Origin of the sequence: Pseudomonas sp. NBRC 100443, assembly GCF_030268185.1 — a bacterium.
GTDB classification, from domain to species: Bacteria; Pseudomonadota; Gammaproteobacteria; order Pseudomonadales; family Pseudomonadaceae; genus Pseudomonas; species Pseudomonas citronellolis.
Map to the genome: position 1 here is coordinate 56,181 of NZ_BSQE01000025.1, position 55,613 is coordinate 111,793.

General features: G+C 65.2%; 54 protein-coding genes, 1 tRNA gene and 1 pseudogene (1 of these 56 only partly in view). 20 read left to right on the plus strand and 36 right to left on the minus strand.

What is annotated here, in order from left to right; all coding sequences use genetic code 11:
• From nuoH to QSJ95_RS26650, 17 genes are all read right to left on the minus strand, one after another.
• A protein-coding gene (gene nuoH / locus QSJ95_RS26570) for an NADH-quinone oxidoreductase subunit NuoH (protein WP_285646588.1) crosses the window boundary here: on the minus strand, positions 1–309 show its 5' portion. The gene continues 684 nt to the left of window position 1, outside the view; only the first 309 of its 993 coding nucleotides appear in the window; its start codon is at positions 307–309; its stop codon lies beyond the left edge, outside the window.
• Positions 310–320: 11 nt separating this feature from the next.
• Positions 321–3,035 carry an NADH-quinone oxidoreductase subunit NuoG gene (gene nuoG / locus QSJ95_RS26575; RefSeq protein WP_285646520.1) on the minus strand — a complete coding sequence of 905 codons (2,715 nt, stop codon included), beginning with the start codon at positions 3,033–3,035 and terminating at the stop codon, positions 321–323.
• 129 nt (positions 3,036–3,164) lie between these two features.
• A complete protein-coding gene (gene nuoF / locus QSJ95_RS26580) occupies positions 3,165–4,514 on the minus strand; it encodes an NADH-quinone oxidoreductase subunit NuoF (protein WP_043318276.1) in 1,350 nt (449 codons plus the stop codon).
• Complete coding sequence (gene nuoE, locus QSJ95_RS26585; RefSeq protein WP_009623260.1) at positions 4,511–5,005, minus strand: NADH-quinone oxidoreductase subunit NuoE; 495 nt, start codon at positions 5,003–5,005, stop codon at positions 4,511–4,513. The genes nuoF and nuoE overlap by 4 nt, the downstream gene beginning before the upstream one ends.
• A 2-nt stretch (positions 5,006–5,007) precedes the next feature.
• Positions 5,008–6,789 (minus strand): NADH-quinone oxidoreductase subunit C/D, encoded by a 1,782-nt coding sequence (nuoC, locus tag QSJ95_RS26590; RefSeq protein WP_009623258.1) that lies wholly within the window; start codon positions 6,787–6,789, stop codon positions 5,008–5,010.
• Positions 6,790–6,849: 60 nt separating this feature from the next.
• On the minus strand, positions 6,850–7,527 hold the full coding sequence (locus QSJ95_RS26595) for a NuoB/complex I 20 kDa subunit family protein (RefSeq protein WP_009623256.1): 678 nt from the start codon (positions 7,525–7,527) through the stop codon (positions 6,850–6,852).
• 10 nt (positions 7,528–7,537) lie between these two features.
• Positions 7,538–7,951, minus strand: coding sequence for an NADH-quinone oxidoreductase subunit A (locus QSJ95_RS26600; RefSeq protein ID WP_009623254.1), 414 nt, complete (start codon positions 7,949–7,951; stop codon positions 7,538–7,540).
• A gap of 1,061 nt (positions 7,952–9,012) precedes the next feature.
• Complete coding sequence (locus QSJ95_RS26605; protein ID WP_009623252.1) at positions 9,013–10,608, minus strand: isocitrate lyase; 1,596 nt, start codon at positions 10,606–10,608, stop codon at positions 9,013–9,015.
• 489 nt (positions 10,609–11,097) lie between these two features.
• The gene (locus QSJ95_RS26610; RefSeq protein WP_285646526.1) at positions 11,098–11,913 is read right to left on the minus strand and encodes a secretin N-terminal domain-containing protein; all 816 of its coding nucleotides are present in this window, start codon (positions 11,911–11,913) and stop codon (positions 11,098–11,100) included.
• On the minus strand, positions 11,910–12,527 hold the full coding sequence (locus QSJ95_RS26615) for a DUF7931 domain-containing protein (RefSeq protein WP_285646528.1): 618 nt from the start codon (positions 12,525–12,527) through the stop codon (positions 11,910–11,912). The genes QSJ95_RS26610 and QSJ95_RS26615 overlap by 4 nt, the downstream gene beginning before the upstream one ends.
• Before the next feature lie 10 nt (positions 12,528–12,537).
• A complete protein-coding gene (locus tag QSJ95_RS26620) occupies positions 12,538–12,966 on the minus strand; it encodes a GNAT family N-acetyltransferase (RefSeq protein WP_009623246.1) in 429 nt (142 codons plus the stop codon).
• Complete coding sequence (locus tag QSJ95_RS26625) at positions 12,959–14,134, minus strand: ribosomal protein uL16 3-hydroxylase (RefSeq protein WP_043272074.1); 1,176 nt, start codon at positions 14,132–14,134, stop codon at positions 12,959–12,961. The genes QSJ95_RS26620 and QSJ95_RS26625 overlap by 8 nt, the downstream gene beginning before the upstream one ends.
• Before the next feature lie 60 nt (positions 14,135–14,194).
• Complete coding sequence (purB, locus tag QSJ95_RS26630; RefSeq protein ID WP_009623243.1) at positions 14,195–15,565, minus strand: adenylosuccinate lyase; 1,371 nt, start codon at positions 15,563–15,565, stop codon at positions 14,195–14,197.
• A 114-nt stretch (positions 15,566–15,679) separates the two neighbouring features.
• The gene (hflD, locus tag QSJ95_RS26635) at positions 15,680–16,306 is read right to left on the minus strand and encodes a high frequency lysogenization protein HflD (protein ID WP_043272073.1); all 627 of its coding nucleotides are present in this window, start codon (positions 16,304–16,306) and stop codon (positions 15,680–15,682) included.
• Positions 16,303–17,442 (minus strand): tRNA 2-thiouridine(34) synthase MnmA, encoded by a 1,140-nt coding sequence (gene mnmA, locus QSJ95_RS26640; protein WP_285646534.1) that lies wholly within the window; start codon positions 17,440–17,442, stop codon positions 16,303–16,305. Before mnmA ends, hflD begins: the two co-directional genes overlap by 4 nt.
• A 40-nt stretch (positions 17,443–17,482) precedes the next feature.
• Positions 17,483–17,950: an NUDIX hydrolase gene (locus tag QSJ95_RS26645; protein ID WP_064582734.1), complete on the minus strand. Its 468-nt coding sequence runs from the start codon at positions 17,948–17,950 to the stop codon at positions 17,483–17,485.
• Between the two features lie 432 nt (positions 17,951–18,382).
• A complete protein-coding gene (locus tag QSJ95_RS26650; RefSeq protein ID WP_285646535.1) occupies positions 18,383–20,605 on the minus strand; it encodes an NADP-dependent isocitrate dehydrogenase in 2,223 nt (740 codons plus the stop codon).
• 397 nt (positions 20,606–21,002) lie between these two features.
• Between QSJ95_RS26650 and icd the strand changes: the two genes are divergently transcribed.
• The gene (icd, locus tag QSJ95_RS26655) at positions 21,003–22,259 is read left to right on the plus strand and encodes an NADP-dependent isocitrate dehydrogenase (RefSeq protein WP_009623236.1); all 1,257 of its coding nucleotides are present in this window, start codon (positions 21,003–21,005) and stop codon (positions 22,257–22,259) included.
• Positions 22,260–22,339: 80 nt separating this feature from the next.
• On the opposite strand, the gene cspD is transcribed toward icd, so the two are convergent.
• On the minus strand, positions 22,340–22,615 hold the full coding sequence (gene cspD, locus QSJ95_RS26660; RefSeq protein ID WP_043318293.1) for a cold shock domain-containing protein CspD: 276 nt from the start codon (positions 22,613–22,615) through the stop codon (positions 22,340–22,342).
• A gap of 227 nt (positions 22,616–22,842) precedes the next feature.
• Here cspD and clpS point away from each other — a divergent pair, with 227 nt between their 5' ends.
• The gene (gene clpS, locus QSJ95_RS26665; RefSeq protein ID WP_024128657.1) at positions 22,843–23,205 is read left to right on the plus strand and encodes an ATP-dependent Clp protease adapter ClpS; all 363 of its coding nucleotides are present in this window, start codon (positions 22,843–22,845) and stop codon (positions 23,203–23,205) included.
• Positions 23,206–23,232: 27 nt separating this feature from the next.
• A complete protein-coding gene (gene clpA / locus QSJ95_RS26670) occupies positions 23,233–25,506 on the plus strand; it encodes an ATP-dependent Clp protease ATP-binding subunit ClpA (protein ID WP_043272069.1) in 2,274 nt (757 codons plus the stop codon).
• An 88-nt stretch (positions 25,507–25,594) separates the two neighbouring features.
• On the opposite strand, the gene infA is transcribed toward clpA, so the two are convergent.
• The 4 genes from infA to trxB all read right to left on the minus strand — a co-directional run bounded on the left by infA (position 25,595) and on the right by trxB (position 28,349).
• On the minus strand, positions 25,595–25,813 hold the full coding sequence (infA, locus tag QSJ95_RS26675; protein WP_002553999.1) for a translation initiation factor IF-1: 219 nt from the start codon (positions 25,811–25,813) through the stop codon (positions 25,595–25,597).
• A gap of 101 nt (positions 25,814–25,914) precedes the next feature.
• Positions 25,915–26,622 (minus strand): arginyltransferase, encoded by a 708-nt coding sequence (locus tag QSJ95_RS26680; RefSeq protein WP_285646540.1) that lies wholly within the window; start codon positions 26,620–26,622, stop codon positions 25,915–25,917.
• A 31-nt stretch (positions 26,623–26,653) separates the two neighbouring features.
• Positions 26,654–27,358, minus strand: coding sequence for a leucyl/phenylalanyl-tRNA--protein transferase (aat, locus tag QSJ95_RS26685; RefSeq protein WP_285646542.1), 705 nt, complete (start codon positions 27,356–27,358; stop codon positions 26,654–26,656).
• A 37-nt stretch (positions 27,359–27,395) separates the two neighbouring features.
• Positions 27,396–28,349 (minus strand): thioredoxin-disulfide reductase, encoded by a 954-nt coding sequence (gene trxB, locus QSJ95_RS26690; RefSeq protein ID WP_043318297.1) that lies wholly within the window; start codon positions 28,347–28,349, stop codon positions 27,396–27,398.
• A gap of 193 nt (positions 28,350–28,542) precedes the next feature.
• On the opposite strand from trxB, the gene ftsK reads away from it, so the two are divergent.
• From ftsK to QSJ95_RS26720, 6 genes are read left to right on the plus strand one after another with little or no spacing between them, the layout of a single operon-like run.
• Complete coding sequence (gene ftsK, locus QSJ95_RS26695) at positions 28,543–30,981, plus strand: DNA translocase FtsK (protein WP_009623226.1); 2,439 nt, start codon at positions 28,543–28,545, stop codon at positions 30,979–30,981.
• Between the two features lie 12 nt (positions 30,982–30,993).
• A complete protein-coding gene (gene lolA, locus QSJ95_RS26700) occupies positions 30,994–31,617 on the plus strand; it encodes an outer membrane lipoprotein periplasmic chaperone LolA (RefSeq protein WP_058071886.1) in 624 nt (207 codons plus the stop codon).
• Between the two features lie 38 nt (positions 31,618–31,655).
• Positions 31,656–32,981, plus strand: a complete 1,326-nt coding sequence (locus QSJ95_RS26705) for a replication-associated recombination protein A (RefSeq protein WP_009623214.1) — start codon at positions 31,656–31,658, stop codon at positions 32,979–32,981.
• A gap of 42 nt (positions 32,982–33,023) precedes the next feature.
• A complete protein-coding gene (gene serS / locus QSJ95_RS26710) occupies positions 33,024–34,304 on the plus strand; it encodes a serine--tRNA ligase (RefSeq protein WP_009623213.1) in 1,281 nt (426 codons plus the stop codon).
• Position 34,305: 1 nt separating this feature from the next.
• On the plus strand, positions 34,306–35,691 hold the full coding sequence (gene cysG, locus QSJ95_RS26715) for a siroheme synthase CysG (protein WP_285646548.1): 1,386 nt from the start codon (positions 34,306–34,308) through the stop codon (positions 35,689–35,691).
• A complete protein-coding gene (locus tag QSJ95_RS26720; protein WP_285646550.1) occupies positions 35,688–36,026 on the plus strand; it encodes a lysozyme inhibitor LprI family protein in 339 nt (112 codons plus the stop codon). Before cysG ends, QSJ95_RS26720 begins: the two co-directional genes overlap by 4 nt.
• A 321-nt stretch (positions 36,027–36,347) precedes the next feature.
• On the opposite strand, the gene QSJ95_RS26725 is transcribed toward QSJ95_RS26720, so the two are convergent.
• From QSJ95_RS26725 to QSJ95_RS26755, 7 genes are all read right to left on the minus strand, one after another.
• On the minus strand, positions 36,348–37,349 hold the full coding sequence (locus tag QSJ95_RS26725; RefSeq protein WP_043318306.1) for a glutathione S-transferase family protein: 1,002 nt from the start codon (positions 37,347–37,349) through the stop codon (positions 36,348–36,350).
• A gap of 83 nt (positions 37,350–37,432) precedes the next feature.
• Positions 37,433–38,434: a glycosyl transferase family protein gene (locus QSJ95_RS26730; protein WP_285646552.1), complete on the minus strand. Its 1,002-nt coding sequence runs from the start codon at positions 38,432–38,434 to the stop codon at positions 37,433–37,435.
• On the minus strand, positions 38,431–38,766 hold the full coding sequence (locus QSJ95_RS26735) for a TusE/DsrC/DsvC family sulfur relay protein (RefSeq protein ID WP_285646553.1): 336 nt from the start codon (positions 38,764–38,766) through the stop codon (positions 38,431–38,433). The genes QSJ95_RS26730 and QSJ95_RS26735 overlap by 4 nt, the downstream gene beginning before the upstream one ends.
• Entirely contained in the window at positions 38,763–39,062 is a 300-nt protein-coding gene (gene tusB / locus QSJ95_RS26740) for a sulfurtransferase complex subunit TusB (protein ID WP_285646555.1), read from the minus strand. Before tusB ends, QSJ95_RS26735 begins: the two co-directional genes overlap by 4 nt.
• The gene (tusC, locus tag QSJ95_RS26745; RefSeq protein WP_285646556.1) at positions 39,062–39,421 is read right to left on the minus strand and encodes a sulfurtransferase complex subunit TusC; all 360 of its coding nucleotides are present in this window, start codon (positions 39,419–39,421) and stop codon (positions 39,062–39,064) included. Before tusC ends, tusB begins: the two co-directional genes overlap by 1 nt.
• A complete protein-coding gene (gene tusD, locus QSJ95_RS26750; RefSeq protein ID WP_061562079.1) occupies positions 39,421–39,813 on the minus strand; it encodes a sulfurtransferase complex subunit TusD in 393 nt (130 codons plus the stop codon). The genes tusC and tusD overlap by 1 nt, the downstream gene beginning before the upstream one ends.
• Positions 39,814–39,928: 115 nt before the next feature.
• Positions 39,929–40,594 carry a Bax inhibitor-1/YccA family protein gene (locus tag QSJ95_RS26755; protein WP_009623200.1) on the minus strand — a complete coding sequence of 222 codons (666 nt, stop codon included), beginning with the start codon at positions 40,592–40,594 and terminating at the stop codon, positions 39,929–39,931.
• Positions 40,595–40,723: 129 nt separating this feature from the next.
• On the opposite strand from QSJ95_RS26755, the gene QSJ95_RS26760 reads away from it, so the two are divergent.
• A tRNA-Ser gene (locus tag QSJ95_RS26760) sits at positions 40,724–40,811 on the plus strand.
• A gap of 120 nt (positions 40,812–40,931) precedes the next feature.
• On the opposite strand, the gene QSJ95_RS26765 is transcribed toward QSJ95_RS26760, so the two are convergent.
• Positions 40,932–41,630, minus strand: a complete 699-nt coding sequence (locus QSJ95_RS26765) for a site-specific integrase (RefSeq protein WP_285646559.1) — start codon at positions 41,628–41,630, stop codon at positions 40,932–40,934.
• A 176-nt stretch (positions 41,631–41,806) separates the two neighbouring features.
• Here QSJ95_RS26765 and QSJ95_RS26770 point away from each other — a divergent pair, with 176 nt between their 5' ends.
• Positions 41,807–42,427: a hypothetical protein gene (locus tag QSJ95_RS26770; protein ID WP_285646561.1), complete on the plus strand. Its 621-nt coding sequence runs from the start codon at positions 41,807–41,809 to the stop codon at positions 42,425–42,427.
• A gap of 105 nt (positions 42,428–42,532) precedes the next feature.
• Here QSJ95_RS26770 and QSJ95_RS26775 read toward each other — a convergent pair whose 3' ends face one another.
• Entirely contained in the window at positions 42,533–43,000 is a 468-nt protein-coding gene (locus QSJ95_RS26775; protein ID WP_285646563.1) for a hypothetical protein, read from the minus strand.
• 91 nt (positions 43,001–43,091) lie between these two features.
• Entirely contained in the window at positions 43,092–44,072 is a 981-nt protein-coding gene (locus QSJ95_RS26780) for an IS5 family transposase (RefSeq protein ID WP_285646566.1), read from the minus strand.
• A 113-nt stretch (positions 44,073–44,185) separates the two neighbouring features.
• Between QSJ95_RS26780 and QSJ95_RS26785 the strand changes: the two genes are divergently transcribed.
• The 4 genes from QSJ95_RS26785 (at position 44,186) to QSJ95_RS26800 (ending at position 46,091) form a co-directional block, all read left to right on the plus strand.
• The gene (locus QSJ95_RS26785) at positions 44,186–44,560 is read left to right on the plus strand and encodes a tail fiber domain-containing protein (RefSeq protein ID WP_285646568.1); all 375 of its coding nucleotides are present in this window, start codon (positions 44,186–44,188) and stop codon (positions 44,558–44,560) included.
• Positions 44,553–44,864 carry a hypothetical protein gene (locus QSJ95_RS26790; RefSeq protein ID WP_285646570.1) on the plus strand — a complete coding sequence of 104 codons (312 nt, stop codon included), beginning with the start codon at positions 44,553–44,555 and terminating at the stop codon, positions 44,862–44,864. Before QSJ95_RS26785 ends, QSJ95_RS26790 begins: the two co-directional genes overlap by 8 nt.
• A gap of 74 nt (positions 44,865–44,938) precedes the next feature.
• Complete coding sequence (locus QSJ95_RS26795; protein WP_285646571.1) at positions 44,939–45,370, plus strand: hypothetical protein; 432 nt, start codon at positions 44,939–44,941, stop codon at positions 45,368–45,370.
• A 124-nt stretch (positions 45,371–45,494) separates the two neighbouring features.
• Positions 45,495–46,091, plus strand: a complete 597-nt coding sequence (locus QSJ95_RS26800) for a hypothetical protein (RefSeq protein ID WP_285646573.1) — start codon at positions 45,495–45,497, stop codon at positions 46,089–46,091.
• Here the strand turns inward: QSJ95_RS26800 and QSJ95_RS26805 are convergent.
• Positions 46,083–46,403 (minus strand): hypothetical protein, encoded by a 321-nt coding sequence (locus QSJ95_RS26805; RefSeq protein ID WP_285646575.1) that lies wholly within the window; start codon positions 46,401–46,403, stop codon positions 46,083–46,085. The genes QSJ95_RS26800 and QSJ95_RS26805 overlap by 9 nt on opposite strands.
• Before the next feature lie 145 nt (positions 46,404–46,548).
• On the opposite strand from QSJ95_RS26805, the pseudogene QSJ95_RS26810 reads away from it, so the two are divergent.
• Positions 46,549–47,031: pseudogene (locus tag QSJ95_RS26810) on the plus strand (glycoside hydrolase family 19 protein); the annotation flags it as partial.
• A 60-nt stretch (positions 47,032–47,091) separates the two neighbouring features.
• Here QSJ95_RS26810 and QSJ95_RS26815 read toward each other — a convergent pair.
• From QSJ95_RS26815 to QSJ95_RS26825, 3 genes are all read right to left on the minus strand, one after another.
• Positions 47,092–48,363 (minus strand): MFS transporter, encoded by a 1,272-nt coding sequence (locus tag QSJ95_RS26815; RefSeq protein WP_009623190.1) that lies wholly within the window; start codon positions 48,361–48,363, stop codon positions 47,092–47,094.
• A gap of 98 nt (positions 48,364–48,461) precedes the next feature.
• Positions 48,462–49,616, minus strand: a complete 1,155-nt coding sequence (locus QSJ95_RS26820; RefSeq protein WP_285646577.1) for an acyl-CoA dehydrogenase family protein — start codon at positions 49,614–49,616, stop codon at positions 48,462–48,464.
• 59 nt (positions 49,617–49,675) lie between these two features.
• Entirely contained in the window at positions 49,676–50,542 is an 867-nt protein-coding gene (locus tag QSJ95_RS26825; RefSeq protein ID WP_009623185.1) for an IclR family transcriptional regulator, read from the minus strand.
• Between the two features lie 243 nt (positions 50,543–50,785).
• On the opposite strand from QSJ95_RS26825, the gene QSJ95_RS26830 reads away from it, so the two are divergent.
• The 4 genes from QSJ95_RS26830 to QSJ95_RS26845 are packed head-to-tail and all read left to right on the plus strand — an operon-like array spanning position 50,786 to position 55,598.
• A complete protein-coding gene (locus QSJ95_RS26830; RefSeq protein WP_009623183.1) occupies positions 50,786–51,571 on the plus strand; it encodes an enoyl-CoA hydratase in 786 nt (261 codons plus the stop codon).
• Between the two features lie 3 nt (positions 51,572–51,574).
• Positions 51,575–53,104: a 3-hydroxyacyl-CoA dehydrogenase gene (locus QSJ95_RS26835; RefSeq protein ID WP_285646579.1), complete on the plus strand. Its 1,530-nt coding sequence runs from the start codon at positions 51,575–51,577 to the stop codon at positions 53,102–53,104.
• 33 nt (positions 53,105–53,137) lie between these two features.
• Positions 53,138–54,340, plus strand: a complete 1,203-nt coding sequence (locus tag QSJ95_RS26840; RefSeq protein WP_285646581.1) for a 3-oxoadipyl-CoA thiolase — start codon at positions 53,138–53,140, stop codon at positions 54,338–54,340.
• Between the two features lie 22 nt (positions 54,341–54,362).
• Positions 54,363–55,598, plus strand: coding sequence for a CaiB/BaiF CoA transferase family protein (locus QSJ95_RS26845; RefSeq protein ID WP_285646582.1), 1,236 nt, complete (start codon positions 54,363–54,365; stop codon positions 55,596–55,598).
• The last annotated feature ends 15 nt before the right edge of the window (positions 55,599–55,613 follow it).

A 55,613-nucleotide genomic window follows, 5' to 3' on the forward strand; every position in this document is an offset into this window, starting at 1 on the left:
GATCGGGATGATCACGAAGGCGATCAGCAGCGCGCCCATGGCGATGACCGGGGCGAGGGTGAAGATCATCTTGTCGGCGAACGGCGGCGTCCAGTCTTCCTTGAAGAACATCTTGATCATGTCCGCGCCGAGCTGGAAGGCGCCGAACGGGCCGACCCGGTTGGGACCGTAGCGGTCCTGCCAGAGGCCCAGCAGGCGCCGCTCGACCCAGCTCAGCAGCGCGCCGCAGACGACCACGGCGAGCAGGATGACGATGGCCTTGATGACCTCGACGATGATGTCGACGATGGCGGGTGTCAGCCAGCTCATGCTCATCAAACTCATTGGGCAGCCTCCTGCAGACCTTCAGCGACACCGCCGAAGACACCGGCGGGGATGCCGGCCAGGCCGGCCGGCAGGGCGACGAGGCCCGCGCCCAGCTCTTCGCTGATGCGCAGCGGCAGGCGCAGCTCGTGGCCCTTGACGCTCAGGCGCAGCAGCTTGCCTTCGGCCAGGCCCAGGCGCTCGGCTTCCTCGCGGCCCAGGGCCACGTAGGTTTCCGGGATACGCTCCTGCACCGGCTTGGCGCGGGCGCTGTTCTCCTCGCTGCCGAACAGGTGGTAGAAGGGCACCACCTTGAACTGGCTGGCCGGGGTGTGGAACGGCGCCGGCACGTCGCGGAACCACAGGGCCTCGCCCTTGGCCTCGATCAGGCGCACGCCCGGGTCGCCGGCGCGCAGGTGGCCGCCGACCTCGTCCTGGAACTTGTTCCAGGCCTGCGGCGAGTTCCAGCCCGGGGACCAGGCGAAGGGAATCTGCTGACGCGGCTCGGTGCTGCCGGAATAGCCTTCCATGGAGAAGGCGAAGGCGCTGTCGATGTCCTGCGGGGCGCGGGGCTCGCTGACGTTGATGTTGGCGCGCATGGCGGTGCGGCCGGAGTAGCGGTGCGGTTCGCGCGCCAGCTTCAGGCCCTTGATGCGGAACGCGGCGTTCGGCGCGGCGTCGCGGATGCCGGCCAGTTGCGGCTTGGCGGCGACCACGGCGTCGATCACGTGGTCCAGCTGCGTCCAGTCGACGCGCTTGCCCTCGAGGGTGCTGTGCAGGGCGTGCAGCCAGCGCCAGCCTTCGCGGACCAGGTTGTCGGCGTTGTAGTAGGTCGGGTCGAAGACCTGGAAGAAGCGCTGGGCGCGGCCTTCCTGGCTGACCAGGGTGCCGTCGCCTTCGGCGAAGCTGGCGGCCGGCAGGACGATGTGCGCCTTGGCGCTGGTCGCGGTGCTCTGGTGGTCGGCGACGATCACCAGCTTGGCGGCGGCCAGGGCGGCGTCGACCTGGGCGGCTTCGGCGCGGCGGTACAGGTCGTTCTCCAGCACCACCACGGCGTCGGCGGCGCCGGAGGTCAGCTGCTCCAGCGCGGCTTCGACGGACTCGCCGCCGAACAGGGTGAGGCCCAGGCTGTTGGCTTCCGGCACCACCAGGCTCAGCGAGCCGTTCTTCTCGCGCTGCTTCAGCGCGCTGGCGATGTTCGCCGCGGCTTCGATCAGGGCGTTGCTGCGCAGTGAAACGCCGGAAACCACCAGCGGGCGCTTGGCGGCCACCAGGGCGTCGGCGATGCGCTGGGCCAGGGCTTGCGCTTCCGGTTCCAGACCGGCCACGGCCGGGGCGCTCGGGTCGATCGCGTGGGCCACGGCGAAGCCCAGGCGGGCCAGGTCCTCGGGGGCGGCGTGCACGCACTCGGCGGCGACGTCGTCCAGGCGCGTCTCGGCCAGGCTGGCGATGAACAGCGGGTTCTTCTCGTGCTGGGCGATGGTCTTCACCGCGGCGTCGAGCCACGGTTGGATCTTCATCGCGGCGGCCATGTCCTCGCCCTTGCCCTTCACCGACTGGCGCAGGGCCAGGGCGATGCGGGCGGCGGTCTGGGTCAGGTCCTCGCCGAGCACGAAGACCGCGTCATGGTCTTCCATGTCGCGGATGGTGGGGGAGGGCAGCGGGCCTTCCTGCATCACCTTGAGCACCAGGCGCAGGCGCTGCAGCTCGTCGGCGGCGATGCCGCTGTAGAAGTTGCCGGCGCCGACCAGCTCGGACAGCGCGTAGTTGCTTTCCAGGCTGGCGCGCGGCGAACCGATGCCGATCACCTTGCGACCCTTGAGCAGGGCGGCGGCCTGGTCGAGGGCGCCGTCCAGGCTCAGCTTCTGCTTGCTGAGCATCAGCATCGGCTGGCGCGGACGGTCCTCGCGGTTGACGTAGCCGTAGCCGAAGCGGCCGCGGTCGCAGAGGAAGTAGTGGTTCACCGAGCCGTTGTAGCGGTTCTCGATGCGGCGGATCTCGCCGTAGCGCTCGCCGGGGCTGATGTTGCAGCCGCTGGAGCAGCCATGGCAGATGCTTGGGGCGAACTGCATGTCCCACTTGCGGTTGTAGCGCTCGGAGTGGGTCTTGTCGGTGAACACGCCGGTCGGGCAGACCTCGGTCAGGTTGCCGGAGAACTCGCTCTCCAGCACGCCGTCCTCGATGCGGCCGAAGTACACGTTGTCGTGCGCGCCGTAGACGCCCAGGTCGGTGCCGCCGGCGTAGTCCTTGTAGTAGCGCACGCAGCGGTAGCAGGCGATGCAGCGGTTCATCTCGTGGGCGATGAACGGGCCGAGCTCCTGGTTCTGGTGGGTGCGCTTGGTGAAGCGGTACCGGCGCTTGTTGTGGCCGGTCATCACCGTCATGTCCTGCAGGTGGCAGTGGCCGCCTTCCTCGCACACCGGGCAGTCGTGCGGGTGGTTGGTCATCAGCCATTCGACGACGCTCTCGCGGAAGGCCTTGGCCTCTTCGTCCTCGATGGAGATCCAGGTGTTGTCGGTGGCGGGGGTCATGCAGGACATGACGAGGCGACCACGCTTGTCGTTCTCGTCGGTGTACTGCTTGACCGCGCACTGCCGGCAGGCGCCGACGCTACCGAGCGCCGGGTGCCAGCAGAAGTAGGGGATGTCGAGTCCGAGGGACAGGCAGGCCTGCAACAGGTTGTCCGCCCCATCGACTTCTAACGTCTTGCCGTCTACGTGGATAGTGGCCATGGTTCAAGTTCTTCGTTGGCCCGTTGTCAGCGGGCTTGGCTAAGGGAAATCACGGCTCCGTCGGGCCGGCGGCATGCCGCGGCGCTACGACGGAACATCGCCGGGCCCGCGGGCCCGGCATCCAAAGCTTTACGCGCCGACGCGTTGCGGTTGCGGCGCGGCCTGAGCCTGGCGGGAGACGCCCGCTTCGAACTCGGGACGGAAATATTTCAAGGCACTGCCCAGCGGTTCGACGGCGCCCGGTGCGTGGGCGCAGAAGGTCTTGCCCGGGCCGAGGAAGTTGACCAGCTGCTCGAGTGTCTCGAGGTCGCCGGGCTGGCCTTCGCCGCGCTCCAGCGCGCGCAGGAGCTTCACGCTCCACGGCAGGCCGTCGCGGCACGGGGTGCACCAGCCGCACGACTCGCGGGCGAAGAACTCTTCCATGTTGCGCAGCAGCGAGACCATGTTGATGCTGTCGTCCACCGCCATGGCCAGGCCGGTGCCCATGCGGGTACCGACCTTGGCGATGCCGCCGGCGTAGAACAGGGCGTCCATGTGCTCGGGGAGCAGGAAGCCGGTGCCGGCGCCGCCGGGCTGCCAGGCCTTGAGCTTGTAGCCCTCGCGCATGCCGCCGGCGTAGTCCTCGAAGACCTCGCGCACCGGGATGCCGAACGGCAGTTCCCAGATGCCGGGGTTCTGCACCTTGCCGGAGAAGCCCATGAGCTTGGTGCCCATGTCTTCGCTGCCCGGGCGTGCCAGGCCCTTGTACCAGTCGACGCCGTTCTCGACGATCGCCGGCACGTTGCACAGGGTCTCGACGTTGTTGACGCAGGTCGGCTTGCCCCACACGCCGACGGCGGCGGGGAAGGGCGGCTTGGAGCGCGGGTTGGCGCGGCGACCTTCCAGCGAGTTGATCAGCGCGGTTTCTTCACCGCAGATGTAGCGGCCGGCGCCGGTGTGGACGAACAGCTCGAAGTCGAAGCCGCTGCCGAGGATGTTCTTGCCCAGCAGGCCGGCGGCCTTGGCTTCGTCGATGGCGCGGTTGAGGTTGCGCGCCGCGTCGACGTATTCGCCGCGCAGGAAGATGTAGCCGCGGTAGGCCTTCAGGGCCCGCGCGGAGATCAGCATGCCTTCCACCAGCAGGTGCGGCAGCTGCTCCATGAGCATGCGGTCCTTCCAGGTGTTGGGCTCCATCTCGTCCGCGTTGCACAGCAGGTAGCGGATGTCGAGGGATTCGTCCTTGGGCATCAGGCCCCACTTCACGCCGGTGGGGAAGCCCGCACCGCCGCGGCCCTTGAGGCCGGAGTCCTTGACGGTCTGGACGATGTCGTCGGCGGCCATTTCGGCCAGCGCCTTGCGCGCGGCGGCGTAGCCGTTCTTCGCCTGGTATTCCTCCAGCCATACCGGGGCGCCGTCGTCGCGCAGGCGCCAGGTCAGCGGGTGGGTTTCCGCGGCGCGCGCGGTGCGGTTGGGCGTGCCGTAGGAGGTGAGGAGCGTCATGCGTAGGCCTCCAGCAGTTTGGCGACCGCCGACGGCTCGAGATTGCCGTGGGTATCGTCGTCGATCATCAGCGCCGGGGCCTTGTCGCAGTTGCCCAGGCAGCACACCGGCAGCAGGGTGAAGCGGCCGTCGGCGGTGGTCTGGCCGAGGCCGATGCCCAGCTGCTTCTGGATCTCGCCGACCACGGACTCGTGGCCGCCGATGTAGCAGACCATGCTGTCGCACACGCGGATGATGTGGCGGCCGACCGGCTGGCGGAAGATCTGGCTATAGAAGGTGGCCACGCCCTCGACGTCGCTGTCGGGGATGCCGAGGATCTCGGCAATTGCGCCGATGGCGCCGTCCGGCACCCAGCCGCGCTCCTTCTGGACGATCTTCAGGGCTTCGATGGACGCCGCGCGGGAGTCCTCGTAGTGGTGCAGTTCGTGCTCGATGGCCGAGCGCTCGGTTTCGCTCAGGGCGAAACGGTCAGTCTGGATGATGGTGCTCATGATCAGCGGTCCACGTCAGCCATAACGAAGTCGATGCTGCCCAGATAGGCGATCAGGTCGGCGATCATGCTGCCGTTGATGACCGACGGAATCTGTTGCAGGTGCGCGAAGCTGGGCGTGCGGATGCGCGTCCGGTAGCTCATGGTGCTGCCATCGCTCGTCAGGTAGTAGCTGTTGATACCCTTGGTCGCCTCGACCATCTGGAAGGCTTCGTTGGCCGGCATGACCGGGCCCCAGGAAACCTGCAGGAAGTGGGTGATCAGCGTCTCGATGTGCTGCAGCGTGCGCTCTTTGGGCGGCGGCGTGGTCAGCGGATGGTCGGCCTTGTACGGGCCTTCGGGCATGTTCTTCAGGCACTGCTCGATGATGCGCAGGCTCTGGCGCATCTCGCCCATCTTCACCATGCAGCGGTCGTAGGCGTCGCCGTTGTGGGCCAGCGGCACTTCGAACTCGAAGTTCTCGTAGCCGGAGTAGGGGCGGGCCTTGCGCAGGTCGAAGTCGCAACCGGTGGCGCGCAGGCCGGCGCCGGTGGTGCCCCACTCCAGGGCCTGCTTGGTGTTGTACTGCGCCACGCCGATGGTCCGGCCGCGCAGGATGCTGTTCTGCAGCGCCGCCTTTTCATACTCGTCCAGGCGCTTGGGCATCCAGTCGAGGAATTCGCGGACCAGCTTGTCCCAGCCGCGCGGCAGGTCGTGGGCGACGCCGCCGATGCGGTACCAGGCCGGGTGCAGGCGGAAGCCGGTGATGGCCTCGACCACCTTGTAGGCGCGCTGGCGGTCGGTGAAGGTGAAGAACACCGGGGTCATGGCGCCCACGTCCTGGATGTAGGTGCCCAGGTACAGCAGGTGGTTCAGGATGCGGAAGAACTCCGACATCATGATGCGGATGACGTCGACGCGCTGCGGCACCTTGATGCCGGCGAGCTTCTCCACCGAGAGCACGTACGGCAGGTTGTTCATCACCCCGCCGAGGTAGTCGATGCGGTCGGTGTAGGGGATGAAGCTGTGCCAGGACTGGCGCTCGGCCATCTTCTCGGCGCCGCGGTGGTGGTAGCCGATCTCCGGCACGCAGTCGAGGATCTCTTCGCCGTCGAGCTGCAGGATGATGCGGAAGGCACCGTGGGCGGAGGGGTGGTTCGGGCCGAGGTTGAGGAACATGAAGTCCTCGTTCTCGCCGTGGCGCTTCATGCCCCAGTCTTCGGGCTTGAAGCGCAGGGCTTCCTGTTCCAGCTCCTGCTTGGCCACGGAGAGCGAGTAGGGATCGAACTCGGTGGCGCGCGCCGGGTAGTCCTTGCGCAGCGGGTGGCCCTGCCAGGTCGGCGGCATCAGCATGCGGGCCAGGTGCGGGTGGCCGTTGAAGTGGATGCCGTACATGTCCCAGACCTCACGCTCGTACCAGTTGGCGTTGGGCCAGATACGGGTGGCGGTGGGCAGGTTGAGGTCGTTCTCGGAGAGGGCCACCTTGATCATCACGTCGCTGTTACGCTCGAGCGACATCAGGTGGTAGAACACGCTGAAGTCGGCGCCCGGCAGGCCGCGACGGTGGGTGCGCAGGCGCTCGTCGACCCCGTGGAGGTCGTAGAGCATCACGTAGGGCTTGGGTACGTTGCGCAGGAAGGTGAGGACGTCGATCAGCTTCTCGCGGCTCACCCAGAGGACCGGCATGCCGGTGCGGGTGGCCTGGACGGTGAAGGTTTCGGCGCCAAAGCGGGAATTCAGTTCGACGACTATGTCTTGGTCGTCCGCCTTATAGGGCGGGATGTACAGAGCGGAGTCTGCGGTCATGGTCTCGGTCGCTATCGGTCAACGGTGGAGTGAAGTAAGGGCCTCTCGTGGAGGTCGGCTTCACACTTCGTCGGGGCTGCGCAGGTTGGTGACCGCAATGCGCTGTTCGCGCTTGAGGTCCTTCTGGGCAGGCATTTCGGCACGGTAGATGCCTTGATCGCCAACCACCCAGGACAACGGGCGACGCTCCTGGCCGATGGATTCCTGCAGCAGCATCAGGCCTTGCAGGAACGCCTCGGGGCGGGGCGGGCAGCCGGGGATGTAGACGTCCACGGGGAGGAACTTGTCGACCCCCTGGACCACCGAGTAGATGTCGTACATGCCGCCGGAATTGGCGCACGAGCCCATGGAGATCACCCACTTGGGTTCCAGCATCTGCTCGTACAGGCGCTGGATGACCGGGGCCATCTTGATGAAGCAGGTGCCAGCGATGACCATGAAGTCCGCCTGGCGCGGCGAGGCACGAATCACTTCGGCGCCGAAGCGGGCGATGTCGTGCGGCGCGGTGAACGCCGTGGTCATCTCCACATAGCAGCAGGACAGGCCGAAGTTATAGGGCCACAGCGAGTTCTTGCGACCCCAGTTGACGGCGCCGTTGAGAACATCCTCGAGCTTGCCCATGAAGATGTTCTTGCTGACCTGCCCCTCTACCAGAGGGTCGTCTACCGTTTCGCGCTGGCCGATCGGGTACTGATCGTTGGCCGCATCGGGGTCGATCCGGGTAAGTTTGTATTGCATCGCCAAAGCCTCATTGTTTTAGCTTCGCCTGCCGCTCGCGACGTGCCGCCGGCGCCCAATCGAGCGCGCCGACCCGCCAGAGGTAGACAAGACCTGCCAACAGAATTGCAATGAAAATGGTGGCCTCGACCAGACCGGCCCAACCGCTTTCACGGACGGACACGGACCAGGCGAAGAGGAAGAGGGCTTCGACGTCGAAGATCACGAAGAGCATCGCGACCAGATAGAATTTTGCCGACAGGCGCAGGCGTGCGCTGCCGGTGGGAACGATGCCGGATTCGAAGGGCTCGTTCTTGCTGCGACCAAATGCCTTGCTGCCCAGCAGCGAGGAAACCCCTAGCATGAAGGCCAGCAGGCCGACCACGCCTAGAAGGAAGGCGGCGAGTCCCCAGTGTTGAGCTGCAAGTTCAGCTGGGTTGGGCATGCCGATACTCCTTCCTACAAAAATTAGCGGTGGTCTTGGATTCCGGGCCTTCGCCCGGCTGCATGAACCTCGGGCTCAAGATAGCGAGCTAAGGGTTCGAGTGATCTTTCCAATTTTATGCCCAAAGCCTCGGGCAAGTAAATTTTTCTAACACAAACAGATGCTTCCAAATCGGGCAAAAGGCTTTTGCATTTTTGTCCGGGCCCCGACTGCAGGCCGCTCCACGCCTGGGCTGGCGCGGTTCAGGCTTTGGTCGAATGGCACTTTTGCAGATAAGAAGAAAGTATTTCTGTCGTTCCTTAAATGATAAATATTATCATTCGCGGTGTCGTTTATCCGTAACTTTACTACATATAGGCGTCGTACTTTTTATTGTCGGCGGTTTTAAGGGTTTATGGGCGTCAATTGGTGTCGGGAATTTCCCAATGGTCTGTTTAGGGGGCTGCTGCGTAGGGGGCAATCGTCGGCATGGGCCGGCCTGCCGGCCGGATCGCGGATGAATCCGCTCCTACAGATGGGTGTCAGCGCCGGAGCGCAGTGCCTCCCGGCGAACTGTAGGAGCGGGCCCTGCCCGCGATTCGCGCGCAGGGCGCGCTCCTACATGGAATGACGTGGGTGGGGCAGCGTAGGAGCGGATCTTATCCGCGAATCGCGCCGATATGTCCGGCTATCGCGGATAAGATCCGCTCCTACAGGGTACAGGGGGCGCCGTAGGATGGTGTTGAGCGAAGCGATACCCATCGCCGTGGCCGCATGGGTTTCGCAGGCTCGACCCATCCTACGAAGAGCATCTCGGCATAGCCGGCAAGCCAGTTGTTCGCTCCGCGCACTCGCAGAAGAGCGCCTTCTCCCGCAAGCGGGAGAGGGGGCCGTTCGGAGTGGGCGGATAATTCGGCATCAGCCGACGAGTTCGTAGGGCACATAACCCTTCGCGGTTATCCGCCGCATCTCGGCGGCGGACATGAAAAAACGCCGCTTCCCTGGGGAAGCGGCGTTTTCCTGAAGCTACACCTTTGCGGCTGGGCCGCTTCCCGGCCCCGAGGGGCCGGGCGAACCGGTTCTTAGTGGAACTGGTTCATGGTGTTGTCTTTGCCCGAGGCCTTCAGCGCGGCTTCGCCGGCGAAGTACTCTTTGTGGTTGTCGCCGATGTCGGAGCCAGCCATGTTCTGGTGCTTGACGCAGGCGATGCCCTGGCGGATTTCCTGACGCTGCACGCCCTTCACGTAGGCCAGCATGCCCTGGTCGGCGAAGTAGCCCTTGGCCAGGTTGTCGGTGGACAGGGCCGCGGTGTGGTAGGTCGGCAGGGTGATCAGGTGGTGGAAGATGCCGGCGTGGGCCGAACCGTCGCGCTGGAAGGTGCGGATTTTCTCGTCGGCGATCTGGGCCAGTTCGGTCTCGTCGTACTCGACGCTCATCAGCTTGGCGCGGTCGTAGGCGGAAACGTCCTTGCCTTCGGCGACGAACGCATCGAACACCTGCTGGCGGAAGTTCAGGGTCCAGTTGAAGGACGGGCTGTTGTTGTACACCAGCTTGGCGTTCGGGATGACTTCGCGGATGCGGTCAACCATGCCCTTGATCTGGCCAACGTGCGGCTTCTCGGTTTCGATCCACAGCAGGTCGGCGCCGTTCTGCAGCGAGGTGATGCAGTCCAGGACGCAGCGGTCTTCGCCGGTGCCCTTGCGGAACTGGAACAGGTTGGAGGGCAGGCGCTTGGGACGCAGCAGCTTGCCGCCGCGGTTGATCACCACGTCGCCGTTCTGCAGTTCGGCCGGGCTGATCTCGTCGCAGTCCAGGAAGGAGTTGTACTGGTCGCCCAGGTCGCCCGGTTGCTTGGTCACGGCGATCTGCTTGGTCAGGCCGGCGCCCAGGGAGTCGGTACGGGCGACGATCACGCCATCGTCAACGCCCAGTTCGAGGAAGGCGTAGCGAACGGCGGCGATCTTGGCGAGGAAGTCTTCGTGCGGGACGGTCACTTTACCGTCCTGGTGGCCGCACTGCTTCTCGTCGGAAACCTGGTTCTCGATCTGGATGCAGCAGGCACCGGCTTCGATCATCTTCTTGGCCAGCAGGTAGGTGGCTTCCGGGTTGCCGAAGCCGGCGTCGATGTCGGCGATGATCGGCACCACGTGGGTTTCGTAGTTGTCGATCTGGTTCTGGATCTCTTCCTGCTTGGCCTTGTCGCCGGCTTCGCGGGCGGCGTCCAGGGCGGTGAACAGCAGGTCCAGTTCGCGGGCGTCAGCCTGGCGCAGGAAGGTGTACAGCTCTTCGATCAGGCTGGAGACCGCGGTCTTCTCGTGCATGGACTGGTCGGGCAGCGGGCCGAACTCGGAGCGCAGCGCGGCGACCATCCAGCCGGACAGGTAGAGGTAGCGCTTGTTGGTGGTCTTCAGGTGCTTCTTGATGGAGATCAGCTTCTGCTGACCGATGAAGCCGTGCCAGCAGCCCAGCGACTGGGTGTAGAGGGAGGAGTCGGCGTCGTATTCGGCCATGTCCTTGCGCATGATGGCCGCGGTGTACTTGGCGATATCCAGGCCAGTCTTGAAGCGGTTCTGGGCGCGCATACGGGCGACGGACTCGGGGTTGATAGCGCTCCAGCTGCTGCCGAACTTCTCTTTCAGGGCGGCAACGGCCTTGATGTCGTTCTGATATGCGGACATGGTCAACAATCCTTCAAAAAATGTGTTGGTTGAGCACCGACTTCCCACGCAGGGCTCGTGGGATCGCTCGCCGCGGATGGCGAAATGACGACTGGAAGGATTGACGCAGAGGGGGAGGGGTGGCGCGGGCGAACAGGTAGATGATCGCAGCGATGGCATCCGGGATCGCTTGCCGGCTCGTGGCTGCCGTTGGGCGAGGGCGAATGGCTGCATTCGACCATCTTGCTGATACGTTGGTTGCTTCCCCGTCCCTCAGGACAACTTCTTGCCAGTCGCAACCTCGTCATTTCGCCTTGTGGGCTGTAACAACACGGACCGGCACAGCGAGTGGGCTGCGGGCTCGATCCGGAGGCCCGGTTCAGGGCCCCTGGTTAGCGGGAGCGAGGCCATCATGCCTTTCGAACAAACGTTCGTCAAACGTTTTGTAGTGTTTTTTTTGGACTACTACACGAAGGTCTAAGGAGGACTCTCCGGTCACCTTCGGAAGGCTTAGTCGAGCACTTCGACCTTCACCCGCAGGCTGCTGTCGCTGCGGCCCTGGGTGCTGTAATTGCGCGTCAGGCCGCCCTGGCTGCTCTGGCTGTTTTCGCTGACGCCGCCCACCTCGATCCACTCGCCGAGGCGGCCGCTCAGGCGGGTGCTGGCGCCGGCGGTGTCCATGGCGCCGGGGGCGCTGTTGTTGAAGCGGTCGTTGCGGGTGTCCAGGTCGATGTGGACGATGTTGCCGCTCAGGGTGGCGGTCACGTACATGCCGCGGTTGGCGTCGCGGTACTCGGTCTGGCTGTAGACCTGGCCGTAGGGGCCGACGCCGACGTTGTACACCGGCTGGCTCTGGCCGACCTGGATCAGCGCCGGCGAGCCCTCGGTGGTCTGGATCTGCTGCACGCCGCCGCTGCGGCTGGCGGTGGAGCTGTCGATGATGCGCACCTGGTCGCGGCCGTGGACCTCGCCGCGGCCGCTGTGGATCTCGACGTTGCCGACGCTGGCCGAGCCGTTCACCGAATAGCCGCTGCGGCTGCGCTGGCTGGAGTCGCTGGTGTCGACGCTGATCAGCAGGCGGTGCGGGCGGGTGTCCAGTTGTTCCAGCACCTGCTGCAGCTCGCGGATCTTCGCCGGCTCGGCGTTGACCACCAACTGGTTGCCGTAGGCGGTCACCCGGCCCTCGTTGCCGAGGACCTGCTGCGCCACCGGGAGGATTTCGTCGGCGGTGCGGTAGCTCAGCGGCAGGATCTCGGTGCGCGGCGCGGCCTGGGCGGCCAGGCTGATGGCGCAGGCGAGGAGCAGGGCGGTTCGGCGATGGCTCACAGCAGGAAGCTCCGCAGGTTCGGGTCGGCGAGGCTGGTGTCCCAGGCCTGGTCGAACTGCGCCTGCAGTTGGCGCACCCGGCTGGGGTCGTTGTAGTGGGCGTGGCCGGCGGGCAGCGCCGGTTCGGTTCGCAACAGCAGGCCGAGCTGGTCGGCGAGCAGGAAGGCCTGTTCAGGGCTGGGGTAATCCGGGTTGAGCAGGCGGATATGCAGGTTGCTCGACAGGCGCCGGCTGAGGTTGAGCAGGCGGTGGCCTTCCCTGACCGGGCGGGTGCTGTCGCGCAGGAGGATGCGCAGGCGGCTCTGCGGATGGCGCAGCAGCAGGCGGGTGCAGGCTTCCTGGATGCTGCTGTGGTTGTACAGCCAGGCTTCCAGGTCGGGGCTGTACAGGCACAGGCTGCGTCTGGCCTGCTGCATCAGCGCCAGGGCATGGGAGCGGGCGGCCTCCGGTTCGCCGAAGCGTTGCAGGCCGCTGGCCTCGCCGAGGCGGAAGGGCGCCGGTTCCCAGGGTTGAGAGGCCGGCAGATCGGGCGCCGGGTTGTGCACGCTGAAACGCCCCGGGGACTGGAAGTCGATGGCCGGGAGTTGGCCTTCGTGGTCCGGGGCGTCTTTCATCGCGGCTTCCTCAGGCGCTTTCGCGCACCATGTCGACGTGGGGCAGGCCGGCTTCGAGGAATTCGCCGCTGGCCACCTTGAAGCCTAGCCGCTCGTAGAAGGGGATGGCATAGACCTGGGCGGTGAGCAACTGGCGCTTGAGCTGGCGGCGCTCGGCTTCCTCGATGGCGGCGCGCATCAGCTGGTCGCCGACCTTCAGCCCGCGCCAGTCCTTGAGTACCGAGACGCGGCCGATGTGGCCGTCGGGCAGCAGGCGCGCCGTGCCGATTGCGTAATCCCCCTCGAAGGCGAGGAAGTGCACGGCTTCCGCGTCCTCGGCATCCCACTCCAGTTCCGGCGGCACCGATTGCTCGGCGATGAAGACCGCCTCGCGGATGCGTCGCAGGTCGGCATTGTCCTTCTGCCAATCGGCCAGGCGAACCCTGATCTTGTTACTCATCGGCAAACTCCAAACTGCCCTGTTTGACCAATTCTGCCAACAGCTTACGCCCATCCTCGTCGCCCAGCCATTGGCCGAGGTTGTCGCTGTGCAGGGCGTCCGCCGAGCACACCAGCTTGAGCAGCGGCTCCATGGCCTTGGGCAGCACCACGCTCTGGCCGCTGGAGAACAGCAGCAGGCCGACGTCCACTTCGCTCCAGGCCAGGCGCGCGCTGGGGTTGCGCACCAGCACGGCGCCGTCTTCCAGGGCCTGCCGCAGGTCCGTGTCGTCGATCTCCTCACCGGCCACCAGTTCCGGGTAGCGCGGCTCGGTCATGAACTGGCCGAACCAGGTGAGCAGCAGGCGCTCGTCGCTCATGTGCTCCTGCAGCAGGTTCTTCAGGCGGTCGAGGGCGTCGCGCTGGATCTTGTGCTGGTCCTCGCCGCTCTGCACGGCGGCCATGCCGGCGTCGCTGTAGCGTTCCTCGTCGGAGAGGAACTGGGCGAGGAAGTCGGTGAAGTGGGTCAGCACCTCGGCGGCGCTGGGGGCGCGGAAGCCCACCGAGTAGGTCATGCATTCGTCCTCGGCGATGCCGTAGTGGGCCACGCGCGGCGGCAGGTAGAGCATGTCGCCGGGTTCCAGCACCCACTCGTCGCTCTGCTGGAAGTCGGCGAGGATGCGCAGGTCGGCGTGCTGCAGCATCGGGCTGTCGGCGTCGCACAGCTGGCCGACCTTCCAGCGGCGGCGGCCGTGGCCCTGCAGCAGGAACACGTCGTAGTTGTCGAAGTGTGGCCCTACACCGCCGCCGGGAGCTGCGTAGCTGATCATCACGTCGTCGATGCGCCAGCTGGGCAGGAACTTGAAGTGCTCCAGCAGTTCGGCGACTTCCGGCACGAACTGGTCGACGGCCTGCACCAGCAGGGTCCAGTCGCGCTCGGGCAGTTCCTTGTAGGTGTCCTCGCTGAAGGGACCGCGGCGCATTTCCCAGGGGGTGTTGCCGTGTTCGAGGACGATGCGCGACTCGACGCTGTCTTCCAGGGACAGGCCGGCCAGCTCGTCGGCCTCCAGCGGGCTTTCGAAACCGGGGATGGCCTGGCGCACCAGCAGGGGTTTCTTCTGCCAGTAGTCGCGGAGGAATTCATCGGCGCTGATGCCGCCCAGGAGCTGAAGAGGAATAGCAGGATTCATATGTAAGTCCTTGAAACAAAAACGCCCGGCACAGCCGGGCGTGCAAATGTTCAGCGCATGTCAGATGCGCTTGGCCTGGGCGGCGGCGTTGCCGATGTAGTTCGCCGGGGTCAGCTTCTTCAGCTCGGCCTTGGCTTCGGCGGGCATGTCGAGGCCGTCGATGAACACCTGCAGGGCCTTGGCGCTGATGCCTTTGCCGCGGGTCAGCTCCTTGAGCTTCTCGTAGGGGTTCTCGATGCCGTAGCGGCGCATCACGGTCTGCACCGGCTCGGCCAGGACTTCCCAGCAGGCATCCAGGTCTTCGGCGATGCGCGCGGCGTTCAGCTCCAGCTTGCCGATGCCCTTGAGGCTGGCCTCGTAGGCGATGACGCTGTGGGCGAAACCGACGCCCAGGTTGCGCAGCACGGTGGAGTCGGTCAGGTCGCGCTGCCAGCGGGAGATCGGCAGCTTGCTGGCCAGGTGCTGGAAGATCGCGTTGGCGATGCCCAGGTTGCCTTCGGAGTTCTCGAAGTCGATCGGGTTGACCTTGTGCGGCATGGTCGAGGAGCCGATCTCGCCGGCCACGGTCTTCTGCTTGAAGTAGCCCAGGGAGATGTAGCCCCAGACGTCGCGGTCGAAGTCGATGAGAATGGTGTTGAAGCGGGCGATGGCGTCGAACAGCTCGGCGATGTAGTCGTGCGGCTCGATCTGGGTGGTGTAGGGGTTCCAGGCCAGGCCCAGGTCATGGACGATGAACTCGCGGGCGTTGGCTTCCCAGTCCACCTGCGGGTAGGCCGACAGGTGGGCGTTGTAGTTGCCCACGGCGCCGTTGATCTTGCCCAGCAGCTCGACCGCGGCGACCTGCTTGATCTGCCGCTCCAGGCGGTAGACCACGTTGGCCAGTTCCTTGCCCAGGGTGGTCGGCGAGGCCGGCTGGCCGTGGGTGCGCGAGAGCATGGGCACGTCGGCGAACTGGACCGCCAGCTCGCGGATCGCCTCGGCGATCTGGCGCATCAGCGGCAGCAGCACCTGGTCGCGACCTTCGCGCAACATCAGGGCGTGGGACAGGTTGTTGATGTCCTCGCTGGTGCAGGCGAAGTGGATGAACTCGCTGACCTTGGCCAGCTCCGGCAGCTTGGCCGCCTGTTCCTTGAGCAGGTACTCCACGGCTTTCACGTCGTGGTTGGTGGTGCGCTCGATTTCCTTGATGCGCTGCGCGTGCTCCAGCTGGAAGTCCTCGGCCAGCTTGTCGAGCAGGGCGTTGGCTTCGCCGGAGAAGGGCGCCACCTCGGGGATGCCGGCGTGCGCCGCGAGGCGCTGCAGCCAGCGGACCTCAACCAGGACGCGGAAACGGATCAGGCCGTACTCGCTGAAGATCGGACGCAGGGCGCTGGTCTTGCTGCCGTAACGGCCGTCGACGGGGGAAACCGCGGTGAGGGAGGAAAGCTGCATGGGGCGTTCTCGTGGCTGTCGGTCAACGAAAAGGGCGCACATCATACACGAACGAACGCGCTTTCGCCCGTACTCGCTGCCGCACGAAGACGCCCGGGCGGGCGCCTCGGCGGATCAGTCGGTGCCGCGCAGGATCGGGCGCAGCTCGCCCAGCAGCTTGCGCCGGCCGAACACCATTTGCCAGCGGTTGCCGCCCAGCTGCCGCCACAGGCGCGCCGAGCGGATGCCGGCCAGCAGCAGGGCGCGGATGCGCGCGGCGTTGGCGTTGATCTGCAGGTAGCGCATGTCGCCATGCACCTGGATGCGCTGGCGGAAGGTGCTCAGGGTGTCCTGGTAGAGGCCGGCGCAGGAGGCGATGACGTTCTCGTGGACCAGGCCGAAGTGCTGCACCTGCTGCTGCACCTGGTCCAGGCGCGAGCCGATCAGGTCGAGCATGTCGTCGCGCTTGGCCAGTTGGCGCTCCAGGCCGATCAGCGACAGCGCGTAGCGCAGCGGTTCGCGCTGCAGGCTGTTGGGGTCGCGCTCCAGGGCGCTGGCCAGGGCGCGCAGGCCCTCGCGCAGGTTGTGGATGTCGCCGCCGAACACCTCCAGGGTGGTCTTCGGCTCGCGCACCAGCAGGCTGCCGAGCATGCAGCCCAGCGGGGCTTCGGGAATCTGCCCGGTGCGGGCCAGGCGGTCCACCAGGGCGGCGGCTTCGAAGACGCCGGCGAGGGCGATCAGTTGGTCGCGCAACTCGCTCATGCACGCTCCTTCGCGTAGGCCGGTTCGGCCGATTCGATCACACCGCCGCCCAGGCACACCTCGCCGTCGTAGAACACCACGGACTGGCCCGGGGTGACGGCGCGCTGCGGCTGCTCGAACACCGCGCGGTAGCCGTCGGCGGTACGTTCCAGCACGCAGTCCTGGTCGGCCTGGCGGTAGCGCACCTTGGCGCGCAGGGCGCGCGGCTCGGGCAGTTCCAGCGGGTTCACCCAGAAGATGCTGGAGGCGTGCAGGGCGCGGGAGAACAGCCAGGGGTGGTCGTTGCCCTGGCCGACGATCAGCACGTTGCGCGCCAGGTCCTTCTCCAGCACGTACCAGGGGCTGTCGTCGGCGTTCTTCATGCCGCCGATGCCCAGGCCCTGGCGCTGGCCGATGGTGTGGTACATGAGCCCGGCGTGGCGGCCGATGACGGTGCCGTCGGTGGTCTCGATGTCGCCCGGCTGGGCAGGCAGGTACTGCTTGAGGAAGTCGCTGAAGCGCCGTTCGCCGATGAAGCAGATGCCGGTGGAGTCCTTCTTCTTCGCCGTGGCCAGGCCGTATTTCTCGGCGATGGCGCGCACTTCAGGCTTCTCCAGCTCGCCCACCGGGAACAGCGTCCTGGCGATCTGCTCGCCGCCCACGGCGTGGAGGAAGTAGCTCTGGTCCTTGTTCGGGTCCAGGCCCTTGAGCAGCTCGGTGCGGCCGTCGATGTCGCGGCGGCGCACGTAGTGGCCGGTGGCGATCAGGTCGGCGCCCAGGGCCAGGGCGTAGTCGAGGAAGGCTTTGAACTTGATCTCGCGGTTGCACAGGATGTCCGGGTTCGGCGTGCGCCCGGCCTTGTATTCGGCGAGGAAGTACTCGAAGACGTTGTCCCAGTACTCGGCGGCGAAGTTGGCGGTGTGCAGCTTGATGCCGATGCGGTCGCAGACGGCCTGGGCGTCGGCCAGGTCGGTCATGGCGGTGCAGTATTCGGTGCCGTCGTCCTCTTCCCAGTTCTTCATGAACAGGCCTTCCACCTCGTAGCCCTGCTCCTTGAGCAGGAGGGCGGAAACCGAGGAGTCCACGCCGCCGGACATGCCGACGATGACGCGGCCCTTGCCGGGCTGGACGGGGGAGGTGGTGCTGGAATCGGACATGGCGGGCTATCGCAGGCGTCGGTGCAAAAGCGGGATTCTATCAGGCCGGGTTCGGCACGGGCAGTTCGGCGTCGCGGATCAGCGCCAGGGGGAAGCGTCCGCCGGCCAGGTAGTCGTCGATGCAGCGCGCTACCAGATGGCTGCGCCAGCTGTCCTTGCGGGCTTCCAGCTCCTCGCGGGTCAGCCAGCGCGGGCCGATGATGCCGTCGTCCAGCGGCAGTTCCGGGCGGTGCCGCAGCGGGCGGGCGGCGAAGCATACGCGCTGGTAGGTCACGCCGTTGCTGGGCGCGGTATAGAGGTAGATGCCGGTGACCGCGGTCAGCTCGACTTCCCAGCCGGTTTCCTCGAGTGTTTCGCGTACGGCTGCCTGCAGCAGGCTTTCGTCGGCCTCAAGGTGGCCGGCGGGCTGGTTCAGCACGGTCTTGCCGTGGGAGGTTTCCTCCACCAGCAGGAAGCGGCCCTGGTCCTCGACGATGGTTGCGACTGTGATATGCGGTTGCCAGCGCATGGGTGGTCCTCCGGGGGAAATGGGCATCATAACCCTGGAGGGTGGGGTGGTGTTGGGGGTGTTTTTTGGAGCGAGCTTGCTCGCGAGCGGTGCTATCCGGCGACTCCGTTGCCAAACCCACCCCTGATCCCCTCTCCCTAACCCTCTCCCTGAAGGGAGAGGGGACCGTTCGGCGCGCTCGGTTGTTTTCGAGTCAGCCGGCAACGCCGAAGTTGCCGACTGAAACCAGGTCCTCTCTCGGCACGGGCAGGCTCCCTCTCCCTTCAGGGAGAGGGCTGGGGAGAGGGTTGCGGGGGCAATCCAACACACCGTGTCCGCCGGGAAGCACTGTTCGCGAGCAAGCTCGCTCCTACGAAAAGCCCGGCGCAGCCCCGGAAAAGCAAAAACCCCGGCGCCAGGCCGGGGTTTTCGTCGGTCACGCTAGCCTTCGATTCAGTTCAGCGAGTCGATGGCGGCGTTGAAGGTGGCGCTGGGGCGCATCACCTGGCTGGTTTTCTCCGGGTTGGAGCGGTAGTAGCCACCGATGTCCACGGCCTTGCCCTGGGCGCCGTTCAGTTCGGCGACGATGGTCGCTTCCTGCTCGGTCAAGGTCTTGGCCAGCGGGGTGAAGTGGGCTTTCAGCTCGGCGTCTTCGTTCTGCGCGGCCAGGGCCTGGGCCCAGTACAGCGCCAGGTAGAAGTGGCTGCCGCGGTTGTCGATCTCGCCGACCTTGCGCGCCGGGGACTTGTTGTTGTCCAGCAGCTTGCCGGTGGCCTCGTCGAGGGTCTTGCCCAGGACCTTGGCCTTGGCGTTGCCGGTCTTGATGCCTTCTTCTTCCAGGGACACGGCCAGGGCCAGGAACTCGCCCAGGGAATCCCAGCGCAGGTAGTTCTCTTCAACCAGCTGCTGCACGTGCTTGGGCGCCGAACCGCCGGCGCCGGTCTCGTACATGCCGCCGCCAGCCATCAGCGGAACGATGGACAGCATCTTGGCCGAGGTGCCCAGTTCCATGATCGGGAACAGGTCGGTCAGGTAGTCGCGCAGGACGTTGCCGGTCACCGAGATGGTGTCCAGGCCGCGGATCATGCGCTCCATGCTGGTGCGGATGGCTTCGTTGTAGCCCTTGATGCTGATGTCCAGGCCGGTCAGGTCGTGGTCCTTCAGGTACAGCTCGACCTTCTTGCGCAGCTCGTTGTCGTGGGCGCGCTCCGGGTCCAGCCAGAAGATGGCCGGGGTGTTGGACTGGCGGGCGCGGGTGACGGCCAGCTTGACCCAGTCGCGGATCGGGGCGTCCTTGGTCTGGCAGGCGCGCCAGATGTCGCCGGCTTCGACTTCGTGCTGCATCAGCACCTTGCCGTCTTCGTCGACCACGCGCATGGTGCCGTCGGCTTCCATCTCGAAGGTCTTGTCGTGGGAGCCGTATTCCTCGGCCTTCTGCGCCATCAGGCCGACGTTCGGCACGCTGCCCATGGTGGTCGGGTCGAAGGCGCCGTTGGTCTTGCAGAAGTTGATCATCTCCTGGTAGATGCGGGCGTAGGTGCTCTCCGGCATCACCGCCTTGGTGTCCTTCTGCTTGCCGTCCTTGCCCCACATCTGACCCGAGTTGCGGATCATCGCCGGCATCGAGGCGTCGACGATCACGTCGCTGGGGATGTGCAGGTTGGTGATGCCCTTGACCGAGTCGACCATCGCCATTTCCGGACGGTGGCTGTACACCTCGTGGATGTCGTGGAGGATCTCTTCCTGCTGCGAGGCCGGCAGCGACTTGATCTTGTCGTAGACGCTGGAGATGCCGTTGTTCGGGTTCACGCCCAGCTCGTCGAACAGTTGGCCCCACTTGTCGAACACGTCCTTGTAGTAGACGGTCACGGCGTGGCCGAAGACGATCGGGTGGGAGATCTTCATCATGGTCGCCTTGACGTGCAGGGACCACATGACGCCGGTTTCCTTGCAGTCCTGCAGGGTCTTCTCGAAGAAGGCGCGCAGTTTGTTGCAGCTCATGAACATGCTGTCGAGGACTTCGCCTTCCTGCATGTTCAGGGTTTTCTTCAGCTCGACCTTGCCGTCCTTGCCGACGAACTCGATGCGAACTTCACCGGCCTTGGGGATGGTGACCGACTGCTCGCTGGAGAAGAAGTCGCCGCCACGCATGTAGTCGGCGTGGGAGCGCGAGGCCATGCTCCACTTGCCCATGCTGTGCGGGTGCTTGCGGGCATAGGCCTTGACCGCGGCGGGGGCGCGGCGGTCGGAGTTGCCTTCGCGCAGGACCGGGTTCACGGCGCTGCCCAGGACCTTGGCGTAGCGGGCGCGGGTGTCTTTCTCTTCGTCGGTCTGCGGGTCTTCCGGGAAGTCCGGGATGGCGTAGCCCAGGGCCTGCAGCTCGGCGATGGCGCCCTTGAGCTGGGGCACCGACGCGCTGATGTTCGGCAGCTTGATGATGTTGGCGTCGGGGGCGGTGGCCAGCTTGGCCAGGTAGGCCAGGTCGTCTTCGATGGCCTTGTCGCCGAGCTTGTCGGTGAAGGCGGCGAGGATGCGTCCTGCAAGAGAGATGTCGCGGGTTTCGACGTCAATGTCGGCGGAGGCGGCGAACGCCTTGACGATCGGGAGGAGCGAGTAGGTGGCGAGGGCGGGTGCTTCGTCGGTGAAGGTGTAGGTGATCTTCGAGCGGTTGGACATCTACTATGACTCTCTTCTTTGCTGGGCGCGCACAGAGTCTCGATACGCCTTGGTGGGCGCTTTCGTCCGACACGGCAAGGTGCCGGCATTCGAGAATTGCCGCGGGGATATAGGGGCGCCAGTAGAGCGTTGTACGACCGCGTCAGGGTGGCGACGTGGCCGTTGCGAGGGGAGGGGGTCTGGTCCCAGACGGCTCGGACCTCGATGACTGTGAAGTCACGGCGCGCAGTATACCACTCTCGCGGCGGGGTGACGCACCCGCGGCTTTTAGACTAAGGCATAAGATTGTGGTTAGGGGCCGGCAACTGGGCTACCCTCAGGAACCCGGGCCTGTTCCCGTCACGCCGCGACGAAGCGGGGCTGGTCCCTGAGGTTCAACCACAGCACGGAGTTCAGCATGGGATACCAGAAGATCCAGGTGCCGGCCGCAGGTGAGCGCATCACCGTCAATGCCGACAATTCCCTGAAGGTACCGAACAACCCGATCATTCCCTACATCGAAGGCGACGGCATCGGCGTGGACATCAGTCCGGTCATGATCGACGTCGTCGATGCGGCAGTGGAAAAGGCCTACAGCGGACAGCGCAAGATCGCCTGGATGGAGGTCTATGCCGGCGAGAAGGCCACCCAGGTCTACGACCAGGACACCTGGCTGCCCGAAGAGACCCTGGAAGCCGTGCGCGACTACGTGGTGTCCATCAAGGGCCCGCTGACCACCCCCGTCGGCGGCGGCATCCGCTCCCTCAACGTGGCCCTGCGCCAGCAGCTCGACCTCTACGTCTGCCTGCGCCCGGTGCGCTGGTTCGAGGGCGTGCCCAGCCCGGTGAAGAAGCCCGGCGACGTGGACATGGTGATCTTCCGCGAGAACTCCGAGGACATCTACGCCGGCGTCGAGTGGAAGGCCGGTTCGCCCGAGGCCGAGAAGGTCATCAAGTTCCTCACCGAGGAGATGGGCGTCAAGAAGATTCGCTTCACCGAGAACTGCGGCATCGGCATCAAGCCGGTCTCCCGCGACGGCACCAGGCGCCTGGTGCGCAAGGCCCTGCAGTACGCCGTGGACAACGACCGCAGCTCGGTCACCCTGGTGCACAAGGGCAACATCATGAAATTCACCGAGGGCGCCTTCAAGGACTGGGGCTACGAGCTGGCCCGCGAGGAGTTCGGCGCCGAGCTGCTGGACGGCGGCCCCTGGATGCAGTTCAAGAACCCGGTGACCGGCAAGAACATCGTGGTCAAGGACGTGATCGCCGACGCCATGCTGCAGCAGATCCTGCTGCGCCCGGCCGAGTACGACGTGATCGCCACCCTGAACCTGAACGGCGACTACCTCTCCGACGCCCTGGCGGCGGAAGTGGGCGGCATCGGCATCGCCCCTGGGGCCAATCTGTCGGATTCTGTGGCCATGTTCGAGGCGACCCACGGCACCGCGCCCAAGTACGCCGGGCAGGACAAGGTCAACCCCGGCTCGCTGATCCTCTCCGCCGAGATGATGCTGCGCCACATGGGCTGGACCGAGGCGGCCGACCTGATCATCAAGGGGATGAACGGCGCCATCGCGGCCAAGACCGTGACCTACGACTTCGAGCGGCTGATGGACGGCGCCAAGCTGGTGTCCTGCTCGGAGTTCGGCGAGGCCATGATCGCCAGGATGTAACGGGCGTGAGACAACGAAAAAAGGCCGGTTCTCACCGGCCTTTCTTCATCGCTTCGCCGGAAATGGCGGGGCAGGGGGAATCAGGCTTCTGCGGTGACGCTCTGCACCTCGCTGCTGGGGCTGGCCTGGGCGGCGCTGGCCGGCGCGCCGGCGCCGATCGGCTGGATGTTCACCGCATGCAGACCCTTCGGACCTTGCAGGATCTCGAAGCTGACCGGCTGGCCGGCCTTGAGCGTCTTGTAGCCATCCATCTGGATTGCCGAGTAATGAGCGAACAGGTCCTCATCTCGGCCGTCGGCCAGGATGAATCCATAGCCCTTGGCGTTGTTGAACCACTTGACCTTACCGCTGAGCATGCTGATATCCCTCTGCAAAGGACTCCATCGCTGGAGTATCATCCACTACGATTCCGCTCCAGCCCCAGAGGTTCCAGGGCCGCAGAACGCCTGATACCCGCTGTGGGGTATCCTTTGTTTGTAACACCGTTTCGGGGTTAGTCAAGGCGCTCTCGTCCGTGCCTGAGATTCCGGTCAAACTCCACTCAGGCCTTTAATTCCCACGTTGCGAACCCATTTATTCCAGCATGCATGCAAGTAGCCAGATTCGACTAACATTCAATCAGGACCGTCCCGATCCCCTCGAGGAAGAGGGGGCCGGGCTTGCGGTCGAGGAATCCAAGCCGGCCCTGAAACCTCCGCCGATGTACAGGGTCATCATGTTCAACGATGACTACACGCCGATGGATTTCGTGGTAGAGGTACTGGAGCTGTACTTCAACATGAACCGGGAGCAGGCGACCAAGGTCATGTTGACGGTACATACTCAAGGTAAGGCGGTCTGCGGCACGTTCACCCGTGACATCGCCGAGACCAAGGCCATGCAGGTCAATCAATATGCGAGGGAGAGCCAGCATCCACTGTTGTGTGAGATTGAGAAAGAAAGCTGATGCGGATGTTTGGAGCGAGGTGAAGCCATGTTGAATCGAGAGCTCGAAGTCACCCTCAATCTCGCCTTCAAGGAAGCGCGGGCAAAACGGCATGAGTTCATGACCGTCGAGCACCTGCTGCTGGCGCTCCTGGACAACGAGGCGGCGGCCACGGTGCTGCGCGCCTGCGGGGCGAACCTGGACAAGCTGCGTCGTGATCTGCAGGAATTCATCGATTCCACCACGCCGCTGATCCCGCAGCACGACGAGGACCGCGAGACCCAGCCGACCCTGGGCTTCCAGCGCGTGCTGCAGCGCGCCGTGTTCCACGTGCAGAGCTCGGGCAAGCGCGAAGTGACCGGCGCCAACGTGCTGGTGGCGATCTTCAGCGAGCAGGAGAGCCAGGCGGTGTTCCTGCTCAAGCAGCAGAGCGTGGCCCGTATAGATGTGGTGAACTACATCGCCCACGGCATCTCCAAGGTGCCGGGCCATGCCGAGCACCCGGAAAGCGACCAGGAGATGCAGGACGAGGAGGGCGGCGAGTCCTCCACCTCCAGCCACCCGCTGGACGCCTACGCCAGCAACCTCAACGACCTGGCGCGCCAGGGCCGCATCGACCCGCTGGTCGGCCGCGAGGCCGAGGTGGAGCGCGTGGCGCAGATCCTCGCCCGGCGGCGCAAGAACAACCCGCTGCTGGTGGGCGAGGCCGGCGTCGGCAAGACCGCCATCGCCGAAGGCCTGGCCAAGCGCATCGTCGACGGCCAGGTGCCGGACCTGCTGGCCGACAGCGTGGTCTACTCCCTGGACCTGGGCGCGCTGCTGGCCGGCACCAAGTACCGCGGCGACTTCGAGAAGCGCTTCAAGGCGCTGCTCAACGAGCTGCGCAAGCGCCCGCACGCGGTGCTGTTCATCGACGAAATCCACACCATCATCGGCGCCGGCGCGGCGTCCGGCGGGGTGATGGACGCATCCAACCTGCTCAAGCCGTTGCTGTCCTCGGGCGAGATCCGCTGCATCGGCTCGACCACCTTCCAGGAATTCCGCGGCATCTTCGAGAAGGATCGCGCCCTGGCGCGGCGCTTCCAGAAGGTGGACGTCACCGAGCCGTCGGTGGAAGACACCGTGGGCATCCTCAAGGGGCTGAAGCCGCGCTTCGAGCAGCACCACCACATCGAGTACAGCGACGAGGCCCTGCGCGCCGCCGCCGAACTGGCCGCGCGCTACATCAACGACCGGCACATGCCGGACAAGGCCATCGACGTCATCGACGAAGCCGGCGCCTACCAGCGCCTGCAGCCGGAAGAGAAGCGCGTGAAGCGCATCGAGGTGGCCCAGGTCGAGGACATAGTGGCGAAGATCGCGCGGATTCCGCCGAAGCACGTCACCAGCTCGGACAAGGAGCTGCTGCGCAACCTCGAGCGCGACCTCAAGCTGACGGTGTTCGGCCAGGATGCGGCCATCGAGTCGCTGTCCACCGCCATCAAGCTGTCCCGCGCGGGCCTGAAGTCGCCGGACAAGCCGGTCGGCTCGTTCCTCTTCGCCGGCCCCACCGGGGTGGGCAAGACCGAGGTCGCCCGCCAGTTGGCCAAGGCGATGGGCGTGGAACTGGTGCGCTTCGACATGTCCGAGTACATGGAGCGGCATACCGTGTCGCGGCTGATCGGCGCCCCTCCGGGCTACGTCGGCTTCGATCAGGGCGGCCTGCTCACCGAGGCCATCACCAAGACGCCGCACTGCGTGCTGCTGCTGGACGAGATCGAGAAGGCCCACCCGGAAGTCTTCAACCTGCTGCTGCAGGTGATGGACCACGGCACCCTGACCGACAACAACGGGCGCAAGGCGGACTTCCGCAACGTCATCGTCATCATGACCACCAACGCCGGCGCGGAAACCGCGGCGCGGGCCTCCATCGGCTTCAGCCAGCAGGACCACGCCAGCGATGCCATGGAAGTGATCAAGAAGAGCTTCACGCCGGAGTTCCGCAACCGCCTGGACACCATCATCCAGTTCGGCCGGCTCAGCCACGAGACGATCAAGAGCGTGGTCGACAAGTTCCTCACCGAGCTGCAGGCGCAGCTGGAGGACAAGCGCGTCCAACTGGAGGTCAGCGACGTGGCGCGCAACTGGCTGGCGGAGAAGGGCTACGACCCGCAGATGGGCGCGCGCCCGATGGCGCGGCTGATTCAGGACAAGATCAAGCGGCCCCTGGCCGAGCAGATCCTGTTCGGCGAACTGGCCGAGCACGGCGGCGTGGCGCACATCGACCTGAAGGACGGCGAACTGGTCTTCGAGTACGAGGTGGTCACCGCGGAGCCGGCCTGACGGTCGGCCTCGCGGCCCAAATGCAAACGCCCGGCAATGCCGGGCGTTTTGCTATTCGTCCGGGCCGAGGCCCGGATTCACCTTGCGCTCAACGGGCGCGGTAGGTGATGCGACCCTTGCTCAGGTCGTAGGGCGTCAGTTCGACGCGAACCTTGTCGCCGGTGAGGATGCGGATGTAATTCTTGCGCATCTTACCGGAGATGTGCGCGGTAACGACGTGCCCGTTCTCCAACTCCACGCGGAACATGGTGTTGGGCAGGGTGTCGACGACAGTGCCTTCCATTTCGAAGCTGTCTTCTTTCGACATGCAGTAGAGCCCTCGGTGTCTATGAATGGCCTGGGTGGCCTGAAAAAAGGCGAGTATTGTGCCTGAAATCCGCGTCATACGCCAGAAGTGGCGTGCCGGCTTCAGCTGAGGGCTACCCAGCGCTGGTTGACGAAGAGTTCGATCGGCCGGTACTGGGTCTTGTAGTTCATCTTCCGGCAGTTCTTGATCCAGTAGCCCAGGTACACCGCGTGCAGGCCCAGGCGTTCGGTCTCGGCGATCTGCCAGAGGATGGCGTAGCGCCCCAGGCTGCGGCGTTCCTCGTCGGGGTCGTAGAAGGTGTAGACCGCCGACAGGCCGTTGGGCAGCACGTCGGTGACCGCCACGGCGAGCAGGCGGCCCTGCAGGCGGAACTCGTAGAAGCAGCTGAACGGCAGGTCGCGCACCAGGAAGGTGCTGAACTGGTCGCGGCTGGGCGGGTACATGTCGCCGTCGGCGTGGCGCTGCTCGATGTAGCGCATGTACAGCGCGTAGTACTCCTCGGTGAAGGCCGGGCGGCGCTTGAGCACCTTGAGATCGGCGTTGCGCTTGATGATGCGCTTCTGCTGGCGGTTGGGCTGGAAGCCCGCGGCGGGGATGCGCGCCGGGATGCAGGCGGTGCAGTGCTGGCAGTGCGGGCGATAGAGATGCTCGCCGCTGCGACGGAAACCGACTTCCGACAGCGAAGCGTACAGCTGCGCGTCCATGGGCTGGCTGGGATCGAGGAACAGGGTGGTGGCCTGCTCCTCGGGCAGATAGCTGCATGGATGCGGCTGCGTCGCGTAGAACTTCAGTCGGGCCAGTTCGGTCATGGTCAACCCCCGCGATAACCCTCTGGCAAGTTTATGCCAGTCCGCGCGAGTCCGCTTGCGAACGCCAGTCGCAGAGCGGCGTTTCGTCGAGATGACGGCGCAGGTGGCTGGCGAAATCGGCACGGCTGATGGCGCGGGCGCCGAAGCTGTGCAGGTGCTGGGTGGGCATCTGGCAGTCGATCAATACGAACCCGGCGGCGCGCAGATGTTGCACCAGGGTGACGAATGCCACCTTGGAGGCGTTGTCGGCGCGGCTGAACATGGACTCGCCGAAGAACAGCCGGCCCATGGCCAGGCCGTAGAGGCCGCCGACCAGTTCGTCGCCGTCCCAGCTTTCCACCGAGTGGGCGATGCCCATGCGGTGCAGCTGGCGGTAGGCGTCCTGCATCGGCTGGGTGATCCAGGTGCCGTCTGCGTAGTCGCGCGGCGCGGCGCAGGCGGCGATGACCCGGTCGAAGGCGGTATCGAAGGTTACCCGGTAGCGGCCCTGGCGCAGGCACTTGGCCAGGCTGCGGGAAACGTGCAGTTCTTCGGGGAAGAGCACGGTGCGCGGGTCCGGCGACCACCAGAGGATCGGCTGGTCGTCCTGGTACCAGGGGAAGCAGCCGTGGCGGTAGGCGGCCACCAGGCGGCGCGGGTCGAGGTCGCCACCGGCCGCGAGCAGGCCGTTGGGCTCGTGCAGGGCCTGTTCGAGGGGCGGGAAGTCGAAATTGCCGCGGGAAAGCCAGCTGAGCATGGCGGGGTAGGGGAGGGCGGGGCCCTCCCCGGGCCTGTCAGTGGCTGTCGTCGAGGTATTTCTCGGCGTCCAGCGCGGCCATGCAGCCGGCGCCGGCCGAGGTGATGGCCTGGCGGTAGACGTGGTCGGCCACGTCGCCGGCGGCGAACACGCCGGGGATGCTGGTGGCGGTGGCATTGCCTTCGCCGCCGCCCTTGACCACCAGGTAGCCGTCACGCATTTCCAGCTGGCCGGTGAACAGGTCGGTGTTGGGCTTGTGGCCGATGGCGATGAACACGCCAGCCAGGTCCAGCTGGCGGGTCTCGCCGCTGTTCACGTCCTTCAGGCGCACGCCGATCACGCCCATGTCGTCGCCCAGGACCTCGTCCAGGGTGGTGTTCCAGTGCAGGCGCACGTTGCCGTTTTTGGCCTTCTCGAACAGCTTGTCCTGGAGGATCTTCTCCGAGCGCAGCTTGTCGCGGCGGTGGATCAGGTGCACTTCCTTGGCGATGTTGGCCAGGTACAGCGCTTCCTCGACCGCGGTGTTGCCGCCGCCGACCACGCAGACCACCTGGTTGCGGTAGAAGAAACCGTCGCAGGTGGCGCAGGCGGAGACGCCCTTGCCCATGAAGGCCTCTTCCGAGCTCATGCCCAGGTACTGCGCGGAGGCACCGGTGGCGATGATCAGTGCGTCGCAGCTGTAGGTGCCGCTGTCGCCCTTGAGGATGAACGGCTTGCCCTGCAACTCGGCGGTGTGGATGTGGTCGTAGACGATCTCGGTATCGAAACGCTTGGCGTGCTGCTCCATGCGCTCCATCAGGGCCGGACCGGTCAGGCCTTCGACGTCGCCCGGCCAGTTGTCGACCTCGGTGGTGGTGGTGAGCTGGCCGCCGGGCTGGATGCCGGTGATGACAACAGGCTTGAGGTTGGCCCGCGCGGCGTACACGGCAGCGGTGTAACCCGCCGGGCCGGAGCCCAGGACGATCAGGCGCGAATGCTTGACTTCACTCATAAAAAGACTCCATAAGCCTTTGTCACGTAAGAGAATGCATGCTCCAATTGAGCAGCCGTGAAACCTTGGTGGGCTATGCTACACCGAACCTGGAAAAGGCGGCAAAAGGCGCCGCGGCGGGCCCTGTGGCATCGAGCGGCCAAAGCCGTACAATAGGCCCGTTTTGTCGCCAGATGACTCTCGGACGCGCCCAGTGCGCAGGAATAGACGCGTTTTGAAGGACTCGACCACCGCTAGCCACGCCGCAGCCTGGCGTCAGCAATTGCACATTCGCCTGAAGGAAGGGGCCCTGATCGCGCTCGGCGCGCTCTGCCTTTACCTGTGGATGGCGCTGCTCACCTACGATTCGTCCGATCCGGGCTGGAGCCATTCCAGCCACGTCGAGCAGGTGCAGAATGCCGCTGGTCGCCTGGGGGCCCTGAGCGCCGACATCCTCTTCGTCGCGCTGGGGTACTTCGCCTACCTGTTCCCGCTGCTGCTGGGGGTCAAGACCTGGCAGATCTTCCGCAAGCGCCACATGGCCTGGGAGTTCAGCGGCTGGCTGTTCTCCTGGCGGCTGATCGGCCTGGTGTTCCTGATCCTCTCCGGCTCGGCGCTGGCCTACATCCATTTCCACATCGGCGGCGGCCACCTGCCGGCCTCCGCCGGCGGCGCCGTGGGCGAAAGCCTCGGCCAACTGGCGCTGAACGCCCTCAACGTGCAGGGCAGCACCCTGCTGTTCATCGCCCTGTTCCTGTTCGGCCTGACGGTGTTCGCCGACCTGTCCTGGTTCCAGGTGATGGACGTCACCGGGAAGATCACCCTCGATCTCTTCGAACTGATCCAGAACGCCTTCAACCGCTGGTTGAGCGCGCGCAGCGAGCGCAAGCAACTGGTTGCGCAACTGCGCGAGGTGGACGAGCGCGTCGCCGAGGTGGCCGCGCCCGTGGTGCCGGACCGCCGCGAGCAGGCCAAGGTCAAGGAGCGCCTGATCGAGCGCGAGGAAGCCCTGGTCAAGAGCGTGCAGGAGCGCGAGAAGCGCACGGCGCCGAAGATCGACGCGCCGCCGCCGCCCAAGCCGGTCGAGCCCAGCAAGCGCGTGCTCAAGGAAAAACAGGCGCCGCTGTTCGTCGACACCGCTGTCGAGGGCACCCTGCCGCCGCTGTCGATCCTCGACCCGGCCGGCGAGAAGAAGCGCAGCTACTCCCCCGAATCCCTGGAGGCCATGTCGCGCCTGCTGGAGATCAAGCTCAAGGAGTTCGGCGTCGAGGTGGTGGTCGAGTCGGTCCATCCGGGCCCGGTGATCACCCGCTTCGAGATCCAGCCGGCGGCCGGCGTCAAGGTCAGCCGCATCTCCAACCTGGCCAAGGACCTGGCGCGCTCGCTGGCGGTGATCAGCGTGCGGGTGGTCGAGGTGATCCCCGGCAAGACCACCGTGGGCATCGAGATCCCCAACGAAGACCGGCAGATGGTGCGCTTCTCCGAAGTGCTGATGTCGCCGGAATACGACGAGCACAAGTCCACCGTGCCGCTGGCCCTGGGCCATGACATCGGCGGCAACCCGGTCATCACCGACCTGGCGCGCATGCCGCACCTGCTGGTGGCCGGTACCACCGGCTCGGGTAAGTCGGTGGGGGTGAACGCCATGCTCCTGTCGATCCTGTTCAAGTCCACGCCCCAGGACGCGCGGCTGATCATGATCGACCCGAAGATGCTCGAACTGTCGATCTACGAAGGCATCCCGCACCTGCTCTGCCCGGTGGTCACCGACATGAAGGAGGCGGCCAACGCCCTGCGCTGGAGCGTCGCCGAGATGGAGCGGCGCTACAAGCTGATGGCCGCCATGGGCGTGCGCAACCTGGCCGGCTTCAACCGCAAGGTGAAGGACGCCGAGGAAGCCGGCACGCCGCTGACCGACCCGCTGTACCGCCGCGAGAGCATGGAAGACGAGGCGCCGTTGCTGCAGACGCTGCCGACCATCGTCGTGGTGGTCGACGAATTCGCCGACATGATGATGATCGTCGGCAAGAAGGTCGAGGAACTGATCGCCCGGATCGCGCAGAAGGCGCGGGCCGCGGGCATCCACCTGATCCTCGCCACCCAGCGCCCGTCGGTGGACGTGATCACCGGCCTGATCAAGGCCAACATCCCCACGCGTATCGCCTTCCAGGTGTCGAGCAAGATCGACTCGCGGACCATCCTCGACCAGGGCGGCGCCGAACAGCTGCTCGGCCACGGCGACATGCTCTACCTGCCGCCGGGCACCGGCCTGCCGATCCGCGTGCATGGCGCCTTCGTTTCCGACGAGGAAGTGCACCGCGTGGTCGAGGCCTGGAAGCTGCGCGGCGCTCCCGACTACATCGAGGACATCCTCGCCGGCGCCGATGAAGGCGGTGGCGGCGGCTTCGACGGTGGCGGCGGCGGTGGTGGCGAAGGCGGCGAGGGCAGCGAGGACGACCCGCTGTACGACGAGGCCGTGCGCTTCGTCACCGAGAGCCGCCGCGCCTCCATCTCCGCGGTGCAGCGCAAGCTGAAGATCGGCTACAACCGCGCCGCGCGCATGATCGAGGCGATGGAAATGGCCGGTGTGGTCACCCCGATGAATACCAACGGCTCGCGCGAAGTGGTCGCGCCGGCTCCCATCCGCGACTGATCGAGGATTTCCATGCGACTGATCCGCATGCTCGTGCTTGCTGCGCTGGCCGTCGCCGGCGTCCAGGCCCACGCCGACGACGCCGCCACCCAGCGCCTGAGCGCCATGCTGAGCAAGGCCCAGACCCTGAGCGCGCGCTTCTCCCAGCTGACCCTGGACGGCAGCGGCACCCGCCTGCAGGAGACCGCCGGCAACCTGGCGCTCAAGCGCCCGGGCCTGTTCCGCTGGCACACCGACGCGCCCCAGGAGCAACTGCTGATCTCCAACGGCGAGAAGATCTGGCTGTACGACCCGGACCTGCAGCAGGTGACCATCCAGAAGCTCGACCAGCGCCTGACCCAGACCCCGGCGCTGCTGCTCTCCGGCGACATCTCGAAGATCCACGAGAGCTTCGACATCACCAGCAAGGACGGCGGCAACGTGGTCGACTTCATCCTCAAGCCGAAGGACAAGGACACCCTGTTCGACAGCCTGCGGATTTCCTTCCGCAACGGGGTGGTCAACGACATGCAACTGATCGACAGCGTCGGCCAGCGCACCAACATCCTGTTCTTCGACGTGAAGATGAACCAGCCGGTGGACGCCAAGCAGTTCGTGTTCGAGGCGCCCAAGGGCGTCGACGTCATCCAGGAGTGAAGGGCCGCCGCCTGGTGCGGCGCCCATGAGGTAGCAGCGTGGACCTGTTCCGTTCCGAACCCGTAGCCCAGCCCCTGGCCGCGCGCCTGCGCGCCACCAGCCTGGACGAATACGTCGGCCAGGAGCACCTGCTCGCCCGCGGCAAGCCGCTGCGCGAGGCCCTGGAGCAGGGCGCGCTGCACTCGATGATCTTCTGGGGCCCGCCGGGCGTGGGCAAGACCACCCTGGCCAAGCTGCTGGCGCAGGTTTCCGACGCCCACTTCGAGACCATCTCCGCGGTGCTCTCGGGGGTGAAGGAAATCCGCCAGTCGGTGGAGATGGCCAAGCAGCAGGCCGCGCAGTACGGCCGCCGCACCATCCTCTTCGTCGACGAGGTGCACCGCTTCAACAAGAGCCAGCAGGACGCCTTCCTGCCCTACGTCGAAGACGGCACCCTGATCTTCATCGGCGCCACCACCGAGAACCCCTCCTTCGAGCTGAACAACGCGCTGCTCTCGCGGGCCCGCGTCTACGTGCTGAAAAGCCTGGACGAAGCCGCCCTGCGCAAGCTGGTGCAGCGCGCCCTGAGCGAGGACAAGGGCCTGGGCAAGCGCCACCTGAGCCTGCCGGAGGAGAGCTTCGCCATTCTCATGGCCGCCGCCGACGGTGACGGCCGGCGCCTGCTCAACCTGCTGGAGAACGCCTCCGACCTGGCCGAGGACGGCGGCGAGATCAGCGCCGAACTGCTGCAGAACCTGCTGGGCGACAGCCGCCGGCGCTTCGACAAGGGCGGCGAGGCCTTCTACGACCAGATCAGCGCGCTGCACAAGTCGGTGCGCGGCTCCAGCCCCGATGGCGCGCTCTACTGGTACGCGCGCATGCTCGACGGCGGCTGCGACCCGCTGTACATCGCCCGCCGCGTGGTGCGCATGGCCAGCGAGGACATCGGCAACGCCGACCCCCGCGCGCTGACCCTGTGCCTGCACGCCTGGGACGTGCAGGAGCGCCTGGGCAGCCCCGAAGGCGAGCTGGCCATCGCCCAGGCCATCGTCTACCTGGCCTGCGCGCCGAAAAGCAACGCCGTCTACAACGCCTACAACACGGCGCGCCGCGACGTGGCCGAGAACGGCTCGCTGGAAGTGCCGCTGCACCTGCGCAACGCACCGACCAAACTGATGAAGAACCTCGGTTACGGCGAGGAGTATCGTTATGCCCATGACGAGCCCGACGCCTACGCCGCCGGGGAAGACTACTTCCCCGAACAGCTCGAACCGCGCCAGTATTACCAGCCCGTGCCCCGCGGCCTGGAACTGAAGATCGGCGAGAAGCTCAAGCACCTGGCGGCCCTGGACCGGGCCAGCCCGAGAAAACGCAGAAAATCCTGAGCGGCGCCCGCACGCCGCCGACACTAGACACGAGAACAGACCATGCTCGATTCCAAACTGGTACGCACCCAGCCGCAGGAAGTGGCCGACCGCCTCGCCGCCCGTGGCTTCACCCTGGACGTGGCGCGCATCGAAGCGCTGGAGAACCAGCGCAAGGCCGTGCAGACCCGCACCGAAACCCTGCAGGCCGAGCGCAACGCGCGCTCCAAGGCGATCGGCCAGGCCATGAAGCGTGGCGAGGACGTCGAGCCGCTCAAGGCCGAGGTCAACCGCATGGCCGACGAGCTGGAGGCCGGCAAGCGCGAGCTGGATGGCATTCAGGCCGAGCTGGACGCCCTGCTGCTGACCATCCCCAACCTGCCCCATGAGTCGGTGCCGGTCGGCGCGGACGAAGAAGACAACCTGGAAGTGCGCCGCTGGGGCACCCCGCGCAGCTTCGACTTCCCCATCCAGGACCACGTCGCCCTCGGCGAGCAGCACGGCTGGCTGGACTTCGAGACCGCCGCGCGGCTGTCCGGCGCCCGCTTCGCTCTGATGCGCGGCCCGATCGCCCGACTGCACCGCGCCCTGGCGCAGTTCATGATCGACCTGCACACCCGCGAGCACGGCTACGAGGAAGCCTACACCCCGTACCTGGTGCAGGCGCCGGCGCTGCAGGGCACCGGCCAGCTGCCGAAGTTCGAGGAAGACCTGTTCAAGATCGGCCGCGACGGCGAAGCCGACCTGTACCTGATCCCCACCGCCGAAGTCTCGCTGACCAACATCGTCGCCGGGCAGATCCTCGACGCCAAGGAGCTGCCGCTGAAGTTCGTCGCCCACACCCCGTGCTTCCGCAGCGAAGCCGGCGCCTCGGGCCGCGACACCCGCGGAATGATCCGCCAGCACCAGTTCGACAAGGTCGAGATGGTGCAGATCGTCGAGCCGACGAAGTCCTGGGAAGCCCTGGAAAGCCTGGTCGGCAATGCCGAGAAGGTGCTGCAGGCCCTGGAGCTGCCGTACCGCGTGCTGGCCCTGTGCACCGGCGACATGGGCTTCAGCGCGGCCAAGACCTACGACCTGGAAGTCTGGGTGCCGAGCCAGGACAAGTACCGCGAGATTTCCTCCTGCTCCAACTGCGGCGACTTCCAGGCCCGCCGCATGCAGGCGCGTTTCCGCAACCCGGAGACCGGCAAGCCCGAGCTGCTGCACACCCTCAACGGCTCCGGCCTGGCGGTGGGCCGCACCCTGGTCGCCGTGCTGGAGAACTACCAGCAGGCCGACGGCAGCATCCGCGTGCCCGAGGTGCTCAAGCCCTACATGGGCGGCATCGAGGTGATCGGCTGAGATGGATGCGCTGCCGCTGTTCCACGTCCTGCGCGGGCGTCGCGCACTCCTGGTCGGCGGCGGTGAAGTCGCCCTGCGCAAGGCGCGCCTGCTCGACAGTGCCGGCGCCGTGCTGCGCGTGGTCGCGCCGCAGGTCCACAGCGAGTTGCGCGAGCTGGTGGAGCAGGGCGGTGGCGAACTGCTGGAACGCCGCTACGCCGAGGCCGACCTCGGCGACTGCGTGCTGGTCATCGCCGCTACCGACGACGAGCCGCTGAACGCCCAGGTGTCCCGCGATGCCCACGCCCGCGGCGTGCCGGTCAACGTGGTGGACGCGCCGGCGCTGTGCAGCGTGATCTTCCCCGCCATCGTCGACCGCTCGCCGCTGCTGCTGGCGGTCTCCAGCGGCGGCGACGCGCCGGTGCTGGCGCGCCTGCTGCGGGCCAGGCTGGAAACCTGGATTCCCGCCGCCTACGGCCAGTTGGCCGGGCTGGCCAGCCGCTTCCGCGAAGCGGTCAAGCAGCGCCTGCCGGACCTGCAGCAGCGCCGCCAGTTCTGGGAGGAAGTCTTCCAGGGCCCGGTGGCCGAACGCATGCTCGCCGGCCAGCCGGCGGAAGCCGAGCGCCTGTTGGCCGACAAGCTGGAAAACGGCCAGGCCGAGGCCCGCGGCGAGGTCTACCTGGTCGGCGCCGGCCCGGGCGACCCGGACCTGCTGACCTTCCGCGCCCTGCGCCTGATGCAGCAGGCCGACGTGGTGCTCTACGACCGTCTGGTAGCCCCGGCCATCCTCGAACTGTGCCGCCGCGACGCCGACCGCCTGTACGTCGGCAAGCGCCGCGCCGACCACGCCGTGCCCCAGGACGAGATCAACCGCAAGCTGGTCGAGCTGGCCAAACAGGGCAAGCGCGTGCTGCGCCTGAAGGGCGGCGATCCGTTCATCTTCGGCCGTGGCGGCGAGGAAATCGACGAACTGGCGGCCAACGGCATTCCCTTCCAGGTGGTGCCGGGCATCACCGCGGCCAGCGGCTGCGCGGCCTATGCCGGCATTCCGCTGACCCACCGCGACTACGCGCAGTCGGTGCGCTTCGTCACCGGCCACCTGAAGGATGGCAGCACCGACCTGCCGTGGAATGACCTGGTAGCGCCGGGCCAGACCCTGGTGTTCTACATGGGCCTGGTGGGCCTGCCGGTGATCTGTGGGGAACTGGTGCGCCACGGCCGCTCCGCCGATACACCCGCAGCGCTGATCCAGCAGGGTACCACCGAACACCAGCGCGTGTTCACGGGCACCCTGGCCAACCTGCCGAAACTGGTCGCCGAGCATGAAGTGCACGCGCCGACGCTGGTGATCGTCGGCGAGGTGGTCACCCTGCGCGACAAGCTCGCCTGGTTCGAAGGTCAGCAATGAAGGTCTGGCATGCGGCGATGGCCTGCATCCTGGCTGCCGCCGCCTTGCCGGCTAGTGCTGCCAGCTTCGACTGCAAGAAGGCTCGTCACGCCGACGAAAAGGCCATCTGCGCCGATCGCCAGCTGTCCGAACTGGACGTGCAGATGGCCACCACCTACCGCCTGCTCAGCGGCCTGTTCGCCATGGGCATGCGCGGCAACATGGGCGATGCCCAACTCGCCTGGCTGGACCAGCGCCGCGCCTGCGGCCGCGACAAGGCCTGCCTGAAGCAGCGCTACCAGGAACGCCTGGACGCCCTGCAGAAGATCTACGACGGCATCGACAAGCCGCTCTGAGCCTCGCTCTATTCACCTGCGAATCGCGGGCAGGGCCCGCTACGGGGGCGAATGCGCTGCTGTCCTTGGCTTCGATGCTCGGGCCAACGGCGTATAACCGCGAACGGTTATACGCCCTACGTTTCCGTGCTCGCGGGAAGGGCAGGGATAGAGAGGGCTTTGAGGATGACTCCGAACTCACTGTCCACTCAGGACAGCTCCCTCTCCCTTCAGGGAGAGGGTTGGGGAGAGGGTGCTCTAAACCCAGCACCTACTCCCCCGGCAAACCCCTTCGCGAGCAAGGACTAGGCGTCCCCCTCGCTCCTACGAATAGCCCGGGTCTCAGCCCTTGCGCGCAATCCCCTTGCCCGGCAGATGCTCGCGCCCGTGCGGCCCGCTGAAATCCTGCTGCGGCCCCAGCGGCACTATGCCGGTCGGGTTGATGGTGCGGTGGCTGCCGTAATAGTGGTTCTTGATGTGCTGGAAGTTCACTGTGCCGGCCACCCCCGGCAACTGGTACAGCTCGCGCAGCCAGCCGGACAGGTTCGGGTAGTCGGCCAGGCGCCGCAGGTTGCACTTGAAATGCCCGTGGTACACGGCATCGAAGCGGATCAGCGTGGTGAACAGGCGGATATCGGCCTCGCTCAGGTATTCGCCGGTCAGGTAGCGCCGTTCGCCCAGGCGCTTCTCCAGGCAGTCCAGTTCCTCGAACAGGGTGACGAAGGCCTCTTCGTAGGCTTCCTGGCTGGTAGCGAAGCCGGCGCGGTACACGCCGTTGTTCACCGCCGGGTAGATGCGTTCGTTCAGCGCGTCGATCTCGCCCTGCAAGGCTGTGGGATAGAGGTCCAGATCGTTGCCGGTCAGGCCGTCGAAGGCCGAGTTGAACATGCGGATGATCTCCGCCGACTCGTTGCTGACGATGCGCTTGCGCTGCTTGTCCCACAGCACCGGCACGGTGACGCGGCCGGTGTAGTGCGGATCGTCGCGGGTGTAGCGCTGGTGCAGGAACTGCAACCCATCCAGGGCATCGCCGGTGGAGCCCAGGCTGCGGTCGAAGGTCCAGCCGTTCTCCCGCATCAGCCAACTGACCACCGAAACGTCGATCAGCCCGGCCAGGCCCTTGAGCTGGCGGTAGATCAGCGTGCGGTGTGCCCAGGGGCAGGCGAGGGAGACGTACAGGTGGTAGCGCCCGGCCTCGGCGCGGAAGCCGCCTTCGCCGCTGGGGCCAGGCTGGCCGTCGGCGGTGACCCAGTTGCGGCGTTGTGCGTTCTCGCGCTGGAAGCGGCCATCCTTGCTGGTGTCGTACCACTGGTCTTGCCAGCGGCCATCGATGAGCTGTCCCATGACTGGCTCCTCAGGAAAGGGTATGGGGGCCAGTCTACGCCCTTGCTATCGATGGATCGCCGCAAAAACAGGGTAGAAGCTATCTACCCGATCGATCTGTCCCGAGCGGCCCAGCGCTGCCGGGCCTCGGCGAAGGCCGCCTCGCGGTCGCGGCCCAGCCCGCGCAGGCCCAGGGCGATGGTGGCGATCACTGCCAGTTCGCCGTAGGCGTCCTCCCGTTCGCCGCGCCAGAACTCGACCAGCACCTGCGGCTCCAGGCGCTCCGGCTTGACGTGGCGCAGCGCCGAGAGGGCCGGCCATTCCTCGTCCCAACTGGCGCCCGACTCGGTGCCATAGAGGTGCGCCGGGCTGTCCGGGTTGATCTCGATCTCGCCGCCTTCGCCCTTGATCACGATGGCGCGGTCGCCGAGCAGGCGGCTGCCTTCGCGGTGGGTTTCCTGGTAGCCGGGGTGGAAGATGCTCTGCAGGATGCAGTGCGCGCCCAGCGGGTTGAGCAGGCGCACCAGGGAATGAATGGGCGAGCGCAGGCCAAGGGTGTTGCGCAGGTCGATCATCCGCTGCAGCGCTGGCATCCAGTCCACCAGCGGGGCGAAGGCCAGGCCGCCCCGGTCGAGCGCTTCGCCCACGGCGTTCCAGTCGCGGCACAGCGGGATGTCCAGCGTCTGCAGCAACTGCTCGGTGTACAGGCGCCCGGCCGTGTGCGCGCCGCCGCCGTGCAGGAGGATGCGCGTGCCGCTGCCGGCCAGGCACTTGGCGGCGAGCAGGTACCAGGGCAGGTGGCGCTTCTTGCCGGCATAGCTGGGCCAGTCGAGGTCGACGGCGATCCGCGGCGCGTCCAGGCGCGCGCGCACGGCCTCGGTGAAGCCGGCCAGCTCATCGGCGCTTTCCTCCTTGTGCCGCAGCAGCATCAGGAAGGCACCCAGCTGCGCCTCTTCGACCTGGCCGTCGAGGATCATGCCCAGGGCCTCGCGGGCTTCCTCGCGGGTCAGGCTGCGCGCGCCGCGCTTGCCCTTGCCGAGGATGCGCACGAACTGCGCGAAAGGGTGTTCGGCGGGTGTCTGCAGGACGAGAGGGGCGGCGGTCATAGGCAATTGGTCGGCTTCGGCAGGCCGGCGAGCTTGGCGGCAAGCTTGGCCGGGGTGCCCTTGAACAGGAGGTTGAGGTGCAGGCTGCTGCCCTTTTCCGCGCCCAGGCGCTGGGCCACGTACTTGATCAGCGGGCGGTTGGCCGGCGACAGCCGGAACTGTGCATAGAACTCGCGCAGCAGGTGGAGGATTTCCCAGTGCTCCGGCGTGAGGTGCAGGCCTTCCTGGCGGGCCAGGGCTTCGGCGGCGGCTACCGACCAGTCGTCCAGGTATTGCAGGTAGCCGTCCTTGTCCAGGGCGATGGCGCGCCCTTCCACCATGAGGGTAGTCATAGCCAGGCGTTGACCTTGTCGTAGCGGGTGCAGAGTTCGACGAAGGCGGGGTAGTCCACGGCCTTCAGGTTGGCCGGCAGGTGCTCCTGCAGGCCGCGCGCCTGCAGGTCCTCGGCGAGGGCGAAGCAGGCGTTGGGCAGGTGCTCCAGGCGTTGGCGCGGGGCGCTGCCGGCGGCGAGGGCGTAGACGGCATCGCCGCTGAGCAGCAGGCCGTCGTCGTGGGACAGCAGCTGCAGGCAACTGTCGAAGCGGCCGTCGCCGAACGGGGAATGGGAAAGCAGATGCAGCGTGCTCATCAGAGGGTGATCACCTGGTCGTATTGCTGGGTCAGCTGGCGCAATGCGAGGTCGTCCAGCACCTCCACCGGCAGGCTCAGACTGGCGCCGGCCAGGCCGCGCTCGGCGAGGCTGCGCTCGGCGGCGTAGAGCCTTTCGACGCCGAACAGCGGCAGTGCCTGCAGGTTGGCCTGCAAATCCTTCTGTTCGAGGTTGGTGGGTTGCTGGCCCGGAGCCAACTGGAACACCCCGTCATCGAGGAAAAGGAAGGCGATGGGCAGGTCGAAGGCGCCGCCGGCCAGGGCGATGTCCAGCGCCTCGCGGGCGCCGGGGCCGCTCCACGGGGCCTGGCGGCTGACGATCAGCAGGGACTTGGCCATCAGTCGCCTCCGAAGCAGACCAGGCGGTCCGCCATCTGCGTCGCTTCATGCAACTGGCCGAGGCCGGACAGCTCCCAGGGCGCCTGCAGGTTGGCCGCCGGGCGCTGGTAGCGGGCGGCTTCCTCGGCGTTGAGCACGCCGCGGCGCAGGGCGGCGGCGATGCACACCACGGCATCGAGGCGGTGCTCGCCGACGAAGCGCGTCCAGGCCGCTGCCACATCCAGTTCGTCCTGGCCGCTCACCGGGTTGCTCGAAGCGCTGTGCACGCCGTCCTGATAGAAAAACAGGCGGACGATCTCGTGGCCGCCGGCGAGCACCGCCTCGGCGAAGCGCAGGGCGCGTCGGGCGGCGGGCGAGTGGGGCGGGGCAAAGAGGGCGATGGCGAATTTCATGGCATGGGCCGGTCGGCGGATTACAGCGCGATGATAAGGCCAGCGCGGGGATTTTGCTGCGCCGGAAAAGGAAAAAGCCCGCCAAGGCGGGCTTTTCCGGTGTTGCCGGGAAGCGTCAGTCGTCGCTGCCCATGATGCCGAAGATCTGCAGCAGGCTGAGGAACATGTTGTAGATCGACACGTACAGGCTGATGGTGGCCATGATGTAGTTGCGCTCGCCACCGTGGATGATGGCGCTGGTCTGGAACAGGATGGCCGCCGAGGAGAACAGCACGAAGCCGGCGCTGATCGCCAGTTGCAGGCCGCTGATCTGGAAGAACAGCGAGACCAGCATGGCGCCCAGCAGGACGAAGAAGCCGGCGGTGATGAAGCCGGACAGGAAGCTCATGTCCTTGCGGGTGGTCAGCACGTAGGCGGACAGGCCGAAGAACACCAGGGCGGTCATGAAGAACGCCGAGGAAATGATGCTGGCGCCGTTGGCCATGCCCAGGTACAGGTTCAGGATCGGGCCGAGGGTGTAGCCCATGAAGCCGGTGAGGGCGAAGGTGGTGACCAGGCCCCAGCCGCTGTCGCGCAGCTTGAGGGTGGCGAAGAACAGGCCGTAGAAGCCGACCAGGGTCAGCAGCAGGCCCGGGTGGGGCAGGTGCAGTTGTTGCGAGACGTAGGCGACCAGGCCGCTGAAGGCCAGGGTCATGGCCAGCAGGCCGTAGGTGTTGCGCAGGACTCCGCTGACTTCCCGTTGTTCCGCCGCGGCGGGGTTGAGATATTGCCGTTCTTGCATGGCTAGACACTCCTGTAAGCGGAATGGGATTCCGTGACCATAGTTGCAGTGATGATATCAAAGCCGCCTGTCAGACGTAGGATCAGAGTTTGACAGTGTGTTGCGATCCGGTACTATGCGCCCCCGAAAGGAAGTGTGGCCGAGTGGTTTAAGGCAGCGGTCTTGAAAACCGCCGGGTGTAACAGCCCCCAGAGTTCGAATCTCTGCGCTTCCGCCATCTCCAAGGCCCTGATTTTTCAGGGCCTTTTTCATTTTCGGCGGCCAACATTAAGGCTCGATGATGGGCTGAAAATGGACGGAGTTCCGAAAAGAATCGGAACGAGTTCCGAAATAGCACCTATTTTGCAGGCTTTGCCACTGCTCCGCGGCGGATGTAGATCTTCTTGGTGATCTCCTCCTCGGTGTGTCCGAGCAGCCGGCTTGCCTCCTTCAAGTCGTTGATCTCGGTGGCCGCCTTCGGACGGATGTCCTTGAACTGGAAGTTGCGGATGATGGTGCCGAACTCAGGATCGCCGGCCTCAATAGCGGCCTGCTGAGCCGCTTCCCGGGCAGCCTCCCAGCGGTCACGAAGCATCGACGGCCCTACGCGCCTACCTTTGGCGCTGATGATCAGATACGGGCTGCTGAAGTGCTCGTTCCTGGCTGCTATCTGCTGCAGCAGCTTGTCCGGGCTTGTTTCCATTCCATCGACGCGCAGCAGGAGCCGCACCTTGTGCGCGGTCTTTGGGGAATACTGGCGCAGGAAGAAGGCGCCGGGGTCGTTGGCTTCCGCCTCATCGACCAGTTCGATGTACTCGCCCCGGTTCGGGCGGCGGCCCAGGTCTCTCAGGTTCACGCTGTTGAAATTGCCGGCGGCCTTCGCCGTGCTCTCGATGTTCAGTGCGCGGATGAGTAGCTCCGGGTATCCGCCGGCCATGCCGTACTCGCGTAGGCCGAAGTAGGGCGGGCTGGTGATGTAGCAGTGCGCCGATTCGTCGGGTATTGCCCGGAGCAGTTCCAGGCAGTCGCCGACCAGTATCTGGTGGGCTGGCGTCATGGTTTCTCCAGGTTGAGCGCCACCGCTCCGCAGGTACGGAGGTGGCGTGTTCAAGATGGAATGGATTAGTTTCGGAATTACGGTCGCGGGCAGACCTAGTCGGCTAATCGGCAGGTTTTAGTACGAGCTGAAAAAAGCTGAATTGCGGGGCATAGGGTTGTTGACTACAGGGAAACTTGAGTCTGGCAACGCTGATTGAAACTATAGGGATTCAAAAAATAATGAAATTTGTTTCATTTGGAGGTAGAGCAAAAAGCTATATTCATCTGGCAATTGTAATTTTAATTATGTGTCTGTGGTTCGCGTATATGGTCTGGGGTGTTCGTCTCGAAAGGCGAACTGTTTTAATGGAGTTTGTCCCTGAGTGGACAACTTATTTTGCAGTTGGCGTAGTCGTTGGCGTTATCTTTGCCGCTCGCGCAATCTACGTGACCTATATTTGGAGCTCTGGACAGCCTTCCGGGAAAATTCTGGAGTCATTTGCCAGTGGATTCTGCCTGGGTTTTGTCTGTTCTTTGAATATCTACGCTGTCCTTGTTTACCTGCTGCCGGGTAAGATTATTCAGTATGAGTCCGCGTACGAAATACGATACCCAGGGCCTTCTCATGGAAGGTCCGGTAGCTGTGAGGCCGGCTTGTGGCTCAGAGATACAAATACACAGAGCTGGATTCAGCTCTGTACAAGCAAGTCAGAATTACATGATCAAATGAAACTAGGTGCGAACGCTTTGTGGGTGACTGCTTATACGAACCAAATCGGCTCTTATATTCTGGATTATGAGTTCATCACTAAGTAGACGACTCAATACATGCCTGCTTCGCGCAGAATTCGTGGCACTGCTGAAGCCTTTTTTACGCCCAGTCGAGCATAAGGACAGTACTCTCGATATGCGCACAGAACGCTACGGAAAGATGATCCGAATGATGCTACTGGCCTCGTAGACAAAGCTCCCAGTGACAAGGAGTAGTCCAAGCATCACAGCAACCTTCGCCGAATATCCAAATATTCCCCTGCTGGTATTTCGAGAGCACTGCCAGATGAACTTGATTATCCACGGGAAGAAAACAGCGAATGGAACTGCTCTGAGCATCAAGGACAACAAGCGAAGATCAGGGTGCAAGGCAAACCCCATCTGAACAAGGGATGCCTCTGCTACATAAACCTGGTAGGCGATCCATGCCATCCAGAAAGCCTCCTTGATGAGATGCGACAGGAAAAGCATGAGGAAAAGCATGAGGAAAAGCCCTGGAAGGTAGATCAGCCAAAAAACCTTCCACAGTGGCCGACTCTCATGAGCGGTTGGCAATCCTTTGGGATGGTCTGAAATAGCCATGCATCCCTGGCTGATTTCAGCGGCTGCCAATTTCAAAAGCGCTCGGCTGATCCAAAAGCACTCGGATCAGCTGTGCTTTTCTATCTTTCTCGTTACCGCCAGCGCATCACAGCAGCCATTTTCCGCATTACAGACGCACCTCTCCTGTGCTGGCCAGCAAATGTCGGCGGGCCATCCACAGATTCGACAGGGCAAATAGCGTCACCATCTGCGCAGCATTCTTGGCCAATCCCCGGAAACGCACCTTCGTGTAGCCAAACTGCCGTTTGATCACGCGGAACGGGTATTCGACCTTGGCACGGGTCTGGGCCTTGGCCTTCTCGATCTTACGCAGCGCTTTGTACAAGGCACTGCGCTTGCCGTGTTTCTTGTAAGTGCTCCGCCGAGCCGCGATCTGCCAGATAACTGCACGACCTTCATGTTCAGGGCGCTTTTCGACTCCGGTATACCCCGCGTCAGCGCACACAACGTTTTCCTCGTCGTGCAGCAGTTGGTCGACCTGAGTGACGTCCGCAACATTAGCCGCCGTAACCACCACGCTATGTACCAGGCCCGATTCTTCGTCGGCACCAATATGGGCTTTCGCGCCGAAGTAATACTGGTTGCCCTTCTTGGTCTGGTGCATTTCCGGGTCGCGCTTCCCGCCCTTGTTTTTGGTCGAACTCGGCGCGTGGATCAGGGTGGCATCGACGATGGTGCCCTGGCGCAGTGACAGGCCGCGATCCCCCAGATAGCCGTTGATCACCGCCAGAATTCCGGCCGCCAGTTCATGCTTTTCCAGCAGGCGACGGAAGTTGAGAATGGTGGTTTCGTCGGGAATGCGCTCCAGGCTCAGCCCCGAGAATTGGCGCAGGATGGTGGTTTCGTACAGCGCTTCCTCCATCGCAGGATCGCTGTAGCCGAACCAGTTCTGCATCAGGTGTACGCGCAGCATCGCCATCAACGGGTAGGCAGGACGACCGCCTTCGCCCTTCGGATAATGCGGCTCGATCAGGGCGATCAAACCCTGCCACGGCACTACCTGATCCATCTCGATCAGGAACAACTCCTTGCGGGTCTGCTTGCGTTTACCGGCGTACTCGGCGTCGGCGAAGGTCATCTGCTTCATCGGGAAACTCAGGCAACGGGATCGGCGTATTTCAACAGATTTGGGAGGTCTTCTTCAGGATTTCCCTAAATCCTCGCGGAGGTAATGTAGGTATCGGGCTGAATAATCCTGTTATGAAGCTCACTGTCGCAGGGGTGGTAGGCCCGGCAGCCGACAACCTGTATAGCTTGGGGCAGTCAGGTGCACGCTGGTCCGTATTGTGGGCAGCAACCGGAACGATCAATACCTCTGGACGATCGACGAAGACAGATATCAATGACACGAAGCTCGGGCTTGAGTTCATCAATTCTCTGCGTCCAGTTTCATACCGTTTCATAGTTGGCGGCCAAGACGTAGAGGAAGTCGAGGATGGCTTTGATGAAATTGAGCAGCAAGCGACTGAAACGGTAATCGAGAAGGTCGAGCGCAAAACTATTGAGGAGGTAGACGGCCAGCAAAGTGCTGGTGACGAAATTCGAGGAGTCCCCTGTAGAGCGGCCAGTGTATGACGTTGTAGACAACATTTTTGACAAAAAAGGAAACCTGCTTCCGCCAACTCGCGTTGCTCGAATGGTAAAAATCAGGGTGCCTCGCACCAGGACTGTGATTACCCCTCGCCCAGGTGTAAGACTGCACGAGGGCTTTGTAGCCGACGAGGTTCTCGCCGCGATGCAAAAAGCCGGTGTCGATTTCGGAGCCTATGTCCTAGCCGAAAATGGCGAGGAGGGGCTTCGCCATGATGAGTTGCTTGGGCCCCTGGTTCGCGCGGTGCAGCAGCTTTCGGAAAGAGTCGTTACTCTAGAGAAAAAATGATTCTCAAGGCAGGAATCAACAAGCTAACCATGGCATACTACACTCTAATAACAAATTAATGAGATGGAGGGCGAATGTCCAAATTTTTTCTGTTTGCTATCGTTGCCATGGTTTTTTCAAATTTTGCGGCTGCTGATAATCCCTTGGGGGGCGAAAATGATTTAAACATTAAAGGAGATCATCCACTTAAGGATGGGCTTAATATCTGGTTCTATGGCTTGGATACGGCTCTAAGGGGTAATATTTACTTTGCCGATGTGGTGGATGAGAAGTCAAAGTTCTTTAATTATAAGGGCGATTCGGTTGATATTCATTCGAAAGAATCTGAAACAGCCATCGATTACGAGAATACCCACAACCACTATCAGAACCTGTTCGTGCAGACCATGAACAAGGTAAAGAACGTCAATGCAGTTTCCATTTGGGGGGATTCAACCTCTATTGGAGACGGAGCTAAGTCTTGGGGGGGGGTTCTTCAGCGCAAGATCAATGTGCAAAGGTCTTGAGGTAGGTGCTCCAGGAGAGAAATACGGATCGCCTGACCTCACTAGTTGTAAAGGAGTCGACAACCAACTGATCGGCATCGAGATTGACGTTCTCAACAGTAGCAAGCCCGGTGTGTTCCCGAACATGAGCAAGACCGGCCTGCAGGTAGTCGGCTTCGGCAACCCTAACTCTATGGCCGTCGAGGTGCGTACCGAGGACACCGACCGAGTTCAACCGGGAAAGGCGCCTAGGGGAGCCTTCGAAGCGGGCTTCTACATGAAGAATTCGCTCCAGCCTGAGTATGGCCGAATGATTGTCGCCGACTTCGACAAGGCGAAGATGGGTCTGGATTTCCGCAAGCCGGTGTTTACTGAGGGGGCCATGCGGTTTAACAGCCAAGGTGTCGGTACCGGTCTGGTAGTGAACGACGGCGCTTCCGGCGAGATCTATGGTGGACTGCGCTGGCCTGACTTTGCTGACAAAAAGGGCTGGCTGAGCGCCCGCTTGGGCGATGGTGGCTTCCGCGTCGTGTCCAACGACAACACGAAAGAGTTAGTGGCTATCGATAATTTCGGCGGCATCTACCTGAACGGCGATGTGTACGTGAAAGGGAAACGCCTGGAAGAGCAGCGTGCTGAGGCAGCTAACCCGTGGATGGACTGGCGTTATCTCAGCTTCGGGATCTTCTTCACTGCGATCAATTTTTTGATCATGCGCCGATCGGCCAGAAAATCAGGCTGACGAAGATAGCAATAAAAACCCCGCCGAGGCGGGGTTATTTATTGGTCTGTTACTCCTCAGGTTTCTCCAAATACAAGTAAAGAATTTTTTAGCTTCTGCCAGCACGGTGTATTTCTTTCCGCGGAGAATGGAAATCAGCTCTTCCCGCATCGGCAAGTTGTTATCACTGAGCCTGGCGGTGGCTAACTTGAGTCCAAATCGAGTCGCATCCATACACTCCAAGAGGACGCCGTCAAGAAGTAGCTTTAATTCAGCACCGCGTTTTCCCGCTTCACTCTTTTCAAGCATTTGGTCCGCAGTAATTCCATTCACCTGAAATTTCCTCTCCATGGTTGAGCGTCAAGTTGTAGCGACACGCTACATGGCGTTTCAGGACTCGTTACACTGTATGTTTCATACATGCTGTCTATCCAACCAGCCCGCATCTGCGGGCTTTTTTTTGTGTCTGGAGAAACCTGTGCCCCTCACCGAAGCGCAGCTCCTGCGCATCCTCCCCAACGCCGGCCCTCGTGCCGGCGTTTTCGTTCCTGCGCTCAACCGGGCGATGCAGCGCTACCGGATCGACTCGTCGGTGAGGCAGGCGGCGTTCCTGGCGCAGATCGGCCATGAGTCGGGCCAGCTGCGCTACGTGCGCGAGATCTGGGGTCCGACGGCGGCGCAGCAGCGCTACGAGGGCCGCAAGGACCTGGGCAACATCGAGTCAGGCGACGGTAAGCGATTCATGGGCCGCGGCCTGATTCAGCTAACCGGCCGGGAGAACTACCGGAAAGCTGGTGCTGCCCTGGACCTGCCGCTGCTTGATCAGCCTGAGCTGCTGGAGCAGGCCGAGTGGGCGGCCACGTCTGCAGCCTGGTGGTGGTCGAGCCATGGCCTGAACGAGCTCGCCGATGCCGGCAAGTTCGAGCAGATCACCAGAACCATCAACGGCGGCCTGAACGGGCAGCTGTGTGAGAAATCTGCGGAGCCCGGCACTATTTCGGCGCCGGGCTCCGCTCGTACGTCACTCCGTCTGCGGATCGAACTGCTTGTCGCGGATCAGCAGGGCGGGAATGATGCCGCAGACGAAGTAGGCGGCGCCCATCACCAGGAAGCCCGCGCCGATGGACACCTGGGTGGCCAGGAAGCCGATGGCCGCCGGGGCGATGGCCGCGCCGATGCGGCCGATGTTGTAGGCGCCGCCCACGGCCGTGCCGCGGTAGCGGGCGGCGAAGCTTTCGGTCATGTAGGTGGCGTTGACGCCGTAGGGGATGCCGTAGAGGAAGCCGAACACCACCAGCATCCAGAGAATGGCCTCGGGGCTGTGGTAGAGCACGATCACCGGCAGGAACACCGCGGTGCCCAGGGCGCCGAAGGCGAACACCTTGCGCCGGCCCAGCCAGTCCGAGGCGACGCCAGCCAGGACCTTGCCGAGGATCATCGCCGCGTAGGTGCCCACCAGGTAGGCGGTCATGGACTTGAAGTTCATGCCCATCTCGGTTTCCAGGTAGGACGGCAGCCAGTTGTTCACGCCGTAGTAGCCGAACTGCAGGAAGCCCGCGGTCAGCGACCAGAAGATGAACATGCTGCGGGCGCGGCGGTCGCCGAAGATCATGCGGAACGCGCCGGCGGATTTCTTCTCGACGACTTCCTCCTGGCCCAGGGCCTTGCGGCGCTTGCGCTCGGCCTGGGCTTCCACCCAGGCGGCCGGCTCCGGCACCAGGCGGCGCATGGCCACCGCCAGCACCACCGGGATGATCGCGACGTAGAACAGGTAGCGCCAGCCGTAGCTCGGCAGGATCCAGCCGGCCAGCAGGGTGGCGACGATGTAGCCCACCGACCAGCCCGCCTGCAGGGTGCCCAGCACCGTGGTGCGGTATTTGGTGGGCACGTATTCGGCCATCAGGGTGTTGCAGGCGACGTAGAGCGCGCCCAGGCCCAGGGAGGCGACGAAACGCGCCGCGGCGAACTGCCAGTAGCTGTGGGTCAGGCCCAGCGCGGCGGTGCCGACGGAGAACAGCACGATGGTCCAGACCACGGTGCGCACCCGGCCGAAGCGGTCGCACGCCCAGCCGCCGTAGATGCCGCCGATGGCCATGCCGGCCAGGGTGAAGCTGCCCAGGCTGCCGGCCTGGACGTTGCTCAGGCCGAACTCGGCCTTCAGGCTGGTGAGGCTGTAGGACAGCAGCATGAGGTCGGCGCCATCGATCAGCAGGCCGATGAAGCAGAACAGGAACACGATCACCCAGGTCTTGCTCTGGGTGGTCGCTTGGGAAGTCGAAGCAGTGGTTTCCATGGGCGAACTACCTGTTGTATTTATTCGTGGGCCGGCGCTTGCGGCCCATCGGTAAGCCTGCGGGTCGCCGCCCGGCGGGGCAGGGCGGCGAGGGGGATTCAGTGCGTGGCTTCGCGGATCATGTTGCGGGCGATGACCACCTGCTGGATCTGCGTGGTGCCTTCGTAGATGCGGAACAGCCGCACGTCGCGGTAGAAGCGCTCGATGGCGTACTCGCTGACGTAGCCGGCGCCGCCGTGGATCTGCACGCAGCGGTCGGCGACGCGGCCGCACATCTCGGTGGCGAACATCTTGGCGCAGGAGGCCTCGGTGCTGACGTTGCGGCCCTCGTCGCGCTTGCGCGCGGCGTCCAGCACCATGCAGCGGGCGGCGTAGATTTCCGCCTTGCTGTCGGCGAGCATCGCCTGGATCAGCTGGAACTCGGCGATCGGCTTGCCGAACTGCTTGCGCTCCAGGGCGTAGCTCAGGGCATCGTCGAGCATGCGTTCGGCGGCGCCGACGCTCAGCGCGGCGATGTGCAGGCGGCCCTTGTCGAGCACCTTCATGGCGGTCTTGAAGCCCACGCCCTCGACGCCGCCGATCAACTGGCTGGCCGGCACGCGCACGTTGTCGAAGATGACGTCGCTGGTGTGCGCGCCCTTCTGGCCCATCTTGTGGTCCGGCTTGCCCAGGGAGATGCCCGGGGTGCCGCGCTCGACGATGAACGCGCTGATGCCGCCGGCGCCCTTGATCTCCGGGTTGGTGCGCGCCATCACGGTGTAGATGCCGGCATGCGGGGCGTTGGTGATGAAGCGCTTGGTGCCGTTGAGCACGTAGTGGTCGCCGTCGCGCACCGCGCTGGTCTTCAGCGAGGCGGCGTCGGAGCCGGCGTCCGGCTCGGTCAGGCAGAACGCGCTGAGCAGTTCGCCGCTGGCGAGCTTGGGCAGGTAGTGGCTTTTCTGTTCGGGCGTGCCGTCGATCAGGATGCCGATGGAGCCGATGCCGTTGTTGGTGCCGATGTAGGAGCGGAAGGCGGGGGAGGTGCGGCCGAGTTCGAAGGTGATGTTCACCTCTTCTTCCATGGTCACGCCCAGGCCGCCGAATTCCTCGGGAATGGTCAGGCCGAACAGGCCCATCTCGCGCATCTGCTCGACGATGTCCCGGGGAATGGCGTCGGTTTCCGCGACTTCGTTCTCGCGCGGTATCAGCACCTCGTCGACGAACTGGTGGATGGAATCCAGAAGTATCTGCAGCGTCTCTGCGTCTCGGATCATGTGCTCTCCTCAAGGGCCCGCCGGGCGGGCCTGTCTGGCAGGGCACCGTCACCCGGGCATCAGCGAGCGGCGGCGCCTATGTTGTTGACCATGTTGATCAGGCGGGGCCCGATGTCGTCCTCGAGCTTCTCGCGGGTCAGCTGGAAGCTCGGTCCGCCGCAGTTGAAGGCCAGCAGCCCGTACTGCGGATGTACCAAGGGCACGGCGACGGAGTTGACGTCGCGGTGCCATTCACCGATCGACAGGCAGTAGCCGTAGTCGGTGAAGTCCCTGAAGGCGCGGTCCAGGCCCTTGCGGATGGCCGGCCAGTGTTGCGGTTCGCGCTCGCGGATGTGGTCGAGCAGGAACTCCCGTTCGTTCTCCGGCATCGCCGCCAGGCAGGCGCGGCCCACCGAACTCACCGCCAGCGGCAGGTAACTGCCGATCTGCCGGCGCATCGTCATGTTCCCCTGGCCCTGGACCACGTCCAGGTACACCATCTGCAGGCGGTCGCGGGCGGCCATGGCCACCGCCGCCTGGGCGTGGTTGGCCAGCTCCTCCATCAGCGGGTGGGCCACCGCGCGGATCGACAGGTTCGACAGCATCGCGTAGCCGAAGCCCAGCACGCCGACGTCCAGCTGGTACTTGCCCGAGTGCACCTCGCGCTTGAGGCAGCCCAGGCGCATCAGGGTGTTGGTCAGGCGCGTCACGGTCGGCTTGGGCAGGCCGGTCTTGCGCGCCAGGTCCTGGTTGCTCAGCACGTTTTCCCGTGGGTTGAAGCAGCGCAGGATTTCCAGGCCGCGAGCCAGGGCCGTGACGAACTGACCGCTGTTTTCCTCCTCGCTCAGCGCCGTGGCGGGGTCGAACATCCCCCGTTCCAACAGGCCGATCTCACCTTCGTTTTTCGTCGGCGCAGCCGAATCCAGCTCCGTCTTGTTGCGGCGCATGGTAGAACCCCTTTTCCGAGAAAATCAATAAAATAAAATTCAGTTTCGTCAGACGAAATTATAGAGGGTTTTCCAGTCTGCGTAAAATTGTCGCTGATATATTTACTAACTGATTGTTTTTAAAAGTAAAAATAACTGATCAGAACGGATGTCGTTTACAGCGTCGATCGAGGCTTACTATGATTGATCGTAAATACGGAATGTAGTTTCGTCAGACGAAACAATACTGAGGCAAGCACGATCATGAGCAACCAGCACCCCAGCGTGGTCCACCGAACGATCCAGGCCGACGGCGTGGCGGTGGTCCGCATCGACCGCCCCGAAGCCCGCAACGCCCTCAATGCCGCCGTGCGCCAGCAACTGGCCGAGCACTTCCGCGCGCTGGCCGACGACAGCCGGGTGCGGGCCATCGTCCTGACCGGGGGAGAGCAGTGCTTCGTGGCGGGCGCGGACATCCGCGAGTTCGCCCAGGCCAGCCCCATCGAGATGTACCGCCGGCACACCGAGCTGCTCTGGGACGCCATCGGCCGCTGCCCCAAGCCGGTGATCGCGGCGGTGAACGGTTTCGCCCTGGGCGGCGGCTGCGAGCTGGCGATGCACTGCGACATCATCGTCGCCGGCGAGTCGGCGCGCTTCGGCCAGCCGGAGGTGAAGCTCGGCCTGATGCCCGGCGCCGGCGGCACCCAGCGGCTGATCCGCGCGGTGGGCAAGTTCCAGGCGATGCGCATGGCCCTGACCGGCTGCCTGGTCAAGGCGCCGGAAGCCCTGGCGATGGGCATGGTCAGCGAGGTGGTCGGCGATGCGCAGACCTTGCCGCGCGCCCTGGAGCTGGCCGCCGAGATCGCCGCGCTGCCGCCGCTGGCCGTGGCGCAGATCAAGGAAGTGATGCTCGCCGGCGCCGACCTGCCGCTGGACAGCGCACTGACCCTGGAGCGCAAGGCCTTCCAACTGCTGTTCGACTCCAGGGACCAGAAGGAGGGCGCCGCCGCCTTCCTCGAAAAACGCCAAGCCAGCTTCCAGGGGGAATGACCCATGACGCGTGACATCCAACGCATGGCCATCGTCGGCACCGGCGTGATGGGCAGCGGCATCGCCCAGATCGCCGCCCAGGCCGGCATCCAGGTGAAACTCTTCGACGCCCGCGAGGGCGCGGCGCAGGCCGCGCGCGACAACCTCGGGCGCACCCTCGGCAAGCTGGCGGAGAAGGGCAAGATCACGGCCGAGGACGCCGACGCCACCCTGGCCCGCCTGCTGGTCGCCGGCTCCCTGGCCGAGCTGGCCGATTCCGAGCTGGTGGTCGAGGCCATCGTCGAACGCCTGGACGCCAAGCAGGCGCTGCTGGCCGAGCTGGAAGCGGTGGTCGCCGCCGACTGCATCCTGGCGACCAACACCTCGTCGCTGTCGGTCACCAGCATCGCCCGCGGCTGCCGGCACCCCGAGCGGGTGGCGGGCTTCCACTTCTTCAACCCGGTGCCGCTGATGAAGGTGGTCGAGGTGATCGACGGTCTGGCCGGCGACCCGCAGGTGGGCGACCGCCTCGTCGCACTCGCCAGCCGCATGGGGCATCGCGGCATCCGCGCCAAGGACACCCCCGGCTTCATCATCAACCACGCCGGGCGCGCCTACAGCACCGAGGCGCTGCAGATGCTCAAGGAAGGCATCGCCGAGCCGGCCGACATCGACCGCATCCTGCGCGAGGGCCTGGGCTTCCGCATGGGGCCGCTGGAGCTGTTCGACCTGACCGCGCTGGACGTCTCGCACCCGGTGATCGAGTCCATCTACAACCAGTTCTACCAGGAGCCGCGCTACCGGCCGGCGGCGCTCACCCGGCAGATGCTCGAGGCCGGTTTCGTGGGGCGCAAGGTGGGGCGTGGCTTCTACCGTTACGAAGACGGCAGGATGATCGATCCGCCGGCGCCGCAACCGGTGCCGAGCGTGGCCGCGCTGCCGCCGGTATGGATCGGCGCCGAGTCCGACGAAGACCGCGAGTCGCTCGGCGCGTTGCTGGAGAAGCTGGGCGCGACCCTGGAGCAGGGCGAGCAGCCGAGCAGCGAGGCCCTTTGCCTGCTGGCCCCCTACGGCATGGACGCGACCAGCGCCTGCCGGCGTTTCGGCAGCGACCCGACGCGCACCCTGTGCATCGACCTGCTGCTCGACCTGCAGCGCCACCGCTGCCTGATGCAGAACCCGGCGACCGTCCCGGCCATGCGCGACGCCGCCCATGCGCTGCTGGCCGCCGATGGCGTCGGCGTCACCCTGATCAACGACAGCGTCGGCTTCGTCGCCCAGCGCGTGCTGGCGCTGATCGTCAACCTGGCCGGCGACATCGTCCAGCAGCGCATCGCCAGCGTCGACGACCTGGACGAAGGCGTGCGCCGCGGCCTGGGCTACCCGCAGGGGCCGCTGGCCTGGGGCGACGCCGTCGGCCCCGCGCGGCTGCTGACGATACTGGAACGCATGACCGACCTGACCGGCGATGCCCGCTACCGCCCCGGCCCGTGGCTGCGCCGCCGCGCCGCGCTGGGCCTGTCGCTGCGCCATGCCGAGCCCGCGCTGGGCTGAGGCCCGGCGCTCACCCGATCCAAGGAGACTTCCATGCTCAATGCCTTTATCTATGCCGGCCTGCGCACCCCCTTCGGCCGCCATGCCGGGGCCCTGGCGCCGGTGCGCCCGGACGACCTGGCCGCCCACGTCATCCGTGAATTGCTGGCCCGCCATGGCGTGCCGGGCGAGGCCATCGAGGACGTGATCCTCGGCAACACCAACCAGGCCGGCGAGGACAGCCGCAACGTCGCCCGCCATGCCGCGCTGCTGGCCGGGCTGCCGGTGACGGTGCCGGGCCAGACGGTGAACCGCCTGTGCGCCAGCGGCCTGGCCGCGGTCATCGACGCCGCGCGGGCCGTGACCTGCGGCGAGGGCGAGCTGTTCGTCGCCGGCGGCGTCGAGAGCATGTCCCGCGCGCCCTTCGTCATGGCCAAGGCCGAGGCCGCCTACAGCCGCGACCTGGCGGTGTTCGACAGCACCATAGGCGCGCGCTTCCCCAATCCGAAGATCGTCGCCGGGTTCGGCAACGACAGCATGCCGCAGACCGGCGATAACGTGGCCCGCGAATACGGCATCAGCCGCGAGCAGGCCGACCGCTTCGCCGCGGCGTCCCAGGCGCGCTACGAGGCGGCCCGCCAGGCCGGCTTCTTCGCCGGCGAGATCGCCCCGGTGAGCGTGCCCACCGGACGCAAGACGCCGCCGAAGGTGATCGAGCAGGACGAGCACCCGCGCCCGGACTCCGACGAAGCCGCGCTGGCGCGCCTGAAGCCGCTGTTCGAAGGCGGCGTGGTCACCGCCGGCAACGCCTCGGGGGTGAACGATGGCGCGGCGGCGCTGTTGATCGGCTCCGCAGAGGCTGGCGAGCGCCATGGGCTCGCGCCGCTGGCGCGAATCCTCTCCGCCGCGGCGGTGGGCGTGGAGCCGCGGATCATGGGCGTCGGCCCGGTCGAGGCGATCAACAAGGCGCTGGCCCGCGCCGGCCTGGGCCTCGCCGACATGGACATCATCGAGATCAACGAGGCCTTCGCCGCCCAGGTGCTCGGCTGCCTGAGCGGCCTGGGCGTCGCCTTCGACGATCCGCGGGTCAACCCCAACGGCGGCGCCATCGCCGTCGGCCACCCGCTGGGGGCTTCCGGCGCGCGGCTGGCGCTGAGCGTGGCGCGACAACTGCAGCGCAGTGGTCAACGCTATGCGGTGGTCAGCCTGTGCATCGGCGTGGGCCAGGGGCTCGCCATGGTTATCGAGCGCGTGTGAGCGCGCCAGTGAGGAGATGAAGATGGGCGCTTTGAGCGGATACCGCGTACTCGACCTCAGCCGTGTCCTGGCCGGCCCCTGGTGCGGCCAGATCCTGGCCGACCTGGGCGCGGAGGTGATCAAGATCGAACGGCCCGGCGCGGGCGACGACACCCGCGGCTGGGGCCCGCCCTACATGCAGGCGGCGGACGGCTCGGACAGCCCCGAGGCGTCGTACTACCAGTCGACCAACCGCAACAAGCTGTCGGTGGCGCTGAACCTGGCCAGCCCCGAGGGCCAGGCGCTGGTGCGCGCGCTGGCCGGCGAATGCGACGTGCTGATCGAGAACTACAAGGCCGGCTCGCTGGCCAAGTACGGGCTGGACTACGAAAGCCTGTCCAAGCTCAACCCGCGCCTGGTCTATTGCTCCATCACCGGCTTCGGCCAGACCGGGCCGCGCGCGGAAGAGCCCGGCTACGACTTCATCATCCAGGGCATGGGCGGGCTGATGAGCATCACCGGCGAGAAGGACGGGGTGCCCGGCGCCGGCCCGCAGAAGGTTGGCGTGGCGGTGTCCGACGTGATGACCGGGCTGTACTCGGTGGTCGCCATCCAGGCCGCGCTGCTGGCGCGGGAGAAGACCGGCCGCGGCCAGCACTGCGACATGGCCCTGCTGGACGTGCAGGTGGCCATGCTCGGCAACCAGAGCCAGAACTACCTCGCCACCGGGCGCTCGCCGGGGCGGCAGGGCAACGCCCACGTCAACATCGTGCCGTACCAGGTGTTCTCCGGCAGCGACAGGGACTTCATCATCGCCTGCGGCAACGACAGCCAGTTCGTCGCCCTGTGCGACGCCATCGGCCTGCCGGAACTGCCCAAGGACCCGCGCTTCGCCCGCAACGCCGACCGCGTGCGCAACCGCGAGGCCATCGTCGGCCAGCTGGCCGAGCACTTCCGCAAGGACAGCGCCGACAACTGGGTGGCCCGCATCCACGCGGTCAAGGTGCCGGTCGGCGTGATCAACGACATCGGCCGCGCCCTGGACGAGCCGCAGGTGCTGGCGCGCGACATGCTGGTGGAGATTCCCCACGCCCTCAACCCCGGCTTCAGGATGGTCGGCAGCCCGCTCAAGCTGTCCGAGACGCCGGTGCAGTACCAGCGCCCGGCGCCGATGCTCGGCGAGCATACCGACGAGGTGCTCAAGCGCCGCCTGGGGCTGGACGAGGCCCGCCTGGCGGAGCTCAAGGCCCAGGGCGTGATCGAGCAGCTCGGCGAGTGAAGCGTTCGCGAGCAA

Bases quoted from the DNA above. Each gene is read 5' to 3' on its own strand.
- QSJ95_RS26595 (WP_009623256.1), bottom strand. From the start codon at position 7,527: ATGCAATACAAACTTACCCGGATCGACCCCGATGCGGCCAACGATCAG.
- nuoG (WP_285646520.1), bottom strand. From the start codon at position 3,035: ATGGCCACTATCCACGTAGACGGCAAGACGTTAGAAGTCGATGGGGCG.
- QSJ95_RS26835 (WP_285646579.1), top strand. From the start codon at position 51,575: ATGACGCGTGACATCCAACGCATGGCCATCGTCGGCACCGGCGTGATG.
- QSJ95_RS26825 (WP_009623185.1), bottom strand. From the start codon at position 50,542: ATGCGCCGCAACAAGACGGAGCTGGATTCGGCTGCGCCGACGAAAAAC.
- clpS (WP_024128657.1), top strand. From the start codon at position 22,843: ATGCATGCAAGTAGCCAGATTCGACTAACATTCAATCAGGACCGTCCC.
- QSJ95_RS26765 (WP_285646559.1), bottom strand. From the start codon at position 41,630: ATGACGCCAGCCCACCAGATACTGGTCGGCGACTGCCTGGAACTGCTC.
- QSJ95_RS26830 (WP_009623183.1), top strand. From the start codon at position 50,786: ATGAGCAACCAGCACCCCAGCGTGGTCCACCGAACGATCCAGGCCGAC.
- QSJ95_RS26625 (WP_043272074.1), bottom strand. From the start codon at position 14,134: ATGAATCCTGCTATTCCTCTTCAGCTCCTGGGCGGCATCAGCGCCGAT.
- QSJ95_RS26620 (WP_009623246.1), bottom strand. From the start codon at position 12,966: ATGAGTAACAAGATCAGGGTTCGCCTGGCCGATTGGCAGAAGGACAAT.
- hflD (WP_043272073.1), bottom strand. From the start codon at position 16,306: ATGAGCGAGTTGCGCGACCAACTGATCGCCCTCGCCGGCGTCTTCGAA.
- nuoE (WP_009623260.1), bottom strand. From the start codon at position 5,005: ATGAGCACCATCATCCAGACTGACCGTTTCGCCCTGAGCGAAACCGAG.
- QSJ95_RS26845 (WP_285646582.1), top strand. From the start codon at position 54,363: ATGGGCGCTTTGAGCGGATACCGCGTACTCGACCTCAGCCGTGTCCTG.
- QSJ95_RS26755 (WP_009623200.1), bottom strand. From the start codon at position 40,594: ATGCAAGAACGGCAATATCTCAACCCCGCCGCGGCGGAACAACGGGAA.
- QSJ95_RS26615 (WP_285646528.1), bottom strand. From the start codon at position 12,527: ATGAAAGACGCCCCGGACCACGAAGGCCAACTCCCGGCCATCGACTTC.
- serS (WP_009623213.1), top strand. From the start codon at position 33,024: ATGCTCGATTCCAAACTGGTACGCACCCAGCCGCAGGAAGTGGCCGAC.
- clpA (WP_043272069.1), top strand. From the start codon at position 23,233: ATGTTGAATCGAGAGCTCGAAGTCACCCTCAATCTCGCCTTCAAGGAA.
- trxB (WP_043318297.1), bottom strand. From the start codon at position 28,349: ATGAGTGAAGTCAAGCATTCGCGCCTGATCGTCCTGGGCTCCGGCCCG.
- QSJ95_RS26795 (WP_285646571.1), top strand. From the start codon at position 44,939: ATGTCCAAATTTTTTCTGTTTGCTATCGTTGCCATGGTTTTTTCAAAT.
- QSJ95_RS26605 (WP_009623252.1), bottom strand. From the start codon at position 10,608: ATGTCCGCATATCAGAACGACATCAAGGCCGTTGCCGCCCTGAAAGAG.
- cysG (WP_285646548.1), top strand. From the start codon at position 34,306: ATGGATGCGCTGCCGCTGTTCCACGTCCTGCGCGGGCGTCGCGCACTC.
- QSJ95_RS26725 (WP_043318306.1), bottom strand. From the start codon at position 37,349: ATGGGACAGCTCATCGATGGCCGCTGGCAAGACCAGTGGTACGACACC.
- infA (WP_002553999.1), bottom strand. From the start codon at position 25,813: ATGTCGAAAGAAGACAGCTTCGAAATGGAAGGCACTGTCGTCGACACC.
- nuoF (WP_043318276.1), bottom strand. From the start codon at position 4,514: ATGACGCTCCTCACCTCCTACGGCACGCCCAACCGCACCGCGCGCGCC.
- QSJ95_RS26780 (WP_285646566.1), bottom strand. From the start codon at position 44,072: ATGAAGCAGATGACCTTCGCCGACGCCGAGTACGCCGGTAAACGCAAG.
- icd (WP_009623236.1), top strand. From the start codon at position 21,003: ATGGGATACCAGAAGATCCAGGTGCCGGCCGCAGGTGAGCGCATCACC.
- QSJ95_RS26720 (WP_285646550.1), top strand. From the start codon at position 35,688: ATGAAGGTCTGGCATGCGGCGATGGCCTGCATCCTGGCTGCCGCCGCC.
- tusB (WP_285646555.1), bottom strand. From the start codon at position 39,062: ATGAGCACGCTGCATCTGCTTTCCCATTCCCCGTTCGGCGACGGCCGC.
- QSJ95_RS26730 (WP_285646552.1), bottom strand. From the start codon at position 38,434: ATGACCGCCGCCCCTCTCGTCCTGCAGACACCCGCCGAACACCCTTTC.
- lolA (WP_058071886.1), top strand. From the start codon at position 30,994: ATGCGACTGATCCGCATGCTCGTGCTTGCTGCGCTGGCCGTCGCCGGC.
- QSJ95_RS26650 (WP_285646535.1), bottom strand. From the start codon at position 20,605: ATGTCCAACCGCTCGAAGATCACCTACACCTTCACCGACGAAGCACCC.
- QSJ95_RS26800 (WP_285646573.1), top strand. From the start codon at position 45,495: ATGAGCAAGACCGGCCTGCAGGTAGTCGGCTTCGGCAACCCTAACTCT.
- QSJ95_RS26840 (WP_285646581.1), top strand. From the start codon at position 53,138: ATGCTCAATGCCTTTATCTATGCCGGCCTGCGCACCCCCTTCGGCCGC.
- purB (WP_009623243.1), bottom strand. From the start codon at position 15,565: ATGCAGCTTTCCTCCCTCACCGCGGTTTCCCCCGTCGACGGCCGTTAC.
- QSJ95_RS26645 (WP_064582734.1), bottom strand. From the start codon at position 17,950: ATGCGCTGGCAACCGCATATCACAGTCGCAACCATCGTCGAGGACCAG.
- aat (WP_285646542.1), bottom strand. From the start codon at position 27,358: ATGCTCAGCTGGCTTTCCCGCGGCAATTTCGACTTCCCGCCCCTCGAA.
- tusD (WP_061562079.1), bottom strand. From the start codon at position 39,813: ATGAAATTCGCCATCGCCCTCTTTGCCCCGCCCCACTCGCCCGCCGCC.
- QSJ95_RS26820 (WP_285646577.1), bottom strand. From the start codon at position 49,616: ATGATCCGAGACGCAGAGACGCTGCAGATACTTCTGGATTCCATCCAC.
- mnmA (WP_285646534.1), bottom strand. From the start codon at position 17,442: ATGTCCGATTCCAGCACCACCTCCCCCGTCCAGCCCGGCAAGGGCCGC.
- QSJ95_RS26815 (WP_009623190.1), bottom strand. From the start codon at position 48,363: ATGGAAACCACTGCTTCGACTTCCCAAGCGACCACCCAGAGCAAGACC.
- QSJ95_RS26680 (WP_285646540.1), bottom strand. From the start codon at position 26,622: ATGACCGAACTGGCCCGACTGAAGTTCTACGCGACGCAGCCGCATCCA.
- QSJ95_RS26735 (WP_285646553.1), bottom strand. From the start codon at position 38,766: ATGACTACCCTCATGGTGGAAGGGCGCGCCATCGCCCTGGACAAGGAC.
- QSJ95_RS26600 (WP_009623254.1), bottom strand. From the start codon at position 7,951: ATGCCCAACCCAGCTGAACTTGCAGCTCAACACTGGGGACTCGCCGCC.
- QSJ95_RS26785 (WP_285646568.1), top strand. From the start codon at position 44,186: ATGAAGCTCACTGTCGCAGGGGTGGTAGGCCCGGCAGCCGACAACCTG.
- cspD (WP_043318293.1), bottom strand. From the start codon at position 22,615: ATGCTCAGCGGTAAGGTCAAGTGGTTCAACAACGCCAAGGGCTATGGA.
- nuoC (WP_009623258.1), bottom strand. From the start codon at position 6,789: ATGACCGCAGACTCCGCTCTGTACATCCCGCCCTATAAGGCGGACGAC.
- tusC (WP_285646556.1), bottom strand. From the start codon at position 39,421: ATGGCCAAGTCCCTGCTGATCGTCAGCCGCCAGGCCCCGTGGAGCGGC.